This window comes from Streptomyces sp. NPDC003635 (assembly GCF_053587635.1).
On record NZ_JBSFOK010000055.1, the window covers coordinates 1 to 47,389 of the forward strand.

At 67.2% G+C, this 47,389-nt stretch carries 40 protein-coding genes and 1 pseudogene; 25 read left to right on the forward strand and 16 right to left on the reverse strand.

Translation table 11 applies throughout. From position 1 onward, the window contains the following. The 10 genes from ACWDRW_RS34655 to ACWDRW_RS34700 all read left to right on the forward strand — a co-directional run. Positions 1-365 (forward strand): hypothetical protein (locus ACWDRW_RS34655; protein ID WP_451730670.1); only part of this gene is annotated, 365 nt, incomplete at its 5' end. 81 nt (positions 366-446) lie between these two features. Next, entirely contained in the window at positions 447-953 is a 507-nt protein-coding gene (locus ACWDRW_RS34660; protein WP_451730672.1) for a hypothetical protein, read from the forward strand. Between the two features lie 794 nt (positions 954-1,747). Further along, positions 1,748-2,119, forward strand: a complete 372-nt coding sequence (locus tag ACWDRW_RS34665; protein ID WP_451730675.1) for a hypothetical protein — start codon at positions 1,748-1,750, stop codon at positions 2,117-2,119. Positions 2,120-2,187: 68 nt separating this feature from the next. Next, a complete protein-coding gene (locus tag ACWDRW_RS34670) occupies positions 2,188-2,742 on the forward strand; it encodes a hypothetical protein (protein WP_451730678.1) in 555 nt (184 codons plus the stop codon). Positions 2,743-2,865: 123 nt separating this feature from the next. After that, positions 2,866-4,041, forward strand: coding sequence for a DUF932 domain-containing protein (locus ACWDRW_RS34675; RefSeq protein ID WP_451730681.1), 1,176 nt, complete (start codon positions 2,866-2,868; stop codon positions 4,039-4,041). A 292-nt stretch (positions 4,042-4,333) separates the two neighbouring features. Beyond that, positions 4,334-4,807 carry a hypothetical protein gene (locus tag ACWDRW_RS34680; protein WP_451730684.1) on the forward strand — a complete coding sequence of 158 codons (474 nt, stop codon included), beginning with the start codon at positions 4,334-4,336 and terminating at the stop codon, positions 4,805-4,807. Then, complete coding sequence (locus tag ACWDRW_RS34685; protein WP_451730687.1) at positions 4,804-5,028, forward strand: hypothetical protein; 225 nt, start codon at positions 4,804-4,806, stop codon at positions 5,026-5,028. The genes ACWDRW_RS34680 and ACWDRW_RS34685 overlap by 4 nt, the downstream gene beginning before the upstream one ends. Beyond that, a complete protein-coding gene (locus tag ACWDRW_RS34690) occupies positions 5,021-5,428 on the forward strand; it encodes a hypothetical protein (RefSeq protein WP_451730690.1) in 408 nt (135 codons plus the stop codon). Before ACWDRW_RS34685 ends, ACWDRW_RS34690 begins: the two co-directional genes overlap by 8 nt. A gap of 1,286 nt (positions 5,429-6,714) precedes the next feature. Further along, on the forward strand, positions 6,715-7,107 hold the full coding sequence (locus ACWDRW_RS34695) for a hypothetical protein (protein ID WP_451730693.1): 393 nt from the start codon (positions 6,715-6,717) through the stop codon (positions 7,105-7,107). A 5-nt stretch (positions 7,108-7,112) separates the two neighbouring features. Next, entirely contained in the window at positions 7,113-7,781 is a 669-nt protein-coding gene (locus ACWDRW_RS34700) for a nucleotidyl transferase AbiEii/AbiGii toxin family protein (RefSeq protein WP_451730696.1), read from the forward strand. Positions 7,782-7,898: 117 nt separating this feature from the next. Here ACWDRW_RS34700 and ACWDRW_RS34705 read toward each other — a convergent pair whose 3' ends face one another. Beyond that, a complete protein-coding gene (locus tag ACWDRW_RS34705) occupies positions 7,899-9,233 on the reverse strand; it encodes a hypothetical protein (RefSeq protein WP_451730699.1) in 1,335 nt (444 codons plus the stop codon). A gap of 25 nt (positions 9,234-9,258) precedes the next feature. Further along, positions 9,259-9,738, reverse strand: a complete 480-nt coding sequence (locus ACWDRW_RS34710) for a hypothetical protein (RefSeq protein ID WP_451730702.1) — start codon at positions 9,736-9,738, stop codon at positions 9,259-9,261. A 36-nt stretch (positions 9,739-9,774) separates the two neighbouring features. On the opposite strand from ACWDRW_RS34710, the gene ACWDRW_RS34715 reads away from it, so the two are divergent. From ACWDRW_RS34715 to ACWDRW_RS34735, 5 genes are all read left to right on the forward strand, one after another. Beyond that, positions 9,775-10,041: a hypothetical protein gene (locus ACWDRW_RS34715; protein ID WP_451730705.1), complete on the forward strand. Its 267-nt coding sequence runs from the start codon at positions 9,775-9,777 to the stop codon at positions 10,039-10,041. A gap of 1,271 nt (positions 10,042-11,312) precedes the next feature. Next, complete coding sequence (locus ACWDRW_RS34720) at positions 11,313-13,010, forward strand: pentapeptide repeat-containing protein (RefSeq protein ID WP_451730707.1); 1,698 nt, start codon at positions 11,313-11,315, stop codon at positions 13,008-13,010. A 196-nt stretch (positions 13,011-13,206) separates the two neighbouring features. Beyond that, the gene (locus tag ACWDRW_RS34725; protein WP_451730710.1) at positions 13,207-15,381 is read left to right on the forward strand and encodes a hypothetical protein; all 2,175 of its coding nucleotides are present in this window, start codon (positions 13,207-13,209) and stop codon (positions 15,379-15,381) included. After that, positions 15,291-16,085, forward strand: coding sequence for a hypothetical protein (locus ACWDRW_RS34730; RefSeq protein ID WP_451730712.1), 795 nt, complete (start codon positions 15,291-15,293; stop codon positions 16,083-16,085). The genes ACWDRW_RS34725 and ACWDRW_RS34730 overlap by 91 nt, the downstream gene beginning before the upstream one ends. 242 nt (positions 16,086-16,327) lie before the next feature. Next, complete coding sequence (locus ACWDRW_RS34735) at positions 16,328-17,071, forward strand: DUF5753 domain-containing protein (protein ID WP_451730774.1); 744 nt, start codon at positions 16,328-16,330, stop codon at positions 17,069-17,071. A 972-nt stretch (positions 17,072-18,043) separates the two neighbouring features. Here the strand turns inward: ACWDRW_RS34735 and ACWDRW_RS34740 are convergent. Beyond that, positions 18,044-18,196 carry a hypothetical protein gene (locus tag ACWDRW_RS34740; RefSeq protein WP_451730715.1) on the reverse strand — a complete coding sequence of 51 codons (153 nt, stop codon included), beginning with the start codon at positions 18,194-18,196 and terminating at the stop codon, positions 18,044-18,046. A 173-nt stretch (positions 18,197-18,369) separates the two neighbouring features. On the opposite strand from ACWDRW_RS34740, the gene ACWDRW_RS34745 reads away from it, so the two are divergent. The 3 genes from ACWDRW_RS34745 (at position 18,370) to ACWDRW_RS34755 (ending at position 21,592) form a co-directional block, all read left to right on the forward strand. Continuing rightward, positions 18,370-19,485: a hypothetical protein gene (locus tag ACWDRW_RS34745; RefSeq protein ID WP_451730718.1), complete on the forward strand. Its 1,116-nt coding sequence runs from the start codon at positions 18,370-18,372 to the stop codon at positions 19,483-19,485. Positions 19,486-19,620: 135 nt separating this feature from the next. Next, positions 19,621-20,337, forward strand: coding sequence for a hypothetical protein (locus tag ACWDRW_RS34750; protein WP_451730721.1), 717 nt, complete (start codon positions 19,621-19,623; stop codon positions 20,335-20,337). 349 nt (positions 20,338-20,686) lie between these two features. Further along, entirely contained in the window at positions 20,687-21,592 is a 906-nt protein-coding gene (locus ACWDRW_RS34755; RefSeq protein ID WP_451730724.1) for a replication-relaxation family protein, read from the forward strand. Between the two features lie 409 nt (positions 21,593-22,001). Here ACWDRW_RS34755 and ACWDRW_RS34760 read toward each other — a convergent pair whose 3' ends face one another. Together ACWDRW_RS34760 and ACWDRW_RS34765 are read right to left on the reverse strand one after the other, a co-directional pair. Further along, positions 22,002-22,244, reverse strand: coding sequence for a DUF397 domain-containing protein (locus ACWDRW_RS34760; protein WP_451730727.1), 243 nt, complete (start codon positions 22,242-22,244; stop codon positions 22,002-22,004). Positions 22,245-22,250: 6 nt separating this feature from the next. Next, positions 22,251-23,198, reverse strand: a complete 948-nt coding sequence (locus tag ACWDRW_RS34765; protein ID WP_451730777.1) for a helix-turn-helix domain-containing protein — start codon at positions 23,196-23,198, stop codon at positions 22,251-22,253. A gap of 214 nt (positions 23,199-23,412) precedes the next feature. Between ACWDRW_RS34765 and ACWDRW_RS34770 the strand changes: the two genes are divergently transcribed. The 5 genes and pseudogenes from ACWDRW_RS34770 (at position 23,413) to ACWDRW_RS34790 (ending at position 28,509) form a co-directional block, all read left to right on the forward strand. Continuing rightward, complete coding sequence (locus ACWDRW_RS34770) at positions 23,413-24,306, forward strand: ATP-binding protein (protein WP_451730730.1); 894 nt, start codon at positions 23,413-23,415, stop codon at positions 24,304-24,306. Continuing rightward, positions 24,306-24,842: a hypothetical protein gene (locus ACWDRW_RS34775; RefSeq protein ID WP_451730733.1), complete on the forward strand. Its 537-nt coding sequence runs from the start codon at positions 24,306-24,308 to the stop codon at positions 24,840-24,842. The genes ACWDRW_RS34770 and ACWDRW_RS34775 overlap by 1 nt, the downstream gene beginning before the upstream one ends. 257 nt (positions 24,843-25,099) lie before the next feature. Next, the gene (locus tag ACWDRW_RS34780) at positions 25,100-25,936 is read left to right on the forward strand and encodes a radical SAM protein (RefSeq protein WP_451730735.1); all 837 of its coding nucleotides are present in this window, start codon (positions 25,100-25,102) and stop codon (positions 25,934-25,936) included. A 37-nt stretch (positions 25,937-25,973) separates the two neighbouring features. Beyond that, on the forward strand, positions 25,974-27,107 hold the full coding sequence (locus tag ACWDRW_RS34785) for a protein-L-isoaspartate(D-aspartate) O-methyltransferase (RefSeq protein ID WP_451730738.1): 1,134 nt from the start codon (positions 25,974-25,976) through the stop codon (positions 27,105-27,107). A 114-nt stretch (positions 27,108-27,221) separates the two neighbouring features. Further along, positions 27,222-28,509: pseudogene (locus ACWDRW_RS34790) on the forward strand (IS256 family transposase). 130 nt (positions 28,510-28,639) lie between these two features. On the opposite strand, the gene ACWDRW_RS34795 reads toward ACWDRW_RS34790, so the two are convergent. The 9 genes from ACWDRW_RS34795 to dndB form a co-directional block, all read right to left on the reverse strand. Continuing rightward, positions 28,640-29,107 (reverse strand): DNA phosphorothioation-associated protein 4, encoded by a 468-nt coding sequence (locus tag ACWDRW_RS34795; RefSeq protein WP_451730741.1) that lies wholly within the window; start codon positions 29,105-29,107, stop codon positions 28,640-28,642. Continuing rightward, positions 29,107-31,164 carry an AAA family ATPase gene (locus ACWDRW_RS34800; protein WP_451730744.1) on the reverse strand — a complete coding sequence of 686 codons (2,058 nt, stop codon included), beginning with the start codon at positions 31,162-31,164 and terminating at the stop codon, positions 29,107-29,109. The genes ACWDRW_RS34795 and ACWDRW_RS34800 overlap by 1 nt, the downstream gene beginning before the upstream one ends. Further along, positions 31,161-31,346 carry a hypothetical protein gene (locus ACWDRW_RS34805; RefSeq protein ID WP_328513000.1) on the reverse strand — a complete coding sequence of 62 codons (186 nt, stop codon included), beginning with the start codon at positions 31,344-31,346 and terminating at the stop codon, positions 31,161-31,163. Before ACWDRW_RS34805 ends, ACWDRW_RS34800 begins: the two co-directional genes overlap by 4 nt. 50 nt (positions 31,347-31,396) lie before the next feature. Beyond that, positions 31,397-33,550 carry a DEAD/DEAH box helicase family protein gene (locus ACWDRW_RS34810; RefSeq protein WP_451730747.1) on the reverse strand — a complete coding sequence of 718 codons (2,154 nt, stop codon included), beginning with the start codon at positions 33,548-33,550 and terminating at the stop codon, positions 31,397-31,399. Then, complete coding sequence (locus tag ACWDRW_RS34815; protein WP_451730751.1) at positions 33,550-35,283, reverse strand: hypothetical protein; 1,734 nt, start codon at positions 35,281-35,283, stop codon at positions 33,550-33,552. Before ACWDRW_RS34815 ends, ACWDRW_RS34810 begins: the two co-directional genes overlap by 1 nt. Positions 35,284-36,061: 778 nt before the next feature. Next, positions 36,062-36,442 carry a DNA sulfur modification protein DndE gene (dndE, locus tag ACWDRW_RS34820; RefSeq protein WP_451730752.1) on the reverse strand — a complete coding sequence of 127 codons (381 nt, stop codon included), beginning with the start codon at positions 36,440-36,442 and terminating at the stop codon, positions 36,062-36,064. Further along, positions 36,432-38,459, reverse strand: coding sequence for a DNA sulfur modification protein DndD (gene dndD, locus ACWDRW_RS34825; RefSeq protein WP_451730754.1), 2,028 nt, complete (start codon positions 38,457-38,459; stop codon positions 36,432-36,434). Before dndD ends, dndE begins: the two co-directional genes overlap by 11 nt. Further along, entirely contained in the window at positions 38,446-40,026 is a 1,581-nt protein-coding gene (gene dndC / locus ACWDRW_RS34830; RefSeq protein ID WP_451730756.1) for a DNA phosphorothioation system sulfurtransferase DndC, read from the reverse strand. Before dndC ends, dndD begins: the two co-directional genes overlap by 14 nt. Then, positions 40,023-41,162, reverse strand: a complete 1,140-nt coding sequence (gene dndB, locus ACWDRW_RS34835) for a DNA sulfur modification protein DndB (RefSeq protein WP_451730759.1) — start codon at positions 41,160-41,162, stop codon at positions 40,023-40,025. The genes dndC and dndB overlap by 4 nt, the downstream gene beginning before the upstream one ends. A 291-nt stretch (positions 41,163-41,453) precedes the next feature. On the opposite strand from dndB, the gene dndA reads away from it, so the two are divergent. Further along, entirely contained in the window at positions 41,454-42,608 is a 1,155-nt protein-coding gene (gene dndA, locus ACWDRW_RS34840) for a cysteine desulfurase DndA (protein WP_451730762.1), read from the forward strand. A 6-nt stretch (positions 42,609-42,614) separates the two neighbouring features. Here the strand turns inward: dndA and ACWDRW_RS34845 are convergent, their stop codons facing one another. After that, on the reverse strand, positions 42,615-44,057 hold the full coding sequence (locus ACWDRW_RS34845; RefSeq protein ID WP_451730765.1) for a DNA phosphorothioation-associated putative methyltransferase: 1,443 nt from the start codon (positions 44,055-44,057) through the stop codon (positions 42,615-42,617). 508 nt (positions 44,058-44,565) lie between these two features. On the opposite strand from ACWDRW_RS34845, the gene ACWDRW_RS34850 reads away from it, so the two are divergent. Beyond that, positions 44,566-46,443, forward strand: coding sequence for a DUF262 domain-containing protein (locus ACWDRW_RS34850; protein WP_451730768.1), 1,878 nt, complete (start codon positions 44,566-44,568; stop codon positions 46,441-46,443). 322 nt (positions 46,444-46,765) lie between these two features. On the opposite strand, the gene ACWDRW_RS34855 is transcribed toward ACWDRW_RS34850, so the two are convergent. Continuing rightward, entirely contained in the window at positions 46,766-47,206 is a 441-nt protein-coding gene (locus tag ACWDRW_RS34855) for a tetratricopeptide repeat protein (RefSeq protein ID WP_451730771.1), read from the reverse strand. Positions 47,207-47,389 lie beyond the last annotated feature (183 nt).

The window sequence follows — 47,389 nt, forward strand, 5'->3', positions numbered from 1 at the left end:
GCGCGGTCTGCTCCGCAGACACGACGCGCCGCCGCTACGCGGCGGTCCAACTGCCTTGCTCCGCAAGACAGTTGATGGGCCGTCACTCCGTGACGGCTGTTCAGATTGCTCCGCAATCTGAACGCAGGAATTCGCTCCGCGACTTCCTGAAAAGCGGCTGGCTACGGCCAGCCTGGGCCGTCCGGATTTCGTTTTCTGCTGGCTTGAATGCGTGTTCTAAACTGACTGAAAATCAGATTGCGTGGCGAATTGAAGCGAACTCCAGTATTGGTTTAGGGAATTGGATCAGCCTTCTACTAACCTCCTTAAAAGAGCACCTTATTGATTCGGCCATGGTATTACGCCCCATTCCCTCGGCCAATTAAAGGGCGTAGAATTGTGATGCTCGAACGGGGCGGCATCCCCTTCGAGTACCCGATCTCTCCAAGAGACGAAAGGAATTCGTAATGGCTGAACTGAAGCCGGTTCCGCTCGACGTTTTCGCCGAGGCCCGGGACGAAGCCCACTCGGTCATGGCCCGCTTACTGGCGCAGCTCGCTCCGGGTGAGCATGTGGTGCGGCTGGGGGTGGGCATGGACGGCCAGGAGCAGCCGTTGTCGGCGGTGTTGCCGGTGACGGTCGAGGGCGACGGTGGGTCCGATGATCTGGTGGGTGTGGAGTCGAAGTTCTTCGACAACTTCGCGTTCCTGCTGGCGTGTGGGCTGGCGCAGAAGCTGTGTTGGGGGGTGATGTACCTGCGTTCTTCGTCTCTCGCGCAGGGTGGTCCGGCGTTCACGGTCCGGGCGTGGGATCTGACGTGGGGTGTGCTGTGCGAGTGTGACGCGGCTCGTGCCGAGGAGTTGATCGGGGACCGTGAACCAGCGGAGTTCGCGGACGCGTTCGGGGTCCACTCCAGTGATGATGGAGATGAGGACGAGGCGATCTATCCGCCGGTGGCGTACACGGTCTTGTAGGGGTGGTGGGCGGGCCGGGATGTGTCTCGGCCCGCTTCCCGCCCCAGGTGGCCTGTCACGACGCGGAGCGTCGTAGTGAGGGAGGGGTTGCCCGCAGCGCGGGCGGCCCCTCCCTCTGTCTCTTTGCAGCGCGTAGCGCTGTCAACGCTGGCGTTTCCCGGGTGCGGAGCGCCCGGGGGCGCTTTCCGCCGCGTAGCGGCGGCGCGTCGAGTCTGCGGAGCAGACCGCGCGCAGGGCAAGGGAGTTCAGGGATGGGAGCGGGGTGGCTGCGCCCTTGTTTTCTCTGCTGGCGGGGAACCGTGTGTCCGGGGGGTCGGCATACCCGTTCCGGTAGTTCCCCGCCAGCTGGCCTCTCTCCAGAGACGCTCTCATCTTATGGCGTTTGCCTGGGCCGGGTGGCTGCGGTGGGGGTGTCTAGCTGCTGCGTTGGGCTTGTGCGAGCGCGGCGGTGGAGCCGGCGCGCCATAGGCAGATCGCGCCTGATCCCCGATTGCTGCCGTGCCGACCACGTCCCGCCCTCCCCCACTTCTCTTCTATTGGGGCAGGGAGGTGAGGCTGCAGAGGGGATGTCAGCAGGCGTACCGGGCTTGGTTGGTGGGGTGAGCTGGGGTGGCGTGGTGGCTGGCGTTGAGGTTGCGCAACGTTCAACGCAACGTCTAGTGCGGTGCTTTGGCGCAACGTCTGGGGCAACGTGTAGCGCAGCTGGGGTTCCACACCAACCCAATACACACTATTATTTGAAGTACTGAGAGAGCGGCCCCGGGAACCGCAAGGGACCACCGAAGGGGAACGACGTGGAACTCCAGATCACTGGCGGGATTGTGCGCGGGATGCGCGGCGCAGACGCTCCGATGACCGAGCTGGCGATTCGGGCCCGCACCATCGCGAACCTGCTGCCTCTGCTGTGTGCGCGGGCAGGCGTGACGATTGTGCACAACTCCGACCGGAACTACACCGGAATTCGGTTCGAGACCAAGGCTGCTGGTCCGGTCGTCCTGGAGATGCCGAGGGGCGATGAGCCTTACCGTCTGGTTCAGGAATTCATTGAGCCGGACGAGGCGGGGCGCATGGAGGTTGAGTTGCGGCGTTTTCCGCAGATCTACAAGCCTCACGGGATCGCGTGCATCGCGGCTGAATACCTCCGGTCGAACGGGTTCCTGAAGTAATCCCGCACGGGGGCTCCCCTGTTGGGGCGTTCCGATGAGCCCGGCATCACCGAGAGGAGAGGAAGGCCATGGAGAATACGCGGATTGCGGAGCAGGTTCGGGAAGGAGAGCCGATCACCGACGCGGAGAAGGAGCAGGCCCGTTACGCGCTGGCTGAGTTGGCGCGCAGCGAGCGGGACCCGGAGGTGCTGAGGGTTTCTCATGAACAGCTGGAGGTGGTCCGGCCGTTTTTCGAGTTGGGTTGGGCCTTGGGTGTGCGCAACGGTCACACCGGCCCGGCTGTGGCGGGTGTGCCGGTCGACCGGGCGACGGTTGAGGGTGCGTTCCTCGGGCTGTTGTCGGGGCGGGTGGCCAGTCAGCTTGTGATCGCGGTAGCGCGGATTCTTGACCCGCAGGACGCCGGTCCTGTCCTGTGGCAGAGGGTCAGGTATCACGGCAGCCTGAGGCGGTGTCACGGGGTGTACTGGGTGCAGGCGATCAGGGCTGAGGCCGGGCCGGTCGGTGGGGATCACAGGTTGCGGTACGACTTGTGCGAGGTGATTGGTGGCGTGCCGGTGCCCGTTGTCGTGAATGTGCGGCGAGGGAGTGTGACGGCGTTGCCGGAGTATCGGGCGTTGGTTTGAGTGTGCAGGTCAGGGGTGGGTTCACTCACCCCTGAAACACACTATTATTGAAGTTGTTCGGGGGGTGAGGGCCCCACCCCGCCCCCCGGACCCGCTGAAGCCCACAGCGAAAGGGGAACACGCATGAGTCAGCAGTTCGCCGAGCGCGCCACGCACGTAGCCCCCGCCGGCGCCCGTAACGCCGGCCTGTCCGACCTGGTCCGCATCCTGGAGGACGGGCAGCGCCGGAAGCTGGACGTCATCGCTCCCGCCTCCGCACTGCGGATGCGTGAGGGCAACGTGCAGGTCGAAGGTGTGGAATCCCTGATCACTGAAGACGGTGTGACGGACGTCGACGGCATCTACCGCCCCACCGCCGTCGCCGACGAGGGGATCTCCGACAAGCTCCGCATCCCGCTGGCCTACCTGCGCCGCATGCGCGCGGACAACGTCCCGCTGCTGGACGAGAACGTCAACGCGTGGCTGCGCGAGGAGCCGGGGCGCCGCTTCATGCTCCGCGCGTTCCGGGGCGGACACGGCCCCGGCATGCCCGGCGAGGGCGTGGCCCGGGCGCTGCTGTCGGACAGCTACAAGCTGATGGACAACCTCGACATGCTGCTGGCCGCCCTGGACGGGGTGCAGCAGTCCGGGCACCCCACCCGCATCACGGGGTGCGATCTGAGCGACCGGCGCATGTACGTGCGCGTGGAGTCCGAAGCAGTCGCGGTCCAGGCCCGCGCGCTGCTGCGCGGCTACCGCTCCCCGTTCGACGGCCGCAGCGGAGACGAACTGCCCCTGGTCTCGGCCGGTTTCATCATCACCAACAGCGAAGTCGGAGCCGGTGCCTACACCATCACCCCGCGGGCGGTCATCCAGGTCTGCCGCAACGGCCTGACCCAGACCCAGGACGTCATGCGCGCCGTGCACCTCGGGGGCAGGCAGGATCAAGGGGTGGTGTCCTGGTCCGGGCAGACCCAGCGCAAGACGCTGGAGCTGATCACTTCCAAGACCGCCGACGCCGTACGCACCTTCCTGTCCCGCGAGTACGTCCAGGCCAAGGTGTCGCACATGGAAGCCGCCGCGGGAAACCCGCTGGCCGAGCCGACGAAAACCATCGAGCACGTCACCAAGACCCTCAGCATCACAACCGAGACCAAGGACCGGATCCTTGCCCACTTCGTCCGGGGCGGTCAGATGACGGCCGGAGGGGTGATGCAGGCGGTGACGTCGACCGCGCAGACGCTGACCGACGCCGACCAGGCCGCCGCCCTGGAAGCACTCGCGCTGCCCGCTCTCACGGCCGCCGCCGGACACGGCTGACAGACCCCCGTGCGGGCCGGGCCCCCTCCCCCACCCCCTGCCCGGCCCGCACGGGCCCCGTCCCCTCGAGCGGAGCGCCCTCACGGGTCCCCGGGGCGCGGAGCGCTCGCCCCGGTGTCGAGCGCAGGGCGCGCCCGCCCCGCCCCTTGCCGTGGAGCGGCAGCGGGTCGTGCTGGCGGAGCAGGGCCGCGCACAACGGAACACCTCGCCCGCACAGCGTCGGGCCCGCGGCCGGCGGCCGATGACCTGCCCACCCCGCCCACCGCCCACCGCCCCACCGGAAGGCCTTCTCGTGCCCATCCTGAAGTTGAAGATCAAAGGAATCGTCGACGAGTTCACCGAGTGCGGCTGCTGCGGCCGCCACGGACTCAAGCGCACCGTCGCGCTCATGCCGCTGGACGCCGAGGGAAACCAGGACGGCACCGCCGAAGACGTCGCGTACTACGGCACGCCCTGCGCCGCGACGACGCTGGGCTGGACCCAGGCCAAGGTGGCTCGCACCGCGCGTGCCGCCCAGGCCGAGCGCGACCAGCGCGACAGCTACGCCCGCAGGATGATCAGCATCTACGCCCCCGTGGAGTTCGCCCCCGTCCGCGACAAGGCCCACGTCTACTGCGGACGCAACCACCACCAGCGCCACGCCGGCGTGAAGGCCGGCGAGGAAGCGGCGCAGCTGCTCGCCAAGGCACGCGCGCGACGCTGGCCGACACGACGACCGGACCGGCCCGTCCGTCACGGATCGAGGACTTCCGCCGCTACCTCGTGATCCTCACGCACGACGGGAGCATCCACCTCGTACGGCACGTACCGCAGGAGGAGGCCCAGCGCCGGGAGCCGGCCGCCGCCGCCCAGCACCGTGCCCGGCACATCCGGGGCAGCGTCCTGGTCGTGGCCGCCCTGGACGAACAGGCCGCGCGCGAAGTCGCCTACGCCGACGATCTCACGCGCGCCTGGAGTGAGAAAGCCTGGGAGGCTGCCCATGCCTGACAACCGGCTTCCCCGGCCCGACGACGCCGCCATCCAGGCCGCCATGGACCGGGCCAGGAGCGCACTCGCCGCCCTCCTGCGGGCTGTGGGCGAGGGCAGCCACCAACTCAGCATCGCCGTGGACCGCGTGGACGACACCATCGTCATGGCTGACTTCCATGTCTCCCTCGGGGCCCCAGGGTCGCGCGACAGGGAAGAGGTCTTCCTGAGGTTCATGGCGCTGCTGACGTTCGCGCTGGAAGGCAGCACCGCCCGTGACGCCGTGCTGGTCGCCCTCACCGCCGACACGCGCGCCCCGCGCGCCTGCGGCTGGACCGTAAGAACCGGACGGCTGCACCCCATCGACCCGGCCGAACTCAAGGGCGCGCTGCAGCCCTGCGCCCCCACCCCGCATGTCTGAGCGACAGCTGCAACGCCCCGACGACGACGCCACGGCATCCGCCATGGGCCGCGTCCTGCACGCCCTCACCGCACTGCTGCCCGCCCTCGGCGAAGGACAACACCAACTCAGCATCAAGGCCGAACGCACGGACGGCGCCGAAATGGACGCCGACCTATACGTGTCCTTTCAAACCGGGATCCTGGCGCGTCGCTCACTGCGCCGAGGAGTACCTGCAGCTCTTCGTCCTCCTGACCTACGCCCTGGAAAGCAGCACCATCCAGGACGCCGTCCTGATCGCCACCACCACCGCCGGCACAGACGTACATGCCTGCGGAGGGGACGCACCGCAACGGCTGGCTCCACCCCATGAACACCACCGAACTCCACGCAGCCGCCACGTTCCAGCCCGCCCACAGCACCACGCCCTACACGATCTGCCACGCTCCCGAACTGCCACACCCCCTTCGGTGAGCACGGGGCCAGCCGGCACCCCCAGCCCGTCCCCCCGAGCCCTGACAAGCCCGCAAGTCCATGACCAGCCCGGGCTTGACCAACGACACACCCACCAGCCCCGCGACGGCACGCCGGCCTGCTCGAACCGGGCAGAGCGATGCACGGGCAGCCTCCACGTCACCGCCACCACCGCCCTTCACCAGCCCGCCGCCGTTACGCCCCTGCCCCGGCCCGGTGAACACCTTCTCGACCACCGCCCCGACGAGGACCTCCCACAACGCACCAACGCCCGCACCGGCTACCACAGCAGCCTGGCCCTCCGCCACGCCCCCGCCGCCCGCCCCCGGGCCGCGGTATCTCCGCCATCATCGGCCGCCGACTGTCGGACGTCACAGAAGACGGCCGCGGTGCTCACCGCCGTCCTACGCGCATGCGCCGAGCACGTCGTGCAGCGCCCCAACCTGCCCGCAATCCTGAAGGCCGGCGCGCGACACCCCCGGCCTGCTCCGCTTCGCCCCGGCCTGCCTCCTACCACCAGGCCGAAGCCGTCCGCGTGGAGCACCAAGCCCGTGCAGCACTCCCCGCACGCCCCCCGAAGCCGCCAGGCGGACCGCCTCACAGTGGCACACCTCCAAGAGTGCCGACCCGAACGATCCCAGAGAAACCTTGGTCAGAGCATCTCGGCTCATCGCCCTTCGTGCAGGCCCAGAGCGTCAAAGCCGAGAGTCCGTCCTGCTCAGGGCTGAGCAGACTGCGGCAACCAGCTCATCCGGGGACCCGCCCCCACTCGCTCCGGACTCCAGCTCGCCCATCATGGCCCTCGCAATGCCTCCGGCCGCCATAATGGAGTCATGCCCTCCAGCCCACAGCAGCCCGCACCCGCGCCGAGCGACGTCTCGGGCGCGGACGCCGAGGACCTCGCGCTGTACCGGGAGAAGTTCCGGCGGCGTCTGCCGAAGTCGCTGGACGAGCTGCAGGGGCCGACCCAGGGCGTCGTGGATCTGCCGCTGCACATGGCCTGGTCCGGGATGACCTCCTACGACCTGGGCAAGCCGCGCCAGCGTATGGGCCTGTACCGCACCGTCCTGCACGAGGGTCTGCACGACGACCTGCCCCGCTACCTCAACCAGGACCTGCTCCTGCAGCTGTGGCCGGTCCTGCGCACCCTCGTCGGCCGCACCGTGCGCACCGTCTGGGAAGAAGCCTTCCCCCAACTCGCCTCCCGCACCCGGGCAGCCGCGTGACGGACATGCCGGAGCTGCACAGGCGGCTCCTGGCGGACGTGATCGCCCTCGGCTCCCCCTACCCCCTGGTCCTCACCGGTGGGTACGCCGTGCGGGCGCACCGCCTCGTGAACCGCCCCAGCCAGGATCTCGACGTCGCCACCGAGAACCCGGCACCGATGGCCGACATCGCGGCCACGCTCCGCGCCGGCCTTCAAGCCCGCGGCTGGACGGTGCATGCGCTGGAGACCGCCCCGCTGTCCGCCCGCTTCTCCGTGACCGACCCGGCCACCGGGCAGGAATGCGAAGTGGACATCCTCAAGGAGATCTTCTGGCGGCCTGTCGCCCAGAGCCCCTACGGGCCCGTCCTGGCAGAGGAGGACGTGATCGGGACCAAGGTCCGGGCCCTCGCCGACCGTGGAGCACCCCGCGACCTGATCGACGTGTTCGCCGCCTCCCGCCGCTGGACCAACACCGAGCTAGAAGAGTTCGGCCGCCGCCACGCCCGCGGCCGCTTCGAGCGCGAGGACCTGCAATCAAACCTCACCGGCGCCGAATGGACCGACGACGACGCCCTCGCCGCCTACGGACTCGATGACGCCACCATCACCGCTCTGCGCACCTGGGCCGTGGAGTGGGCCGACGACCTCGCGGCCCAGCTCCTCGAAGAGACCGATGACCCGGACATCGAATGATCACGTCCGGATGAGATCACATCTGCCCCACTGACGGCATACCGGCCGCAGCAGACCGCACGACACCAGGGCGGGAGGGGGCGGGGGACATGATCCCAGCGTAGCGACCAGCACCGCTCAAGACCCCAGCACATCCAACAGATGGTCGTCGAGGTCGGCCACCCAATCCTCACGCCGCCACGGCCGCAACTCCCGTCGAGCCTGTCTCAATCGCAGCGCAGGCACCCGGCCGCCTGTACTGGAGGCTGCCGCCACGCACTCATGCAGCAGATCGGCTGCCGCCCGCGGCTCACCGAGCCTGATCCGCGCCAACGCCTGATCCGTCGTAACAATCGCCCGCTGCACCTGCTCCCGGGGGGCCGCCAGCGAGGCCGCCGATCGCTCGAAACGATCGTGAGCCTGAGCAGCGTCGCCGACGTACAGCTCACACACACCCTCGAAGCCCCGCAGGTGCCCCGGGGAGAAGCTGGTCGGCGCCGGATCGCCACTGTGGTCGCCTTCCATGTCGTACCACGCCAGACCAAGGGCCGCCTGCACCTGCCGCTCCTGCCCGGCCCGGGCCGCCAGCTCCGCCTGCAGCGCGTGCGCGCGAGCCCGGACCAAAGCACTCTCCCCGCTCCGCGCCGCACGCACTGCCTGATCCACCAGACGTCGCGCTCCGTCGAGTCCCGGCGCCGAGTACAAGGTGACGAGGGCGTGGCTCATATGGACGCCAGCCTGCCGCCACGGCTGCGTCAACTGGCCAGCCTCGCCAGTGGCGTCGGCGTACAGCGTCCCCGATGCGGTGTCGTCCCTCGTCTCGAACGCCAGCCGCCCGGCAAGGGTGAGCCCGGAGACGGCGATGCCCCTCAGCCGCGGGAGGAGCGGCACGGGAACGGGTCCGGCAAGGAGGCGCCGGGAAGCCTCAACGGCGGGCGCGAGGAGAAGTTGGAGGCGCACCATCGGCAGCGAGCCCACCTGTGCGTTGACGTCCGCGACGACGGACGCCAGCCCGGCCAGCGTCTCCTCATCGGTCTGGGTCGGATCGGCCAGCGCCGTGGCGAGGCTGGCATGAACGCCCGGGGCGAGCAGGGCGAGCATGCCTCCGCCAGTGTCCGTGGCCACGCGCAGGACTTGGCTGCGCAGTTCGGCGGTCCGGTGCTCGCTCTCGCCGCGGAGGCCGAGTGCGTCGAGGAAGTGGGCGAAGTCGCTGCCTGCTCCGAGGGCCATGTCTCCGGCTGGGGTGCGGGCGTAGAGGTGGGCGAGGAGGAGCTGGTGGCGTTCGTCCGGCGTGGTGGGCCGTGTGGCCTCCCACCGGGCGACGGACCGCTGGACGCTGGCCACCGCGGGGAGCGGCGGCTGGTGCAGTTCGTCGGCGAGCGCGACGAGCGCGTGGGCGGTGTCGGCCAGGGATAAGCCGCGCCGCTTGCGCAGCGCCTTGAGTGCGGCCGCCCCCGCGGCCCTGTCCTCCATACGGGTATGGTGCAGCAGCCGACGGCTACACGGGCACGATCAGGTGTGGTTTCCCCTGATCGCGTGTGTAGTTAAGCGTCTGCCAGGTTCCCGACCGGTGTTGTCCGGCGAGGGGGAAGCCGATGGTCATCGCGCTGCGGTCGACCATCCACCGGTTGCGGGCGTGGTAGGCGGCCGAATTCAGTTCGTCCGCGCCGAGTCCCACGATCTCCTTGATGCGCTCCCGGACGCGGGCGATGGCCTGCCGGGCCTCGGCTGGCTGCTGGTCGACGGTGCCGGGCACGACGACGGTGATCTCGGCGTCGGTGTTCCCGGCCAGCCACAGCAGGCTCAGTGAGTCGATGCCCTTTGCGCCGCCGATGTAGAAGTGCGCGCCGGGGGCGAACGGGCCGAGGTAGGCGGCGAAGGCGTCCGCGTACTGGCTGAGGCTGTGGTGGCCGGTGCTCCGCGTGCCCGTGATCGTCACGGTCCGAGTCAAGATCCACTCCGCGTCATAGGTTGTCATATCCCCTGCTCTGCCAGCCGTTGGGATCATCTGCGTGTGGACACCAACGATCTGCACAACCTGGCTGGCCACCTGGACCAGCGCGGACTCCAGGTGGTCGTGAACGATGCCGAGATGCGGATGCACGTCACGAATCCGCTCAACGGTCGCCTCACCGAAGAGATTGTCGCCGTCGCCGACCGGTACGTCACCGGATTCGACTACGAGGCCGGAGTGCGGGGCGCAGAACAGGAATGCGCCGACCGCATCGCGCGGATCCTCGCCGTCGGTCCCGCCGACGCCCCGAGGGCAACCTCGGCATGAGCGGCGGCAGAGTGCAGCGCGCGGCGGCCGCCGTCACAGGCAAGGCAGGAAGCGCCTACCGCAACCTCATGGATCACTGCGTGGACTGCCCGGCCTGCAAGCCTCAGGTTGACCTGCTGGGCCGCACGGTCGGCACGCCCGAAGTGTGCCCCGTTGCCGCAGGGTTACGGCAGGCATGGAGCAACGCGTGCAGGGAGGCACGGTGAGCTCCCGTATCGAGTGGCAGGACGCAGGCAGCGGCTTCGGCCACATGCAGCCGCTGTTATAGCAGCTCAGATGGCCTTCTGTCGGACAGGTTCCGGCGCCGGAGCGGGGCCCTGATCGGCTTGCCAGGACCCCGCGCGGCGTTGGCCCAAACAGGCCGACTCGCTAGTCTTCGATCACGGTGCCACGTCGCTGCTGACCATCGAGAACAGCCCTAACCGATGCAGTGCCGGACGCGACGATCACAGCCACTGCCGATGCCTGCTCCGCCGACACCGCGTTCAGTAACACCAGTGCACACAGCAGAGCGGAAGTCATCGCAACACCGCCAGCGAGCAGGAACCGACGACGCCTCAAGGGCGGTGCTAAGCCTGGCTGGAGTGGGCGGCCTTCGTTGTCCGCCTTAGCATGGTCCATGAAGACGGCTCCTTTCACGGGAGATCGGACTCATCACCTCCGGCGGCCTCCTGTGACAGCAGGGGGCCGCCGCCTTTTCAGGCAGCGGCCCGCGGACGCCGGTTCACCCTCATGGTCTAGTGGAACCCCACCTCAGGCAAACCCACGCGCCTCGGCTTACGCCGAATGGCGGGCGCCTATGCTCGGCTGACGTCAAACCACAAGTGCCTGCTCACTGCGCCTCGTTGGCCTGAGCAAGAAGGTCACCTTGAAGTCCAGCCTGCTGAACTGGGCAGACGGAACACAAAGGATGCAACCGGCCGGGAGATCAAAGCCGAGACCCTCCACGACTGGTCGACCCGATCAAATGCGACTCAGCCATTTGCCCTCTTTCGCTCCAATTGAGGAGTGAAGTGAAGAGTCACGGTCAGGGATTCCGTTTTCGTGACTCGTGGCTGGTGGTGCCCGAACAGCCTTCTAGTTCAGAGAAGGCATGTGAGTCATGTGCGCCGCAGTGCCGTGCCTTACCGATATTTACGGGTTGTTCAGGCAGGTACGGCATGTACGCGACGTGGGAGCTGATCTCGGTGTTGTCCGTCATCCTCGAGCCTGAACCGTTTGCGTCCCCGGGACGTCCTTACGGGCACCCGACACCGTGGAGCCGCCGCACCATGAGCACACCCCACCCGGTAGCGCCGTTCTGGCCGCACTGTGCACACGGTGCAGACCCGGCCACCGATCCTGTTGGGTGCCGCGGCATCCACGTCCCCGGCCACACCGCGTGCCTCGCCCACCTGGCTGACGCCGATCGCGACGCCTACCTGGCTGGCTTGACTCCCGGCTCCACCATTGACCACCGGGGCACCACGTTCACCGATGCCCTCCTCATTGCCTTACTCAACCCTCTTTGTGACCCCTCAACCGGTTACGCCCGTTTAGGCACCGCCGTGTTCGAGTCGGCGACCTTTGAGGGCGATGGGTTCGTGCCGGCGGACTTACAGGGGGTCGTCTGGCACAGGTCGGCGAACCGCAAGGGCACCGCCAAGTTCTTCTTGGCGACCTTCGAGGGCAGCGCCATGTTCGTGTCGACGCCCTTCGAGGGCGGCGCCGGGTTCGATTCGGTGACCTTCGAGGGCGACGCCCGGTTCGATTCGGCGACCTTCAAAGGCGACGCCCGGTTCGATTCGGCGACCTTCAAAGGCGACGCCCGGTTCGATTCGGCGACCTTCGAGAGCGACGCCCGGTTCGAGTCCGCGACTTTCGCGGCCGCTGTCCAGTTCGGGCCATTGACGTGTGCTGGGCGGGTTGGGCTGTCCGGTGCGGTGTTCGGCGGCCCGGTCACCCTCTTGTTCGCTGCGCGCCGTCTGGAGTGCCGGCGCACTCGCTGGTCATCGACAGCAGAGATCAGTCTGCGCTATGCCACGGTGGACTTCGCTCATGCGGTGTTCGAGTACCCCATCACGGTCGCCGCCGAGTCGGAGCCTTTCGTGCTCCCCCACGGCGGACAGCTCGCCGAAGACTTTTTCTCGAACGCGCCTGACGCGGGGGTGCGGGTGGCGTCACTGCGTGGGGTGGACGCAGCCCATCTGGTCCTGGCGGACCTCGACCTGTCGGGATGCCTGTTCACCGGCACGGTCCACCTGGATCAACTCCGTCTGGAAGGGGCCTGCACTTTCGACATGGCTCCAGCCGCTCTGCACTGGCTGCGTTGGCCGCCCGTGCGGTTCACCGAGCGCCGCGTCCTGGCCGAGGAACACCACTGGCGCGCCAGCCAGCCGGGAGCGGTGCATGGCTGGAACGTCGCGGTCCTCGGCACCGGGCGGGCGGGGCCGTTGCAGCTGGCGCCGGTATACCGGGCGTTGCGCAAGGCCTTCGAGGACGGCAAGCACGAGCCGGGGGCTGCGGACTTCTACTACGGGGAGATGGAGATGCGCCGCCAAGCCGACGACATCCCCCGCAGTGAACGGGGGCTTCTGACCGCCTATTGGGCGCTGTCCGGCTACGGCCTGCGGGCTTCTCGGGCCCTGATCTGGCTCGGGACGGCCATGGTCCTCACCATCGTCGTGCTGATGGCTTTCGGCCTCGCCCAGGACATTCCGAAGCAGACGGCGACCGGCACCGTCCCGGCCGGCGGGGGCAAGGTCACCTTCGAGATCGACAAGGACGATCTGCAGAACCCCACCGGCAGCCGGTTCACCAGCGAGCGCTTCGAGAAAGCCCTGAACGTCACGCTGAACTCGGTGGTGTTCCGCTCCTCCGGGCAGGACCTGACCACCGCCGGCACCTACATCGAGATGACGTCCCGGCTGACCGAACCCGTCCTCCTCGGCCTAGCCGTCCTCGCCATCCGCAACCGCGTCAAACGCTGACAGCCCTGCCCCATCAAGGAGGCCCTGTGAACGGTTCGACCGGCCGTTCAGTGCCTTACTTGTCTGAATCGTTGATCATGCCTTTGATCTGCACAGAAGCCCTGCGCCCCCTAGATAACGTTCGGGAACGGTGTGCGCGGGGGTTCAGTCGGACAAGGATGAATACGGGCGAACACCAAGACCGGGGGCGGGGTAGGTGCACGACGAGCAGACGGAGCAGAACGCGGCACTCACCCAGCTGCGCGAGAGACTCGGCAACGGGTTGGCCCGCTCCGGGCTGTCGAAAACGCTTCTCGCCCGCAGCGTGGATCTGGACCATACGACCGTGCAAGAGGCTTTCCGAGCCGGAGGCCCCGTCCCATCGGCTGCGACCGTGGCGGCTCTAGCCCGAAGACTGGGCCTGGACGAGGACGAGTTACTGGACCTGCAACGCACCGCGGCAGGAGAAGCCGGGCCGGACACACCAAATGATCACGCCTTCGGTAAACCGATCGCGCAGTGGGATCCCCGTTTCCTGGGAGTCCATCCCGCCGGGCCGGCACTGGAGAACGGACTGCCCGGCTACGTCTCACGGGCCCACGACGCAGCGCTCGCCCGGGTGGTCGCAGAGGTGGCGCAGGGCCGCAGCCGGATGGTCGTGCTGGTCGGCACGTCCTCAACGGGGAAGACGCGGGCCTGCTGGGAGGCCATCCAGCCGCTGGCCAGGCAAGGGTGGCGGCTGTGGTACCCGCCCACACGCGCTGAGGGCACGGTGCAGGACGTCTCGCACGTTCATCCGCGTACGGTGCTGTGGCTGAATGAGTCCCAGAACCACTTCGGGGACTCCCAGGCGGGCGAAGAGTTCGCGACCGCCGTGCACAGCCTGCTCACCCATCCCGGACGTGGCCCCGTCCTCGTCCTGGGCACCCTCTGGCCCTCGTACGCCAACCAGTACCTCTCCCTGCCGGAAAACGGCGCCCCAGACCCGCACAACCGGGTGCGGGAACTGATTGCCGGACGCACGGTCACCATCCCAGACGCCTTCGACGAGTCCGCACTGCGGGCAGCACAGGCTCTGGCCGATGACGGCGACCGGCTGCTGGCCGACGCACTCACCCGGTGCCTCGCCACCGGGAGGGTGGCCCAAGAACTCGCCGGCGCCCCACAGCTCCTGACCCGCTATGAGCACAGCACCCCAGCCGCCAAGGCGCTCCTCGAGGCAGCGATGGACGCTCGCCGTCTCGGAGTGGGTCAGCACCTGCCGCACGACTTCCTCGCCGACGCCGCCATCGACTACCTCAGCCAACCGGACTTCGACAACCTCACCGAAAACTGGGCGGAAGCAGCCTTCACCGACTTGGCGCGCCGCGGCCACGGCGGACAGACACCCCTGCACCGTACCCGCCCCCGTCCCAACCACCGCCCGGCAACCAGACCACCCTCGGCGACCCCGCCCATGAAGCCTGCTGCGGGGCCGGTGTATCGCCTCGCTGACTACCTGGAGCAGTACGGGCACACCACCCGCCGGCTCCTCTGCCCCCCGGCCTCCTTCTGGCACGCCGCCCACAGCCACCTCAGTTACCCCGACGACCTCAACAACCTTTCTGAAGCAGCCCGCGACCGGTATCGCCTCCAGTGGGCTCACCACCTCTGCCACCGCGCCGCCGACGCCGGCAGCACCAACGCCCTCGCCCGGCTGGTCGAGTCACGGGAGGAGGCGAGAGACCGGGAAGCAGCCGAAGCCTTCGCCTGGGAGTGCGCCAATGCCAGCAGCACCGACGGGCTGTACCGCCTTGCTGCCATGCGAAGAAAGGCCGGTGACCTGGAGAGCGCCGAACGGCTGTACCGCGCCGCCGCCCGCGGCGACCCCTTCGCCCTGGGGCCCGTGGTGGCGATGCGGGAAGAAGCCGGGGACCGGGACGGCGCCGAAGCCGTGGCCCGCCAGTTCGCCGACGAGGGTGTCCCCTACCACCTGTACATGCTGGCCCGAATGCGGCAAGCCACCAACTGGGAGAGCGCCAAACGGCTGTACCGCGCGGCCGCCGATGCCGGATACACCAGGGCCGAGGACGAACTGCGGGAGGCAGAAGCACGGGTCCCGAAGCCCGCCGACACCATCAACGCCATGCTCACGGGGAGAACGAGGACAGGGAAAGCCTTGAACGGCTGTACCGCACCGTGGAGGACTCCGGCAACAGACACGCCTTGTACCGACTGGCCCAAGTGCGGGCGGCGGCCGGCGACCGGGAGGACGCCGAACGGCTTTACCGGGCCGCCGGCATTGTCCTCGCCCTGGTCCCCTTGGCCCGGCTGCGGGAGACGGCTGGGGACCGGAAGGAGGCCGAGCGTCTGTACCGCGCCGCCGTCAACGCCGGAAACGTCAACGCCCTGACCGACCTGGCTCGGATACGGGAGGAAGCCGGGGACCAGGAGGAAGCCGAAGCCCTCGCCCGACAGGCCGCAGCCACTGACTACGGATACACCCTCTACGGGTTGGGGCGCATGCGAGAGAAGGCCGAAGACCAGGAGGGCGCCGCACGGCTCTTCCACGCCGCCGCTGAGGCCGACAACACCGACGCCCTCGCCGGCCTGGCCCGGATACGAAGAGAGTCTGGAGACCGGGAAGGAGCTGAAGCCTGCTTCGACGCCCTGTCCCATCTCTTCCGGATGCAAGAGGAGAACAGAAATTTTTTCAGCGACCAGACTCCCATCAGGCTGGCTGACAGGCTGGAACAGATCGGGGATCAGGAAGGCGCCGAACGCCTCTACCGCGCTGCCGCCGAAGACGGCGACGCCAATGCTCTGTTCCACTTGGCGAGGATGCGGGAGCAGGCCGGGGACCCAGAGGAAGCCGAAGCCCTCGCACGACAGCCAGCGGACGCCGGCGACCCCGACACCCTGTGTCACCTGGCACGGATGCGAGTAGAGGCCAGGGATCGCGATGGTGCTCAGCGGCTGTACCGTACTGTCGCCGACTCCGGCAGCATCAACACCATGACCAGGTCGGCAAAACAAGAAACCACCCTCAGCCCAATTGACGAATGGTGGCCCCACGGGCTGGATCCGGACGGCACACCCACACCTCCCTGGCAGTAACCGAGGAACCGTCGGCCGATTGCAGCTCGCACTCCAGCACACGCTGAAGAAATTCCCCACAAGGAACCCGAAAGGACCCACTACAGCGGCCGGGTGCCGCGCGAGGAGTGCACCCCCCGTAACTGAACTCCGCCAGTGCCAGGCCAAGGTCCATTGTGGGTGCCTCAGAGCGAAGCCAGTCCCGCACCCGCGGCGGCCATAATCCCCCTTGGCCCTTGGCCCTTGGCGCCAGCACCCCTCCCCTGCAGTCGGGGAGGAAGGAGACGACCCGCAGCCGCACACCTCCCCTCACCGGCCCCTCCGCGACCGACATCCGCCGCTGGTGCGCCGCCACCCACGCCCACCACCAGGCGCACGACCTCATCATCCAGTCCATCAACGCCGAGTCGATGTACCGGCAGTGGCGCGACCAGGTACGCGCCGGACTCCGGCACCTCCAGGCAGGCCGCGTCCAGGCCTACCGGGCGACGGAACGCCACCGCCTCTACTCCGCCGGCCTCGTCCCCGGCCTGCTCCAGACCGAGGGCTACGCACAGGCGGTGCTCGCCATCGCCGCGAACGTCCACGGCCTGCCCGCCGAGGAAAGCACCGACGCCGCCCGCGCCAGGGTCGAACGCTCCCGCATCATCCACGAGATGGGCCACCGCTTCGTCGTGGTCGTCGAAGAGCCCGTCCTGTACTGCCAGATCGCCGATCCCGAACCGATGGCCGCGCAGCTCGGCTACCTCCTCACCGCCGGCGCACTCCCGGCGGTATCCCTCGGAATCATCCCGATGACCGAGAGGCGAACCCACTGGCCCGAGGAAACCTTCCACATCCACGACGAACGGCTCGTCTCCATCGAACTGGTATCCGCAGAAGTGAACGTGACCCAGCCCAGCGAAATCACCCAGTACCTCGACACCTTCGAACGGCTGCGGAACATGGCCGTGTACGGGGCAGACGCCCGCACCCTCATCCTCCGGGCCATCGAAGCCCTGCACTGACACAGGCCACCACCACACGCCCCCCCGTACGCGGCCTCCCCTGGAGAAAGCCACGCGGGGCAGTGGGCGGGTCATTGCGCGGGGGTCACCGAAATCGACGTTCCAGGCGGGGTCGGGTCCGGGTACCAGAGGGTGAACGCATCGTCCGGCAGGTGTCTGCCGGAGGCCACGATGTGTGCGTGCCTCGCGATGCTCAAGGCCTCATCGGCGGCGTGCTCGAGACCGCATCCGGCGGCCGTCGACACTCGGGCCACGGGCAGTTCCGCCAGCACATCGGAAGTCAGCGACGATGCGATCGAAGTCCTGGCGTGCCTGCGTGATCAGCCGGCCAGGAAGTAGTCGAAGCCGTTGTCGCAGCATCCACCGCTGATCCCGTTGGCAGCGGCGCACCAAGGGGTCGTGCAGGAGTTCGCCATCAGGTCCCACGGCACCTGCTGAGCAGCGACGATCTCCTCCGCCGGATGCGTGGCTGCCCGGCGCGCGACGTATTCGCGGTTGCGGGGGTGGACGCTTAAGTTACGGGCTGCGCAGGCGTGGGCGCGACGCCACTACGTGGGGAGCGCACGCTCGCCCCGCATGACGTCCGGGAATGGGACGGCCATCAAGGAGTTTCGGTCAGGGTCGCCGAGGACTTCGCAAAGGGCGCCCAGGAAGCCCACAAGGGCAAGTCGGCCGGGTCGCTCTGCCCCCGTTCAGCAAGCTCCCCCATGCCGCTCTCCTGGCGGCCGACCAAGGTGTTCCGCCGCCCTGACACCTCCTCACCCGCCGCCCGGCTGCCCCGACACCCCCCTCAGGGGCACAGCCATCGACGCGCAACAGGACAGGCCCGGTGGTGTTGTCGTGGGCAGAGCAGAGGTCGAGGCCGGGCCGGGTGCGAGCGGCTGAGAGGCCTGGAGGTCCTCGTCGGCTGGTTGGATCACGTCATCTGCCCGCCGCAGCCCGGGATGTGACACTGCGCTCCGCTGAGGGGGGTCAGACACGCATGACCGCCGCCGACGCGAGGGCGCCTGCCGCCCACGCGAGCAGCAGGCTTTGCTCCTTGGTGAGGCCGTTCTGGGTGGCCCACCGCTTGGCGAGGGCGCGGACGATCACGCCAGTGGCCGCTGCTGCCTGATTTTTGGACATGAGCCGGGTCCTTTCGAGAGAAGCAAGAAGACGCCCGTGTGGCGTCGTGCACTCACACAAGCAGGCCAAGACCGCAGGTGGCCATGTGCGAAGAGGCGTTTGCACGTTAGGGCGGCCCCGGCCGGGAGTACTCGGGTCGTTGGGGCGGCCGCTGCCCCTTTACGCTGCCTGGCATGACGGATGACACCCGTGTCCTGCGAGGCGATGACCTCCTTCGCGCCGCGAAGAAGGCCGGCTTCCGCACGATGACCGACAGGCGACTGGAGGACTTCCGCCGCGACGGCCTCATGCCGCGCCCTGTGCGCGTCGCCAACGACGGGCGCCGACCGGTGTGGATCTACCCGACCGGCAGCGACCGGCAGCTCGTGAGACTCCTGTGCTGGCGCCAGCACACCAAGAGGGCCGACGTGCTGCGCGTCGTGCTGTGGCTCGAGGGCTTCCCCCTGGCCCTGGACGCTGTCCGCACGTCGGCAAGCGCCGTCCTTGACGGCCTGCTCCACGAACTGGACCAAGCCCTGCACGCCGAGGCATCCCGCCAGGGCCTGGACCCGGTGGCCGAACAGGACACAGCCCTTTACGGCGTCGCGACGACCCTCGCCGCCCAGCGCGGCACAAACGCTGTCCCCCGCCCGATCCGCGTCCCAGCCGGCGAGCGGGCCACAGCGATCGCGCATCTGCTGCAGATCTTCGCCCTCGGCAAGCAGCCAGACGTGACAGAAGAGCAAGCGCGGACGATCGAGAAGGTCCTCGGCGTTTCCCCCGGCAGACGACAGCGCGTAGAAGATGCCGGCCCCTGGCTGACCGGCCCGGCCAGCGCCCTGGTCGGCGCCGCTGACATCGTCTCCCTGCCGAGAATGGCTGAAGCGCTCGCCGAAGCAACCGATGCCCAATGGCAGGAAGCCCGCTCTCCCGCCGCAGCCCTCTTCCTCCAACTCCCCCTCGCCACCCGGGCCCTTGCCGCGATGACCGGCAAGGAAAACGTCGCAGGCATGGGCGGACTTCCCGCTGGGGACAGCGAGCCATTGACGGGCGTCCTGCTGATCGCCTTCGTGCTGGCAGCACGCCGTGCCGACTGGGCCGGCAACGTGCAATCGCTGACCGACGCACTGACACCATGGCCTGCCCTGATCAGCGACATGCAGCAGGTCCTCGACATGCCCCAGCACCAACTCGCACACAACCTCGCCGGCCACGGGCCCGAGACCCGGGACCGCACACAAAGGATCATCAACGCCCTCCAGGACGGCCAGCTGGATTCAGGCCCCCACCCGCCCCCTGACGGACGATGAGCAACAGGGCGCGTCGTTCACACAGAACCCGTCGCAGTCGCGGGGCTGCCCCCTCACCACAACTCCTGCCATAATTTGTTTTACGGGTCGGGTGGGCCGGCCCGCCGCCGCACAGGACGGGAACCCCCTTCCGCCATGACCTCGCGCCGTGAGCCCCGCCTGGCCGACGCTGCCGAGATCGCCGCCGAACACGGTCTGACGTCCGCACGGATCAGCCAGTTCTCCACCGCGCGCACGAAGAACACGGCCGGCCAAGCCTTCCCCGAGCCCGTCGGCAAACGCGGCCGCGCCCGCCTGTGGGACCACACGGAAGTCACCGCATGGTTCGCCCACCGGGCACCGGCACGGCTCACCGAACACACACCGCCCGAGCTCGACCCGGAGACCCTGCTGAACGCCGCGGACGCCTCCCGCTACCTCGGCTACAAGAACACCAACCAGGTCAGCACCTTCGTACGTGACCACCCCGGCTACTTCCCCGAACCCGACGCCGTCGAGGAGATGGGCACGACCAGCAACCCCTACCGCCGGCAACTGTGGAAGGCGGCAACCCTGAAGGAGTGGATGGCCACCCGGCCCGGCCGCGGACGACGCACCGGCACCAGGCCCGCACCGCCGCTGCCCGACGTCCCCGCCGACGGCGACCCGGACGAACTCCTGGGCGCCAGCCAAGCAGCCGCCCTACTCGGCTACAAAAGCGTCGGCTCCTTCTCCAGCAGCCTCGCCCAAGGCAACCTCCCCCTGCTCAAAGAAACAGACGGGGTCGCCGAGAACGCCGGACGCCAGAACGGACGCCGCCGCTGGACCCGCCGACGCATCCTCGAACAAGCCGCCCAGCGAACCAAGAAGTAACCACGCGGCGGTGCACCGACCACCGCGCGCCACCCCCTACAACGCGGAAGCCGGCTCTCGGGGTTGGCCCCCTTGTGCGGGCCGAGCACCGCACCACGGCCGGCGCGGCCCGCCACCACACCCGCAGCAACCGACGCTCCTACGGACCGGCCATCACCCGCCTTCCCACCACCCCGACCAGGACCCCGACCACGAGGAGCTCTTGGGTTGGAGCGCCGGTCGGGGGCGCGTGGCCGGGGCCGCGGGCCCTCGACCAACACCCCCACCACAAAACCGTTCCCGGGTCGTGACCGTGGTCGGGGCCTCATGGTCGTCCGCCTGGTCGAGGGTGGAGGGTTATCTACCCGCCATGACCCCTCCCCCTCCAGGTTTCCCGGACACCGAACAGGCCCCCAGCCCCACCGAACCCCTGCGCCTGCAGGTCCTGACCGCGCTCGCCCTGCACCGCATGGGCACCACCGGCCAACTGCGCCGGATGCTGCGTCCGGACGGGTCGCGTCAGCTGGTCTCCCGGGTGCTGAACACGCTGCGGACGACGGGCTTCACCGACCGCACCCCGCTGCCCCGGTCGCGTACGCACGCCTGGTACCTCACCCCCGAAGGAGCACGCCAGACCCGCGACCTCCCCACCCTGCGCGGACGGCCCCCCTACCCCATCACCACCACGACCGCGGCATCCCTGAAAACCGCACACACCCTCACCGCCGTCCGCGCACACCTGACCTTCGCAGCAGACGCCCGCCGGCACGGGCACGAACACGGACCCTACGACTGGACCCCCGAAGTCGCCCACCCCATCGGCGAAGGCGAACGCCTCATCGCCGACGCCCTCATGCACTACACCCTCACCGACGGCGAACACCGCACAAAACTCCGCGCGTTCGTGGAAATCGACCGCACCACCATGAGCAGCGAACGCCTCGCCGTGAAACTGATCGACTACGCACGCCTGCACACCTACGAAGCCCAGCCCCCCAGCCGCCGCAGGCCCACACCCACCGGCCCCGCATGGCTGCGCTGGTACCCCCTCTTCCCCCGCATCCTCTTCCTCCTCACCGGCGCCCCGCGCACCCGGCTTCAGAGCCGCATCAGCGACCTGCAAGCCATGACCGCCCAACACCCCCTCGTCACAGCACTCGCCCGCACCGTCCCCCTCGCAGCCGCCACCCTCGAAGACATCGAACACCACGGACCCTCCGCGCCGGTGTGGACACCGCTCTCGGGGGGTGGGACCCGCGCATGGACCGAGCTGTAACCACAGCGACCACGCATGCGCGGCCCGAGGGATCCGGGGCATGCCCGATGCATGCGGCCTTACGGCTCACAACGCACGTCCTCGACGCTCACGGTGGACGCGCGGGGCAGAGCCGCGAAGCGCTTTGCGGCGCGGCCGCCGTGAGGAAGGCATCGCGGATCTCCGTGAGGCAGGCACCGCCTTTGCGCGGCCCCGGCGCAAGGCGGCCGCCCACCGGCCGGCCCACCCGAAAAGATCACGTGCCGCCGATGCACCACGAAGGCCTGCTGCCGCAGTATTCGAGCAGGATGCACAGGGTGCCCGGACAGGCCTGCTCACGTCTCACTCCTGCCGGCGCAAGGTAGAGGGTGGGCTCCTCTACGGGTCTCGGGGGCCGCCTGGGCAGCGGCGGCTGGACGCTGCCGTGTTCTCAGGCGTGCGGCTCGGTGGTGATGGTGCCGTTACGGACACTCATGACGAAGGCGATCCATGCGGCCTGGGGGAAAATCAGCGCAGGGCGCCGCGTGTCCTTGGAGTCGCGTATGCCGATCTTGGTTGTGCGGGTGGCGGCTTCGATGCAGTTGTTGCCGGTGCCGTCGCTGTATGAGGACTTGTGCCAGGCTTCTTCCGGCGCGAACGCCGTGGAGGGCTGCTGGGTTTGGTGAGTGTTCAATGGCCCTTACTTTCCGGTGAGTGCTTCCAGGAACTGGATGGTCTCTTCAAGGCCGAGTGCGGCCCCGACCATCGCGTTGAACCGGCGTGTGAACCGGTCGACTTCACGGGGCTTGTCCGAGGTGGACACGGCTCCCCAGGCATTGTCGGTCTGGACCCGGGACGGCAGCTCCCCGAGGTCGAGAATGGTGAAGTCGTTGGTGGCCCGGTAGCCGCGTTTGAAGGGCAGTACCTGGACTGAGATGTGGTCCTTGCGGGCGAGGTTGATGATTTCGCGGTACTGGTCGCGCATGACGTTGTCGTCGCCGACGGGGATGCGTAGCGCCGCCTCGCCCAGGATGACCCGGAGACGGACGTCTTCTCCTTCGAGGACTCTGCGTTTGCGCTCCATCCGCAGATCCACGTTGCGTCGCGCGAACTCGCTGGTGGTGTCCTCTACGGGGCGCTGCACCTCGAAGAGAGCCTGTGCGTAGGCTTCGGTCTGCAGGAGGCCGTACACGACGGTCGGGTGGTAGGCCAGGATCTGTGTTGCCTCGGCTTCCAGGCCGACGAAGTGTGGCATCCCGGTCGGCATGAACGCCCGGTAGTGGGTGAGCCAGTCGTCGTTGGGTGCCTCCCGGTTCAGCTCGATGAGTTGCTCGATCAGTTCGTCGTCCTCGACGGCGTAGCGTTTCAACAGCGTGCGCAGGTCGGCGACGTTGCGCCGGAAATTGAGCTCGCCGTTTTCGACGCGTGCCAGTGATGCCTCGGACAGCGCCTTCAGTCCACGCACCGCGGCTTTACGGGTCATGCCTCGCGCCCTGCCCTCCTCGATGGGAGGGCAGTTTTCGCGCAGCTGTCTGAGTTGGATGCCGAGCTCCAAGCGCCGCCCAGTTGCGCCTCGCTTCGCCGCCATCTGTGCACCATCCCCATGCGTGTCCGCTGGTTGAGTACGCCTGTGCGCAGAGTCTGGCATCCGCTGAGCACTCATCGCATCACCTTGTGCAGGTTGGCGCATAGTCCATTTACGACCCTGCTGAATTTTCAGCGGCGATCCAGTTGCTTCCCATTGCGGTCTGCCGCCACGGTAGTTGAGCCGACGCAAGCGGGGACAGGCAGGCACACAAGCTCCGCCTCCGCTGCCACCAACACCCACACCCCCCATGCCCTGGACGCCCGGAGGTCTCGCCATGGAACCCGCGCATCTGACGCCAAGGGACGGCGTCCACTCTGCCCTTGAACTCACTATCAGGCGCGACCTCCACCCCAACGCCGAAGGCATCTCCACGGCCGATGCTGCCTGGCCCCGGCGCCTGCGCCGCATCATGCGCGCAAGCCTGCAGCACTGGGGCCTGCACAATCTGACCGAACCTGCGGAACTGCTGCTGACGGAACTCGCGACGAACGCCCTGCGCCACGGCAAGGGACGCGAGGTCAAAGTCCGTGTCCTTCTGCGCGGCGCCCGATGCGTGATCGAGGTCGCCGACGGCTCCCCCACCCGCCCCGAACCACGCCACGCTGCGCTCGACGACGAGGGCGGCCGCGGCCTCCTCCTCGTCGAAAGCCTGGCCGCCGAGTGGGGCGTCAGCCAAGACGGGACCACCACCTGGTGCACCCTCCCCCTGACCAAAGGAGACAACCCCATGCCATCCGCCGCGGCGACCGCCCCGGTCCTGCGCGAGATCCCCATCGATCTCCCCCCTGACCTCAACGCCCCCGGCTTAGCCCGCATCCAGGCCCGCAGTCTGCTCACTGTGCTGGACTGGCCTGGAGATCAGCACTTCGCCGCCGACGTCCTGCACGTCCTCGTCGACAACGCCGTACAGCACACCCCCACCGGCACGGAGACCAGGCCGACCTTCGGCGCGCGTCTTCACGTCACCGAGGCTCACGAACTTCTCGTCGATGTCACCGACGCCGTGCCTCAGTTCCCGGACTTCGACCAGGCCATCGGTGGTGAAGGCAACCGGAGCCTGACAGAGATCACCAGCAAGGGCGTGGAACTCTCATGGTTCCTGGTCGGCAACGACTACCGCGCCAAGACCGTGCGGGCCGTTCTGCGTCCCGGGCCGGTGCCCCTGTGATGGCCGCGGCACAAGCGCTGCCGACCCCCGCGCAGGTCATGCAGAACCTGATCGAGAACGCGGGCGAGCCATGCCAGCCGGCCTCCGACATGGCTGACCTCGCCGAGCTGATCCGCACCCTGATGGCGGTCCAGGCGCGCCGTGACAGCCGTGTACCGCTCGGCGGGAACCTCTTCGACGTCGTCATCACCAGCTCCGGCCTCCAAGCACGCGGAGCCGTCGCCCTCATGGACGCGATCCAAGACGGATGCGGGCCCGTGATCGAGGACCCCGACAACAGCTGGTTCTACTGGCTCGTCCCACCCGGCTCCAGTTCCCACTGGGAGGCGCACTCCCACGCCGTGTGCCTGGGCGCGCCCCACACGATCACACTGCCCTCCCTGAACAGGCACGTACCCCCGGGGCCGTACTGGTTCCGCCCCTGTGCGAGCGACCGGCTGGTGCCCCTCGGGCCGCTGCGTGAGACGCTCGCGCAGCTGCGGCCCGAGCCGGCACCGCACGCCGCGCTCACGAACTGGCTCGATAGCACCCCCTGAACACCGTGTTCGCGTGCGCTACCCGTTGGGCGCCCGTGAACACGGTCAAGACCCTGCGGCCAAAGCGGTTCCCGCCTCAACCGCAGGGTCTCTTCGCGGACTCCTGTCCGGTGGTCCGGTTGATCCCCCAGGTCCCGGCCCACTGGACGGGCACCACCCCCAGCACGGGGCCACGACCCGAGTTCGCGCTCCCTGTGACGGCACCCTCCCCGCGCCGGCACCCGAACCAAGCGCCCCTGATCCCGAGGAGAGGGCTCATGACAATCGCTCCCCATGCTCCGGCAGCACAGACCGCGCTGCGGTTCCTTGCGCTGGAGATCACCGGCAGGTGCCAACTGACCTGCCCGTCCCAGTGCTACGCGCAGGCAGGGCCGACGCATGGCCACGGCAGCATGACCGAGGACGACTGGCACCGCGTCATCGACGAAGCCGCCGCTCTCGGCACACGAACGGTGCAGTTCATCGGCGGGGAACCCACCCTGCACCCCTCGTTCGCCGACCTCGTGCAGCACGCCCTGGGCGTCGGCCTGGCCGTGCGGGTGTACAGCAACCTGTACCGGGTGCGCTTGGAGCACTGGACGCTCTACGGCCGTGCGAACCTGAGCCTGGCGACGTCGTACTACAGCGACAAGCCGGCCGAACACGACAAGATCACCGGACGGACCGGCTCCCACCAAGCGACCCGCGCCAACATCGTTGAAGCCGTCCGCCGCGGCATCCCCGTGAAGGTCGGCATCCTCGACCACGGCAACGGCCAGCGCGCGAAGGAAGCCCGCGCCGACATGCTTGCCCTCGGCGTTCAGGACGTCGGCATCGACCGCCTGCGGGCCGTCGGCAACGCCGCAACCACACCGGCAGTTGCCTCCACGACCCAGCTGTGCGGCCACTGCGCCGACGAGAAGGCAGCCATCCTCCCCGACGTGTGCGAAATCGGCCGTTTCCTTACCGCGGGCGACGTCAGGCACGGTTCCCTGAAGGCAGTACTGAGCAGTCCCCGCTGGGCTGAGATCGCCGCGAGCATCCCCCGGCCGCACGGTGCGGATCCCTGTACCCCGGACTGCGCCCCGAACGACGACACGTGCAAGCCGGCCTGAACACCCCGCCCAAGGGACGGAAAGGAGAGCCCTCCCGATGGAGTGGAAGCCTCACGCACGTCGGCTGGCCGACGACCTGGTCCGGCCGGATTCACGCTGGCACGCACCCCTCGCCTCCACGCCGCGCCACACCTTCGTGCCGCGCTGGTGGGACCGCGGTGCAGCAGGCAGGGAGGTCCGCATCGGCGAGGACGACCCGGCTGCATGGATGCAGGCCGCCTACGCCGACCGGACCCTCGTCACCCGCGTCGGGCCCCTCCACGCCGACCACGCCGCCCCGGACACAATCGTGAAGACGGGCAGGACCACCTCCTCGTCGACCCACCCCAGCCTGGTCGTGACCATGTACCGGCATGCCGCGCTCACCGAGCACAGCCACGTCCTCACCACCACAGGCAGCGGCTACGGCACCGCCCTGCTGTGCCGGCTGCTCGGCGACGACCTGGTCACAAGCCTGGACATCGACCCCTACCTGGTCCAAGCGGCCACTGAACGGCTCGCCTCCACCGGGCTGCATCCGCACACCTGCGTCGGCGACCTCACCACGTCGCTGCCGTGGCAGTACGACCGGATCGTGCCCACCGTGTCCGTGCGGCGCATCCCACCGACATGGCTGACCGCGCTGCGGCCCGCAGGCCGACTGGTGACCACCATCTCCGACACCGGGCTGATCCTCATCGCCGACAAGACCCCAGACGGCGGCGCGCAGGGCCACATCGCCTACGACGGGGCGTCATTCATGCACGTCCGCCACGGCGACGACTACCCCCGTGACGCCCCCAGCGCCGCCGTGTGGGAGAAGGCACAGGGAGACGGCGAAAAAGTCACCCAGAGCCGCTACCCCCTGCTGTACGTCCCCCACGCCTGGGACGTGTGGTCGATGCTGGAACTGGCCGTCCCCGGAATCGACCATCGCATCAACACAGACGGCGACAAGCGCACGGTCTGGCTGCTGCACCAGGACGGCTCCTGGGCGCGGGCACGTGCGGTCGGCGCCAGCCAGGCACCCACGGTGCACCAGGGCGGACCCCACCGCCTGTGGAATGAACTGGAAACCATCCGCGACCGCCTCAACCTCGAAGGCACCCTCCCCGTTTACGGCGCCAAGGTCACCATCACCCCGGACGGAACGACCACCCTCACCCACCGGTCCTGGAAAGCCGTCCTGTAACCACCAGACCACCCCCGCCCCGCCCAGCCCCGCCCCGCCCCCGAGCCTCCCCCCCGGCTCGGGGGCGGGTCTGTACGGTGAGTGGTGTAACTCCCGAGCTGGAAGCGACAGTTGATGACTGACGTGACGAGTGACACCGAGGCCGGGAAGGCCGCTGTGAGTGGGACGGGCGCCGTGGATGAGGGGCTGGTCGCTGAGTTGGTTGCCCGGGCTCAGGCCGGTGGCGTGAAGCTCACCGGGGAGGGCGGCCTGCTGCAGCAGTTGACCAAGCGGGTGCTGGAGTCCGCGCTGGAGGGTGAGCTCACCGATCATCTGGGGCACGAGCCCGGTGGGCGGGCCGAGGGCGGCCGGGACAACTACCGCAACGGGCACCGCTCCAAGACGGTGATCACCGAGTCGGGGCCGGTCGAGATCGAGGTGCCGCGGGACAGGGCCGGGTCGTTCGAGCCGCAGCTGGTTAAGAAGCGTCAGCGGCGTTTGGGCGGGGTGGACGAGATGGTCCTGTCGCTGTCGGCGAAGGGGCTGACGCACGGGGGAAATCTCCGCACATCTCGCTGAGGTGTACGGCGCGGAGATCTCCAAGTCCACGATCTCCACGATCACCGACAGCGTGATGGCCGGCATGACGGAATGGCAGAACCGTCCGCTGGACAGCGTCTACCCGGTCGTCTTCATCGATTGTGTGAACGTGAAGGTCAGGGACGGGCAGGTCGCCAACCGGCCTGTCTATATGGCGGTGGCGGTCACCGCCGAGGGGCACCGGGACATCCTCGGCCTGTGGATCGGCGACGGCGGGGAGGGCGCGAAGTACTGGCTCCAGGTCCTGACCGAGATCAAGAACCGCGGCGCGGCCGATGTCCTGATGCTGGTCTGCGACGGTCTGACCGGGCTCCCGGACGCCGTGAACACCGTCTGGCCTGCGACGATCGTCCAGACCTGTGTCGTTCACCTGCTGCGGAACAGACTTCGTTACGCGGCCCGGCAGGACTGGGAGAAGATCGCGAAGGCGCTCAGGCCCGTCTACACCGCGCCGACGGAGGAGGCCGCCCTGGAGCGGTTCGTGGAGTTCACCGACGCCTGGGGCGGGAAGTATCCGGCGATCGTCCGGCTCTGGGAGAACGCCTGGGCCGAGTTCGTGCCCTTCCTCCAGTTCGACGTGGAGATCCGCAAGATCGTCTGCGCCACGAACGCGATCGAGAGCATCAACGCGCGGATCCGCAAGGCCGTCCGGGCCCGGGGACACTTCCCCACCGACCAGGCCGCCCTCAAGTGCGTCTACCTGGCCGTCATGAGCCTGGACCCGACCGGCACCGGACGCAAACGCTGGACCATGCGCTGGAAGGCCGCACTCCAAGCCTTCGACATCACCTTCGACGGCCGGCTCACCGCCGGACGCCGCTGAACAAAACCGACTGAGTTCCACCGTTCGCTACACAGACCCTCAGCGAGGTGGTGGGGAACGGCGTGCTGCAGACCTGTCGCTGCTGTCGGATGTGCGACGGCCCGGTGGCGGGCGGGCCGTCGCTGGGCGGTTACCAGTTCAGATCGGCCGATGACATGATGGCGGCGACTTCGTCGTCCTCGTCAGCTGGTGCAGTGAGGGCTTCCATGACGAGGTTGCTGATGAGGACGTCGAGGTTGCTGGTGGCTGCGGTGTTGAGTTCGCCGCGGATGTAGCTGAGCCCGCCGTTGGCGTACTCCTCAAAGATGCGCACCCGTTCGTCGAGTCGGTCATCGGCGAGGATTTTGGGGTCGTCTTGGACTTCGACGGCGGCGAGCATGTCGATGAGGACGTCTCCGTAGTGGCGTCCCTCCATGAGGGAGAGTCTGATCGGCTCGCCTGCCTTGTCGAAGGGTTCGCGGCGCTGCTTGCGCTGCCCCAGAGCCGCGGCGAACATGATGGTGTCCACCAGGGTGCGGAAGGGGCCGTCCTTGCTCTGGAGTTGGTTGAGCAGGTCTTCGTGCTGGGCTGGTCTGCGGAAGCGGTCGAGGGTCGCCATCAGACGGTCACCTTCTCCAGGACGCTGTGTTCGAAGTCGCCGTGTGAGACGTAAGGGACGGCGTGGTTGTTGATTTCGATCGTTTCTTCCTGGGCCGCCCTGTTGGGGGTGACGGAGCGCAGGACGTACATGCTGGTGGCTGAGCGTTGCAGATTCTCCATGACCTTGCCGCGGGCTTGCGACTGAGACAGCAAGGTGACGATCTGCGAGGTGAGCTCGGGCAGCGCCCGTGAGATCTCTTCCTGATAGGTGAGGTCGAGGCTGCCGAACGGGGCGTCCATGATCACCGGGTAGATGCCGCCTCCGCCCTCGAGTGGGTCCTCGGATCCGCTGCGCAGGTCTCGGAGGTTCTTGGCGACCTCGGAGACCGCGCCGACGAAGGAGAGGCTGAGGATCTGGTTCTCTCCGGTCGACCGGATGGCCACACCAGCGGGTGACTTGAGGTGCAGCTGGAAGAAGTCGTCGATCTCAGGGGTGTACGACTTGATGAAGATGCGGGAGAAGACTTCCTTGATCTTGCTATCAAGTTGCTCTCGGACCTCTTCGGTCTTGAGGGCGAGGACTTGCTCGAAGGCTGCCATGACCTCCTCGACGAGGCTGACCTGCTGCTGGACACGCCGAGATTTCTCGTCTGCGCTGTGGGCTTCCTTGAACTGGCGTTTGGCGATGCCAATCTGCTTCTCGATGTCGGCGACCTCGTCTATGCGTTGCTGGCGCTCGACCAGGGCGCGCGTCTTCTTCTCCGCGTATTCCTTACGGCGCAGCTCGAGGCGTTGCACGTCCTGAACGTTGACGCCTTCGAGCTGGCGGTCGATGTCGCTGCGTTCCGCGTTGAGGTGGTTGATGGCTTCGTTGACCACCAGAATGTCCTGGGCGTTTTCCTTCAGATCCGCAAGGAGTGCGGAGCGGTCATCGCGCAGGTTCCGCATCTGGCCGTCGACGTAGACCCATCGGGCTTCGACGTCGGCGAGGCCCGCGTTGTAGCGGCGTCGTTCGAGTTCTGTGTAGGGCGTCGTGCCTGGCTCTAGGTCTCGCCCGCACATGCAAGTGCCGTCACTGAGGAGGGTGTCGATGAAGCTGCGCTGGATGCCGGCAGGCAGTTCGCGGCGTTGCCGCATGCCTTCGGCGAGCTTCATGACGGTTTCATCCGTGCCCGTCGTGAAGGCGATGAAGCCGCTCTTGGACAGGCGCTCTCGTTTGCGAGCTTTGAGCTCGGCAAGTTTGTCCTGCTCGGCTTTGATCTGCCGGGTCAGGCGGCTGCGTTCCTTTTGCAGGGGGGCGGCTTGGTCGTGGGTGCGCAGGGCGCGTTCGGCTTCGTCTACCTCTTGCTGGTAGCTGCTGGCGTCGCTGGAGAGCTGCATGGCTTTGGCATCGGCGTCTGCTTTTTGCTGTTCGAGGCGTTCGATCGTGTCGGCTAGTTCGCTGAGGCGGCTGTCGCTCTTCTTGTCGATCTCCCGGGCTAGTTGCTTGGATGCTTTGGGCAGGTGGATGTGAATGGCGCGTTCAATGGATTCAAGATTGAGCAAGGTCTTGATGGCGCGTTTGACCTCATCGTTGTTCTCGTCTCCGGAGAACATCTTCTCCATGCGTTCACCGTTGAAGAAGAAGAAGCGACGCAGTCCTTGAGGAAGGATTTTCTCGATGCGGTCCTGGCCGTTGGCCACGGGCCGGGTCTCGCCGTCGGCGCCGGTCTCGAGTACTTTGAGACGGGGTTCTTCCGCTGTCTGCTCGTCGGTTTTCTTGGTGACGGTGATGTCCCGGGTGACGGTGAACTGCGTGCCTTCGTGTTCGAATTCGAGCTTGACCCAGGCGCTGACGGAGTTCCCGATCTCGGCGTCCGCCCAGGCTTTGTCGTGGATGACGCGGTGCTGCTCTTCGACATCCTGGGAGAAGGTCCCGTAGAGGGCCCAGGCGAAGGCGTTGAGCAGCGTGGTCTTGCCTGCGCCGTTGTTCCCGAAGATGAGGATGGCGGGTTTGCCGTCGTGGGTTGCCAGGTCCATGGTCTGCTCGCCGTAGAAGGCGCGGAAGTTGCTGAGAGTGAGCCTGTGCAGCCTCATTTGACCAGCCCCTTGACTGCCTCAACGATCCCCGGGACGACCTGTGTCGGGTTGTTGATGTGCAGGTATTCGTTCTCCAACTGCGTGACGACCTGGGCGAGTTTGCGGGCTTCCGGTGAGAGCTCGCTCAGTACGTCGCGGGCGGTGCGGCGTGGGGCAGTCGGGGTGGGGTCGGTCGTCAATGCGGCTCCCTCTGATATGCGGCGGGGACGGGGCGTGGCGGTGGGGCTGATTATGTGTCGAACAGACCGTAGCGTTTGCGCAGCGGGCGCAGGACGTCGAGGGTGTGGGCCTCGTTCTCGGCCAGGTGGGCGAACTCCTCGACCCGGGCGAGTTCTCCGCGCAGCATGCGTCGCTCGGTTTCGTGGTGGAGAGCGCTGGCGCCGTCGGGCGGGGTGACGATGAAGTCGATGATGTCTGCTGTGTCCTTGCCGGCTGCTTTGCGCAGGACACGGCCGCGGCGCTGGATGAACTGGCGGGGGTTGGAGGAGCTGGCCAGGAGGTAGGCGATGCGTGCGGCGGGGACGTCGACGCCTTCGTCGAGGCAGCGCATGGAGGCGATGGCCTTGAGATCGGTTGCGGAGCTGAAGCGGCGCAGCACTTCTTGGCGGTCGGCTCGCTTGGTCTGTGCGGTGTAGCGGGCGATCGTCATCCGCAGGTCGGTGCCGGCCAGGGTCATGACCTGTTCGAGTTGGCCCGGTTCTTCGGTGTTGTGTTCGTGAGCGAGGGGGTGGCGGCCTTCGGCGCAGTAGATCAGTTGATGCGATGCGCTCTGGCGTTGCTGGAGCTGGTGGCGCAGGGCGGGCAGTTTTGCTCGAGCGTGGCCGAGGATGTTGGCGCGTTTACGCAGCAGGGCGCCCAGAGGGCTGTCGTCGTCCAGGGGTGAGGTGGGGTGTTGGGAGGCGGCCATCAGTTTAGCGATTTTGGTGGTGACCTCGGAGTAGAGCTCTGCTTCCTCGTCGTCCAGCTCCACGAGTACGGGCGTGTAGGTGTAGCGGCACAGAGCGCCGCGGTGGATTGCTTCGCCGATGCCCATTTCGAAGACGATGGAGCCGAAGTAGTCGGTGAGGGCTTCGGTGCCGGCATCGTCGAACCAGCGTTCAGGGGTGGCGGAGAGGCCGAGGCGGAACTGGGCGTTGGCGGGCAGTGCGGTACGCAGGCGGGTTGCTCCGAGGTTGTGGGCCTCGTCGGCGATGAGGAGCAGCGGTTGGTTGTAGGAGCCCAGCAGGCGCTGGAAGGGGGCTTCGCTGAAGGTCTTGTTCGTGGTGACGATGACCCCGCCGCGTGCGCCGCCGAGGGCGAGAGCGTGCTGCAGGTCGACGGCGCGCTGGTACCAGGCGTGGGTGGATTCGTAGGCGCGCAGGGGGGTGATGCCGAACCAGCTGATGTCTTTGCCCCATTGGTCGACCAGGTGCTGGTAGGGAGCGACGACCACGGTGAGCAGTGGCTTGCCCTGCTTGTGGAGGGTGGAGGCGAGTTGGGCTGCGGCGGTGAGGGCGGTGAGGGTTTTGCCGGTGCCGGTTGCCATGCGGAACATGCCGCGGCCTCGGTGGTCGAACCAGTTGTTGACGGCGGCTTTTTGGTAGTCGCGCACCGTGAGTGCGGCAGGGATGGTCAGGATGCCGGCGGTGTCGGTGGGTGCGGACGGGGCGGTCAGGGGTGCACCGTGGTCGGGAAGGAGGTCGAGGTCGTTGCGTCCTTCGGTGTCCCGGGCGGCCTGTTCGATGATCTGCGTGGCGGCTTCAGTGAAGGGCACCACGCGCAGGATGCCTGTGCGGTCGTGCCAGAGGTTGTCGAAGTCTTCGCTGATGCGCAGGGCCCGGTCGGCGTCGCGCATGTCCCAGCTGCGGAAGACTTCGATGGATTCGAAGTTGCCGACGAGCGCGGAGCGGGTTTCATTGGCGCTGCCTTTAAAGGCTACGAGGTCAGTGCCGTCGTAAAAGACACCGATCTTTTCATGGTACATGCCGATGCGCTGGCCACTGCAGACGTAGGCCAGCTTGAATTCGACGCAGCCTGCGGCAACCAGGCGGCCAAGCTTGCCCAGTCCGCGGGCGGCATGGGGTTCTTCAATGGCCTGGTTCAAGTCGCGCAGCGCCGCGCGTTCCAGGACGGCGCGCAGCGCGTAGCCGGCTTCGATGTCGGCGATGTCCTGTTGCTCGAGGTAGGGCGAGGCGACGATGCGCAGGGTGCCGCCGCGGTCGGTGAAGTCGTCGAGTCCCTGTCCCAGCAGGGCGAGGCTGGAGGAGGTGAAGTATCCGACAGCGCGGTCGTATCGCGTGGCTGCCTGCAGGGCCGGGCGGTAGAAGTCGTTGACGATGTGTCCGCGGTCGCTGCGGTATTCCGGGCCCAGACGGGTGGCGCGCAGGGGCTTGGCGGGGTGCATCAGGTCAGTCCCATGCCCTTGATGAGGTCGTCTGCGGTGGGGGCGTCATCGTCGTCCCCTTCTTCGTCGGTGACGGTGTGCTGATAGGGCGCTGCGTGGGTAAGGCGGCGCACCTTTCCGCCGCGTGCGGTGAAGGGCGGCGAGGACATCACCTGGCGCAGCGTTGATTCCTTGATATCGAAGTCGTGCCTCAGGCAGCGGATGGCCTCGTCTACGTCGACGGCGCCGTCGTGGCGGTCGATGAGGTCGCTGACGAGTTCTTTGATCGGCTTGTAGACGGGCATGTCCCACTCGGTCAACGCCCACCGGTCCTTGGCGCTGCGCTGGAAGCGGGGGTCTGCATCCAGTTTCTGCTTGAGGTAGCCGCTCTGGATCGTCAGGTGCGCTTCCTCTTTGAGTTCTGCGGTGGACATCGGCCGGTCAGCGCGGGTGAGCGCCTCGACCGCAGCATCGAGATCGCGGGGTGTCTGGTGGACCGGGTGCGCGCGGTCGGGTTTAAACGTCCAGGCATCGCGACCGGTCATGCGGCACTGAGGGTCGCCCTGGAGCACTTTTCGCAGGGTGCGAAGTTGCACGTATCGCCCGAGGCGGTTGGAAATGTCCCATGCTGTCAACGGGGTGTCTGCGTCGCAGAGGATCTTGTGGATGTCGCTGCGCAGCACATGCAGCCACTGTTGCCTGCCCTCGCCCACCTCGTATCCGGCGGACTGCTGGCTTGTGCGGCAGAGCTGGAGCTGGTGCAGGTCGCCTGCGAGACGGCCCAGCCACCTTGAGCGTTCCTGAGGGTGGTGGGGCTGTGGGGCGGAGGTGGAGTGCGGGGGCTGGGTGAGTGAGAGGGTGTGTGGGGGGGTGTTCGCAGTGAAGTTCCCTGCGCTGACCGGGTCAAGCACGGCGTCACGGACACGGCGCGCCAACTGGCCCAGCTCACCCGGCAGCTGGTCGGCACGCTCCAGGATTTCACCGAGCGTGAACGCTCTGGAGTCAGGATAGCTTTCGGGAAGGAGCTCCGCTATGCGGGCGAGTGCATGTGAGAGGTACTGCCGGAGGGAGAGATTTTCGTTTTCTATTTCTGCCCACTCCCCCGGATGGGCACTCTCTGTTACGGCTGGCGGTGTGGCGGGGCGGGTCCATTCATGCCGGGCGGGCTGGTATACGAGTCCGCAGTGGCTGAGCCAGCGGTGCAGCTGTGCTGGATCCTGGGACGTCGCAAGGCTGGCCTCGCGCAGCCGGCGCTGCACGGTGTGATGGCTCATCACTTCGCCTGGCCCGAGCGCCAGGGCGCGGAGCGTGGCAGCGATGCACTGGTCGAGGTCACCGTCGAACAGCCAAGGGCCGTGGGAGGCGTCCCGCCAGCGCAACCCGAGCAGCAGGTGCAGCGGGGCTAGGGGGTGCTGCTCCGTGACGGCAACAGCAAGCCAGGGGTGACGCGTGATCAGGATGCGCCACTCGGTGGGGACGTGCAGGTCCCTCTCCACTGCACTGACCGCGCTCAGGGCGGCGGGGTCGTCGGTGAACGCTTGGTTGAGGGATTTCACCAGCTGGTTGCGGTGGCGGCGCACGGTCTGGCGGAGCAGGAGGTGATCGCGGGCCAGCACGTCGAGGGGAACCGGCTCGGCGGCACAGACGTGACGCAGGAGCACGTCGCGTTCGACGTCCTGCAGGTGGCTGAACCACGTGCGGCAGACGGTCACGGCGGCGTGGTCGGGTGCCGTGGGGTGCCAGTAGATTCTCATGCGGGCCGCCGTGGTGCGCTGGTGCTTCCCACCCGGAGCCGTGCAAGTCGCCGCCTGGGCGAGCTGCCCGGGAGTACGGCAAGCGGTGCCCGGTGGGGGGACGCAGCCGAGACTGCGTGAGTGCTTCCCTGACGCAGGTCAGGGCTGCCTACTGCCATGCGTGCTGTTCTCCGTGCGATCGAGCGGCTGCGTCGAAGTCCCCTGGTGATCCGAGGACTTCGAAGGGTATCCGGCAGCAGCAGTCGCGGTCTTGTGATGGCTCACAGCCATCACACCAGCCCGCGCCGAGGCTCCCGCCCCGCTCTATGAGACAGCCCATATCTGGCGAGGTTGTACGGAAGAAGAAAAATTCCTCAACCATCGACAGCCTGCGCCCTTTATCTCTTGATATGCAACCTTTCTTGGTTCGGCCTCCTTCTTCGGGAAGGAGGCGGTCTCGGCGGCGGCGCGGGGCTGGCTATGCCCGCGCGGACAGGGGAGGTGCCGTGCACGTGCATCGTCTGGCCGAAAGGGCATTCTGCCCGTGAAGCGGTGCGCCGTACGGGAAGGATTTCCAGCGGTGCGACCTGCCGGCAGGGCAACACGGCGGACGATGCAGCGCAGTCCGGGCGGTACCGGTACCCGTGCTGGCTCAGACAGACCTCACCATCTCAGGCGGCTGCTGTCTTGCGGTCCGGCCCGCAGCCGCCCGGGCGCTGGCCGGCACGCGTGCTGGTGCTGCTGTATGAGGCACGAGCGCGCCCCGGGAAGCGTGACGCTGCCTGGGGCGCGCCGGGGGTCAGGAGGGCAGGGCCGCGGCAATCATGCCTTCGATGACTGCCATGTCCTTGTCGGCGCCGAGGTATCCGATTCCGCGGTGCAGATGCACCGTCAGCAGGCGCTGGACGTTGTCGTCGGTGGGTGGTTCGCCGTCGGTAACGCAGCGCTGTTTGAGCAGGGCCAGGTAGATGTCGCCGTGCTGGCCGGCGAAGGTCTTCCAGTTCATCTCGACGTTGGAGTCGGTGACGATGTCTTTGACCAGCGGGGTGGAGGGGTCCTTCAGCGACAGCATCAGGGCCCAGCGGCACAGAACGTTCCACTGGGTGATGCCGGTGGTGCGCTTGAGGTAGACCAGCCGGTCTTTGGCGGGCTGGGACAGGCGGACGTGGTCAACCGACATGCTGGGCTCCCTCGTTCCACCAGTAGCCCTCGACGACGCTGGTGGTGAACTCGGTGTCGTCGTGCACCAGCGTGTAGGTGTGGGCAATGGACTTCTTCATGCGGCCCAAAAGGTGCTCGTCGATTTCCTCGTCGGTGGACAGCAGCAGGACCTGATTGCCGGCGTGGGGAAAGTAGCGGTCGACGAGGTGCTCGCGGTGGCGGCTGTCGAGCCGGCCCAGGGGGGTGTCGATGACGCTGGGCAGCCGGTTGCCGGCGACCCGCATCAGCCCCCACAGCAGGGAGACGGCCAGCAGCTGGCGTTCGCCCGCGCTCAGCCGGGCGGGGTCGATGGGGTCTGCGTCGGCGTCGGCGAGGGTCAGGGTGAACTTGTCGGTGTCGATCCGCAGATCGTGCACCAGGCCCTGCTTGCGCATGAGGACCTTGAAGCTCTGCAGGACGGCCACTTCGAGCCGGCTGATGTGCCGGGCTAGCAGGGCCGTGCCGAAGCGTTCCAGGGTGTCGCGGGCCTTCTCCGAGTACTTGATGATCCTTTCGACTTCTTCCGCTTTGACCTTGGTGCGCACAAACTCGGTGTGGGCCCGCTCCAGCAGCGAAGTGACGTACTCGCGGCGCCGTTTGAGGTCCTCAAGTGCGGCTGCGGCGCGGTCACAGGCAGCCTGGGCCCGGGCAACCTCCCCGATCTGCTCCTCGCGGGCGTGCTGGAGAGCCTCGACCTTGTGCTGGGCGGGGACACCGGCCAGCTGTCGGTCGAGCTGGTCGAGCTGGTCGGTCAGTTCCCCGGCCGTGTGCAGCAGTTGCGCGGATCGGGCCGCATCGCGCTGCAGGAGTTCATCCAGGACCGTGAGCTGGGCCGGGGCGTCGTGAGGGAGTTGGAGGTCGACGTTGAGTTCGGTCTTTGCCGCGCGTCCTGCCCGGTCGGCTTCCAGGTGGGCAAGGACAGCGGCGCGTGCAGTGTCGGGCAGCAGGTCAGCAAGCCACGCATCGCGCTGGTGCAGCACCTCAAGGACCTGCGCCGACTGCCGGGCCTCCAGCTCCTGGGCCGCTTGCTTGCGCAGATCCTGCAGCAGCGGAGCACCGAAGAGCAGCGGCAGGGGGCCTGCGGCCAGCTGGGTCAGCTCGGCGCGCACCTGGTCGCGCTGGGCGATGATCTGCTTCTTGTCGTTCTCCAGCTCCAGGCGGCGCGTGAACAGGTGCCCGCCTTCCTTCTCGAACGCCCTTTCCAGGCTATCCAGTTTGCGCTGGGCCTGGGCCAGCTCGGTGCGGCGCTGTCCCAGGGTCTGGTAGGCGACGTCGTAGTCGAGCAGCACCGCATCGCGCTCGGTTTCCTGGGCGCGGATGTTGTCCAGCAGGTGCTGCTCTTCGTCGGAGAGCTTCTGGCGCCGCTGGAGGGCGAGAAGGTCGTTGCGCAGCTGCTGCACTGTGCTCACGCCGAGCAGGGAGTGCACGGCGGACTCGATGACGGAGGCGGCGCGTTCGGGGTCGGCGAGTGATTCGATCTTCTCGCCGTCGAAGAAGGCCAGGGAGGCGATTTCCAAAGGGAGCAGGGACTCGACGTGGTCGGGCCAGCCCTCGCTCAGCAGCCGGTTGAACTTGCCCTCGGGCTGGACATGGCGGCCTGCCCTTGCACGCTGGGCGTAGGTTTCGTCGACGTAGACGTTGAGGAACTCTTTGAGGGTCTTGCCGCTGGTGTGCCAGCTGCGGACGACGCGGTAGTAGTGCTCGTGTCCGCCGGTCAGGACGGTGAACTCGAGGGTGATGGCGGAGCCGCGCGCCGGGTCTGCCTTGCGGTTGATGCTCTCGCGCAGGTAGGTCTCGTAGGACTTTGTGCCGCGGCCGCTGCAGCGGGCGCGGTTTCCGTAGAGGGCCAGCTGGATGGCGTCGAGCAGGGTCGTCTTGCCGCACCCGTTCAAGCCGCCGATCAGGATGATCGGCTTGTTCTTCTTCGGGGTGAGGTCGAGCGACTGCTTTCCACGGTACGCCCCGAATTCTTCGAGGGTGATCTTACGCAGGAGCATCGAGTTCGTTTTCGTCGTCGAAGGTCAGGTTCTCGGCGATGTCGTCGCGCCACTTCTTCTTGCGGGCGGCAAACTCCACCGCGTCTTCGTGGCTGTCGTAATAGCCCTTTTGCACAGCCTTCTCCAGTGCCTGGAAGAGGCCGGAGCGGCGGGCCATGGTGCGGTACTTGCGTTCGACGGCTAGGAGTTCGCGCACCATGTCGTAGTGCAGGTCATCGCCGTCGCAGACCTCTTTGAGGACGTCCATCTCGTCGGATCCCATGACGAGTTGCTCATCGAGCGGGCCGCCGGGGAAGGGCTCCCCGGTGGTCTCCTGGTAGATGCGCGGGAGGCTGTCTTCGACCTCGTGCTTGTCGAACACCCAGGTGCGGCGGATCTCGTGGAGCTCGTCCAGCGTGATCAGCTCGATCTTCTTGACGTGCTCGGGGGCGTGTTCGCGGATCCAGGTCTGTGCCCTGAGGAGCTCGCGCAGCCACTCTTCGCGGTAGGACTGCAGATAGGGGCCGTGGATGGCGTCGTCCTTGAACAGCATGACGGAGCCGTTCATCCGCCGGAAGTCACGCGCCGGCTTGTCGGGACGGGGGAAGGGGGCCTTGCGGCCAGGCGGCAGGTCGGGGTCGCCTTCTTCGTAGTGCCCAAACGGTGCGTCGAGCTTGTTGCGCAGGTCCAGCAGGGGGAGCATCCACTCCTTTTCCTCATCGTTTTGGATCATTGCGGACATGGACTTGTCCTGCTCGACGAGGGTGCAGGTCCAGCAGCCGAACCGGCTGGAGCCGCAGGAAGGGGTGGTGGAGTCCACGACCAGGGGGCATTCTCCGTCGCCGGAGGCGCCCTGGTACATGGTGAGCAGGTCCTGGTTGTTGTAGCCCCAGGGGTTGGGGACCTGCATCAAAAATTCCCACACGTCGTCGTTGGTCCAGTCCTCAACAGGGCTGTAGACGAGGGAGTTGGGAAGGTTGGCGTTGGGTGAGAGGCGGTCGCGGACGCGGCGCTTCTCGTGCTTTTCCATGGCGCGGGCGCGGGCTTGGCTTTCGGCTTTGCGGATGCCGAGCACCATGATGGCTTCGCCGTGGGCTGCCACGACGCTGCGGATGAAGGAGTTCGACGGCTTGATCTTGAGCCGTTCGGTGCACCAGCGGAACTTCGGCCGCGGAGCGGGGTAGCCGCGGCCGATCAGGTTGACCCAGAAGGTGTCCTTGATTTCCGGGGTCAGCCGGTGCGGCTCGATGGGCAGATCCTGCGCCCGGGCGGCTTCCTCCATCGTGGCCAGGGAGGTCGACACCCAGGCGGCCACGACGGGGTTCTCAACCAGCGTGTCGGTGCTGATCACATGAACGGGCTTGGTCCGCTTCTGTTCAGGAAGGTCCTTCAGGGCCATCCACACCAGCTGCAGGACGGCAGTGGAGTCCTTGCCGCCGCTGTAGCCGATGACCCAGGGCACCTGGTCGGCGGTGTACAGCTCGCGGATCTCCTCCGTGAGCTGTGCGGTGACCTCGTCCAGGGACTGCCCGTTGAACGGCTTGCGCCGCACCGGGGTGAGTCCGAGGTTGAGCGGAATGGTGCTCATGCATCGCCTCGCAGGTATGCGTCTTCCACACGCTGCTCTTCGGGGCTGAGCTCCAGCCCGAGGTGCTGACGCAAGTAGTTAACAGTGAGTGTCACGTTCTGATGGCTTTTGGATACGCGGCCGCCGACGATGGCCCGCCCTTCCCAGTCCGAGTTCGCCCGGGTCCAGTCCACGCCCTCAAGCGGCGCGATGCGCTTTTCCCACGTCGCCGTACCGGGCGTCTCCCGCAGGATCGTATTGCCCACCCGGCCCAGCGCGTGCAGGGCAATGCCGTGGCTGTGGATGAAGTCCCGGCGCATCTCCTGCGCCGACAGCTGACGCGAGCGCACCTGCCCCCACTCCGGAAGCAGCCCGTCGACACACTCCCAGAACGCGCGCGCCAGCGCAGTCGCCTCGTCCTGCTTCAACTCAAGGCCCTGCAGCAGGGACTGGTTGCCGAAGTACAGGGCGCTGAGCGTGAACAGCTTGCGCGAACGGGCGGACAGCGTGCTCTTCTCCATCTCGACAAAGCCTTTGAAGACCGCGGAACTGTCAGTGAGAGCACGGGTGATCTGGGCGTTGGCGTCCCGGTGATCATAAAGGACCCCGATCGAGCGGGCGGGGCGGACCGCATGCCGGTTCAGGTCGGCGAACATCTGCTGGGACCGGGCCAGCCCGGCGTCGCAGAAGAAGACCACCGCGATCGTCTCATCGCCCAGGTCGGGGTTCTCCCGCAGAGCCAGCTCGATGGCGGCGCGGCGGTGCTGGCCGTCGTTGATGAGGAAGCGGGCGTCCATCGGGATGCGCAGCTGCCCCGCACGGTGCGCCGCCCCGTCATCGCCCTGGCTCTCAAACACCAGGTCCCCGTCGACCGACGCAGTCAGTGCACTGAAGACGTAGTCCTCGGGATTGTCCAGAATGTACCGGGCGAGTGCAGGCAGGCGCCCCTTGTTCAGCACGCGCTGCGCTCTCAGCTCCGCCGAAAGATCATCTTCATCGAAGAGGAAGATCTTCGGGATGAGCCGCAGGGGGCACATGGAGGCGTAGAACTCCCTGCCCGCCTGCACCCCGCGGATCGCGGGGAAGGTGTACTCAAAGCCCGTGGACGCTCGCGAGGCAGCCCGCCCCGCAGCCTTGTTCGCCGCTTCAGTCTGCACTGGTGAACTGTAGCGCATGTACGTCACCTAGATAACGTACGTCTCTCTTCTGTCGACGTACCTCACGGTCCGCGCAAGACGTACGGATGCGGTTGCCATCGGTGGATCCAGCCGTCCCCTGCCGCATACCCGGCGGGCGCACAGCCCGCGGGAACAAGCAGTCACCCGCCCGCGCTGTACGCACCGCGCCCGAGAGCGGCTCACCTCACCGTGCACTTCGTGACCTGACGGCACAGCGTGTACGTTAAGCCTTTCACGTACAGGTGTGGAGCGGGAACAGCTCAGAGGCGGGTGAGCGCTGTGGTGGCGTATCTGGATGTGGCGGCAACCATGCGAGTGGACCCCCGGGTCGCCGAGGTTGTCCTGCACTGGATGACGGAAGACTTCGGCAACGCGGGCAGCCGGACCCACGAGTACGGAGCTCGCGCCAAGAAGGCTGTCCAGCAAGCTCGTTCCTTCCTCGCCGGCACCGTACAGGCCAAGACCGAAGAAGTGATCTTCACCAGCGGTGCGACGGAGTCCAACAACATCGCACTGCTGGGGCTCGCCCCCTACGGGGAGCGGACTGGCAGGAAGCACATCATCACCTCCGCCATCGAGCACAAGGCGGTCATCGAGCCTCTGACACACCTGCGCGACACGCGCGGCTTCGAGGTCGACTTCCTCCAGCCCGGCCCCTCTGGCCGCATCAGTGCCGACGCCGTGCTGGACCGGCTGCGCCCCGACACCCTCGCCGTGTCGCTCATGCACGTCAACAACGAAACAGGAGTCATCCAGCCCGTCGCCGAGCTCGCCGAGCACCTGCGCACCACTGCGACCTACCTGCACGTCGACGCAGCCCAGGGCTACGGCAAGATTCCCGGCGACCTGACCGCTCCCATCGACCTGATCAGCATCAGCGGTCACAAGATCGGAGCGCCGAAAGGCATCGGCGCTCTCGTGACCCGGCGCCGGGGCTGGGACAAGGTCCCCCTGGAACCGATCATGTTCGGCGGCGGCCAGGAGCGCAAACTGCGCCCCGGCACCCTCGCCGTGCCCTTGATCATGGGACTGCACGAAGCCGCCAGGATGTTCAGCGAAAACCACGGCCGCTGGGAGCGCGAAGCGCGCGTTGTGCGCGAGCGAATCCTTAACGCGCTGGGCACGACGCGGTTCCAGATCAACGGCGACCCGGCCCACAGCGTCCCCCACATCCTCAACATCAGCTTTGACCAGCTCAACGCCGAAGCCCTGATCGTCCGCCTCAAAGATCACGTCGCCATCGCCACCGGGTCGGCATGCACCAGCGCCTCCTACACCCCCAGCCACGTCCTGCAGGCCATGGGACTCAAGGACGAGGTAGCAGCCAACGGGCTGCGTCTGTCCTGGTTTCCCGCACAAGCCGCACAGTTCGATCCGATGGACATCGCGCAGACCATCGCCTCGATGCAGCCGCACACGCCCTGACCCCTGCTATGCAGCCCCCGGGCGCCGCACCAGCCGGTGCCCTCGCAACTGCCGACCGCATCGGATGAGTTCGCCTTCCCAGCCCTTCTCGGTCCCGATCAGGTGCGGGTGCTGATAAAGCCCTGCGCGCACCTCTGCATCGGTCAGACGCCGATAGCGCGGCGCGTCGGGATCGTCCGGCGCCAAGAACTCATGCTTGCGGTGCAGCAACGGCCGGTTGGCCGCGTTCGCGTACGAGATATGCGACGCCTGCAGGGTATGCAGGTCCACCAGATAGCAGGACGCAATCCGCGGATGCGGATCACGGTCGAAGTCCGGATAGTCCAACCAGGACACCGCCCGGCCCTCATGCTTGAGCTTGGCCACCGTCCACTGGGCCGGCCGGCCGGCAGCAATCGACGCGCAGTGCTCGTACAACCGCAACACCGTAGGGATCCGCTCCAGCGCGCGGCGGTGCACGTACAGCGCCGTCGGCGTCAGCTTGCCCGCCACCGAGGCATGCATGGCGCTGCGCACATAGCCGTCATCACGGAGCTTGAGCAGCAGACGGTCAGCACGGCGGCACGCCTCCTTATAGGAGGGGAAGAACGTGCGCACGTCCTGCTGGATCCCCGCCGGCAGACTGCCGAAGGGGCCGCGACCGTTGAAGAGTTCCACCGCCAGATACAGCAGCGTGTTCAACGTCGACTGCCTGGCCCCCTCCTCCATGCGCCCGGCGTCCGCCCCCTCGCGCACGAGCCGCCGCAACTCCGCGGGCTTCAGATGGGCCAGCAACTCCGCAACCTGCCGCGGCATTTCCTCAATCCGGGGCAGCCTGCCACGACGCTCCACGAAGTCCACCAAGGCGCTGATCGCCGAGGCAGTGTCCTGGGACGCCAGCCACTCGGCATCCGGCACCACCCGGTGGGCGAGATAGCCAAGGCGGGCACGGTCATCCCGGAACGCATAGACAACACCCGGCGCCGCCACCACCACCCGGGCTCCGGTCACCTCCTGCACATACCGGCGCAGTTCCCCGGCAGCAAAAAGATACTGAAACGTCTGCCGGCTGGTGAGCAGCCCGTCCCCGAACTCCTGTCCGCGAACCTTCGACTTCTCCCACGTCAGACGGGCCGACACCACCAGCAGCGTCGACGTCAACTCCCATGCCCGTGTCAGAGTCTGGCGGCGCTCCGCAGGATCCTCGATCACATTGAGCACATACGTCAGCAACACCACGTCACTGACCTCGAGACGTGTATCCGACCGGTAATACGGATCCCAGCCCGCAACCCGGCATTCCAGCCGCTCCAGCGCCTGCACGTCATCACCACGGCCACAGCCGTAGTCCAACACCGTCCGCTCCGGCGTCAGCTGCCGATCCGCCAGCGCCTGACGCGCCGGTACCGACAACGCCACCCGGCCGATCGCCGTCCGCCGACGATCACTTCGCCACACCCGCTCCACCACGCACCCGCAGCTCAGCCAACGACCAACAGCAACAGAGTAGAAGACACACAACCGGCACGCTCACGCCACCAGTGAACGCACAGCAGAAACCGCTGGCGCATGCAAACAGAGTCTCGCGCCTTCCAAGGCGCTCGCCGGCAATGGCGTTGTCCCACAAGGGCACCCGAGACATACGGAGCCCTTCTCGTATCAGGCGTGCTCGACCCGCGTGAGGCGTCCATCCCGGCTCAGGGGCATGGCCTTCGCCCCCGAGCGCCGCCCCGCCCCCACCGCAGTGCCGCCGCCGCACGCCGGTACTGCGCCGCGAGGGTCCGGTTGCCCCTCATCACCAGTTCTCAAGACGACACCACAACGACCGCGTCGGCGAGGTCCTTCATCCAAGTGGTCAGCTCTGACCACCTTCCACTAATCTGACCGGCAGTCACATACGCGTGGGGGGACGCTACTCGGCCACCGGGTTCGAGGTGGGTGAGAGGTGTCGGTTCCCTCGTCACTCAAAAGAGGTCTCATGACGTTCGGTGCCGCATCCGTCTCCCCCCGAAGCGTGGGCATGGGGGCCCTCCTTGAAGAGCACCACCCCTTCTGGGTCCCCGTCTACCAGCGGGCCTACGCCTGGGACGATCAGACGGCAGCCTTCATCGACGACGTCAAAGACCTCCTGGACGACACCAACTCCCCACGCGGTCACTTCTTCGGCGGCTTCGTGTGTATCGAGCACACAGACCACTCTCAGTCGCGGCCTCACACGTACCAGATCGTCGACGGGCAACAGCGCCTCACCACTTTTGTGCTGACCCTGTCAGAGATCGCAGCAGCCGCCCAAGAAATTTCCGACAAGGCGCGACGGGCGGGTGACGACCGGGCCGCCAATTCCGCCAACATCCTCTGCGAGGACATGCGGAGCCGCTTCATCTACTGGAACCACTTCAACGTGACGGAAGGACGCGTTGAAAAGCGGCCCCGCCTCTCCCTTTCCACCGCAGACGACAAAGTTTTTCAGGACCTCCTTGAAGGCCGGAACGTCACTGCCTCCAGGGAAAGCCACGAACTTTTGCTGGCTGCACAGAAGTCACTGCAGACCAACCTGATCAAACCTATCGTCGACGCCGCCAACTCGACGATGGAGCAAGTCGCGGCCCTCGACCGCCTGCGCCATGCCCTGACGGTCCAGTCCCACGTCATCCAGATCGTCTGCCTTGACCGAGAACGGGCCTATCAGCTCTTCAGCGTCCTCAACGACCGAGGCCGCTCCCTCGAAGACGCCGACCTGCTCCGCAGCTACACGCTCGAGCTCCTTGAAGGACACCCCCACGAACAGCGCGTCGCGGCCAATACGTGGGACGAGATGCTCAGCACCCCCAGTGCCAAGGTCAGCTCCTTCTTCAAGGCATACTACCCGTCCACCACAGGAACCCGGGCGGGAACACCGCTCTTTCAAAAACTTTGCGACGAGTACTTTCCCAAGGATTCGCCGCTGTCTCCCGCCGAGGTTGTCCAGCAGATCGCTTCCTTCTCCAAAGAGAAAGATACGTACCTGAAAATTGCGGCGGGCGAGTGGCCCTTCGACAGCGCCGTCGTACCAGGATTCACCCCGGAAGCATCGGCATGGCAAAAGGACCGCCTCGGCCGCCTCGTCCGCACACTCAAGCATGAGCTCGCCCTCCCCCTCCTGCTGGCTGCAGCACACTCCACCACGGAGAAGAAGTTCGCAGAGCTCGTATTCATGCTCGAGATCTTCGCCTTCCGCTACAAGAACGTATGCGGAGGCCACGCAAGCCCTGCCCAGACGATCTACTACGCCGAAGCCAAAAAGGTACGAAAAACTGCGGGGCGCGGCGACGAAGTGAACTGGAACGACCTTCGAGGCAAGCTCCAGCAGCTCCTCGACAAATCAGCAACTGACCAACACTTCAAAGTAAGCATCGACAACCACCTTCGCTACGACCGTGGAAGCGCCCAGAAAGCAAACCTCCGCGAGTTCCTCACCACCCTGGAAGATCACCGCGGATGGCTCGACCAGGGCGCCAAAGGCAGGCCACGGCCCGACATGATGGCGGTGTTCGATCTTCAGCAGGTGACCATCGAGCACATCTACCCACAAAGCCCCCTCCCAGGAGAAGTCCAGCCCGAACTGCGCGAGCTCATCAACCGGCTGGGGAACCTGACCTTCTTCGGCCCTCGGGAGAACTCCGACGCCGGAAACAAAACCTTCCAGACGAAGTGCACCCAGCACTACGTGCACAGCAAAGTAGGAATGACCCGCGACCTCACCAAACTGGCCCAGTGGACGAAGAACGAATACGACCAACGCCTGCAAGAACTCCAAGCAGACGCCTGCAAGGTCTTCCGTTTGCTGCCAACGAACACCCCCTCCCCTGCAGCCTGACACCCTGAGCTGCACATCCAGCCGGTGCCGGCACTACCTCCCGCAGCCCAGCATCTACTCGCCCTGACCATCACTGCCCCACGCCTTCGCAAACGCACGTCCGAGCGCAACAGGTCACAGGGGGCTGCGTACGATAACCGGCTGGGCGCGCAGCAGCGCTCACCGGCTCAGCAAGCGGCAGGCCGGGAGTCAGCGGACGGGGAGCGTGTCCGCCCAGTGATCATGGATCCGGCCGCGGACGGCCGTTCCCCCAGACGGGCCGAGCTTGCCGTAGGGCACGCTCATCCCCCGTCTTGCCACCGACGGTCTGCTGCAGCTGTTGTCACGACCACGGGAGTGTGGGAGTGCCGTCTGGGTCCAGGCCTTGGGGCCACATCCTTTGGAGGAGTGCGCCTTGTTTGCTGATCCAGCCGTAGTCGGCGGCCAGCCGGGCCAGAGCCTCAGCGCCGTCCTGGTCTCCGGCCTGCTTCCGCATCAGGGCAAGGCGGTACAGGGCGTCGCTGTTGCCGTGGTCGGCGGCTTGACGGGCCATGACCTCGGCGCCGTCCTGGTGGCCGGCCTGCTCCCACATGAGGGCCAGACGGTACAGCGAGGTGGTGCTGCCGTGGCCGGCGGCCAGTTGATAGAGGTTCGCAGCGCTCTCCCAGTTGCCGGCTTCTTCCCGTATCTCCGCCACCCCGCGCAGGACTTGAGGAATGCCACGGTCGGCGGCCTGTCGGCCCAGCGCCTCGGCACGGTCGTGGTCTCCTGCCTGCTCCCACATGCCGGCCAGGCGGCGCAGGGCATGGGCGTTGCCGTGCTCGGCGGCCTGCCACGCAAGGTACTCGGCGCCCGCTGGATCCCCGTTTTCCTGAGAAGCCGTATCTCAACCGATCATGGAACGTGCGGGTCGAACGGGTTTCCCGCCGGGGTGATCTTCCCGTCGTGCGCGCATGAAGACAGGGCC

Excerpts from the sequence above, each read along its gene's own strand:
- ACWDRW_RS34660 (WP_451730672.1), top strand. The coding sequence starts at position 447 with ATGGCTGAACTGAAGCCGGTTCCGCTCGACGTTTTCGCCGAGGCCCGG.
- ACWDRW_RS34670 (WP_451730678.1), top strand. The coding sequence starts at position 2,188 with ATGGAGAATACGCGGATTGCGGAGCAGGTTCGGGAAGGAGAGCCGATC.
- ACWDRW_RS34675 (WP_451730681.1), top strand. The coding sequence starts at position 2,866 with ATGAGTCAGCAGTTCGCCGAGCGCGCCACGCACGTAGCCCCCGCCGGC.
- ACWDRW_RS34690 (WP_451730690.1), top strand. The coding sequence starts at position 5,021 with ATGCCTGACAACCGGCTTCCCCGGCCCGACGACGCCGCCATCCAGGCC.
- ACWDRW_RS34695 (WP_451730693.1), top strand. The coding sequence starts at position 6,715 with ATGCCCTCCAGCCCACAGCAGCCCGCACCCGCGCCGAGCGACGTCTCG.
- ACWDRW_RS34700 (WP_451730696.1), top strand. The coding sequence starts at position 7,113 with ATGCCGGAGCTGCACAGGCGGCTCCTGGCGGACGTGATCGCCCTCGGC.
- ACWDRW_RS34705 (WP_451730699.1), bottom strand. The coding sequence starts at position 9,233 with ATGGAGGACAGGGCCGCGGGGGCGGCCGCACTCAAGGCGCTGCGCAAG.
- ACWDRW_RS34710 (WP_451730702.1), bottom strand. The coding sequence starts at position 9,738 with ATGACAACCTATGACGCGGAGTGGATCTTGACTCGGACCGTGACGATC.
- ACWDRW_RS34720 (WP_451730707.1), top strand. The coding sequence starts at position 11,313 with ATGAGCACACCCCACCCGGTAGCGCCGTTCTGGCCGCACTGTGCACAC.
- ACWDRW_RS34740 (WP_451730715.1), bottom strand. The coding sequence starts at position 18,196 with ATGTCCAAAAATCAGGCAGCAGCGGCCACTGGCGTGATCGTCCGCGCC.
- ACWDRW_RS34745 (WP_451730718.1), top strand. The coding sequence starts at position 18,370 with ATGACGGATGACACCCGTGTCCTGCGAGGCGATGACCTCCTTCGCGCC.
- ACWDRW_RS34750 (WP_451730721.1), top strand. The coding sequence starts at position 19,621 with ATGACCTCGCGCCGTGAGCCCCGCCTGGCCGACGCTGCCGAGATCGCC.
- ACWDRW_RS34755 (WP_451730724.1), top strand. The coding sequence starts at position 20,687 with ATGACCCCTCCCCCTCCAGGTTTCCCGGACACCGAACAGGCCCCCAGC.
- ACWDRW_RS34765 (WP_451730777.1), bottom strand. The coding sequence starts at position 23,198 with ATGCCAGACTCTGCGCACAGGCGTACTCAACCAGCGGACACGCATGGG.
- ACWDRW_RS34770 (WP_451730730.1), top strand. The coding sequence starts at position 23,413 with ATGGAACCCGCGCATCTGACGCCAAGGGACGGCGTCCACTCTGCCCTT.
- ACWDRW_RS34775 (WP_451730733.1), top strand. The coding sequence starts at position 24,306 with ATGGCCGCGGCACAAGCGCTGCCGACCCCCGCGCAGGTCATGCAGAAC.
- ACWDRW_RS34780 (WP_451730735.1), top strand. The coding sequence starts at position 25,100 with ATGACAATCGCTCCCCATGCTCCGGCAGCACAGACCGCGCTGCGGTTC.
- ACWDRW_RS34785 (WP_451730738.1), top strand. The coding sequence starts at position 25,974 with ATGGAGTGGAAGCCTCACGCACGTCGGCTGGCCGACGACCTGGTCCGG.
- ACWDRW_RS34795 (WP_451730741.1), bottom strand. The coding sequence starts at position 29,107 with ATGGCGACCCTCGACCGCTTCCGCAGACCAGCCCAGCACGAAGACCTG.
- ACWDRW_RS34800 (WP_451730744.1), bottom strand. The coding sequence starts at position 31,164 with ATGAGGCTGCACAGGCTCACTCTCAGCAACTTCCGCGCCTTCTACGGC.
- ACWDRW_RS34810 (WP_451730747.1), bottom strand. The coding sequence starts at position 33,550 with ATGCACCCCGCCAAGCCCCTGCGCGCCACCCGTCTGGGCCCGGAATAC.
- ACWDRW_RS34815 (WP_451730751.1), bottom strand. The coding sequence starts at position 35,283 with ATGAGAATCTACTGGCACCCCACGGCACCCGACCACGCCGCCGTGACC.
- dndE (WP_451730752.1), bottom strand. The coding sequence starts at position 36,442 with ATGTCGGTTGACCACGTCCGCCTGTCCCAGCCCGCCAAAGACCGGCTG.
- dndD (WP_451730754.1), bottom strand. The coding sequence starts at position 38,459 with ATGCTCCTGCGTAAGATCACCCTCGAAGAATTCGGGGCGTACCGTGGA.
- dndC (WP_451730756.1), bottom strand. The coding sequence starts at position 40,026 with ATGAGCACCATTCCGCTCAACCTCGGACTCACCCCGGTGCGGCGCAAG.
- ACWDRW_RS34850 (WP_451730768.1), top strand. The coding sequence starts at position 44,566 with ATGACGTTCGGTGCCGCATCCGTCTCCCCCCGAAGCGTGGGCATGGGG.
- ACWDRW_RS34855 (WP_451730771.1), bottom strand. The coding sequence starts at position 47,206 with ATGTGGGAGCAGGCAGGAGACCACGACCGTGCCGAGGCGCTGGGCCGA.